Below are 57671 nucleotides of genomic sequence, written 5' to 3' on the forward strand. Positions count from 1 at the left end.
GACTTTTTTTATGTTACTGAAGTTAGTAAAGGTCGGTTTCCTATCACCGCTTCGGCACGTGGGGGATTGCCTCCCGCCATGAGCCAACAAGCGAAAAGCGCGCTAGTTGTCTCATGGCTTCGGCCGACCCCGCAGTTGTGCCTTCGCTTTTTGAGTACAGTGTAGTTTTAGTAGGCTTTGGTACTTAGTAAAATTCACTATTAGACTTTAACGGACTATGATACTTACTTCCCCCTCACTAAACGCAGGCGCCTTACAAGCGGTAGGCGGAGCGATGAGACAGAGAGGCGATCTTCCCTTTCTGGCTCATTGCGGGAGCCATCCGCCAGCGCCGCAGTGGGTTCAGTGACGAATTACTTCACTACATACAGAAGCGTATTGATGTGTCTTGGATTTACTACTAGTTAGCAATGTGTCGTAGCTCGACTTTTTTATGTTACTGAAGTTCATGAAGGTCAGCTTCCTATCACCGCTTCGGCACGTGGAGGATTGCCTCCCGCCATGAGCCAGCTAGCGAAGGGCGCGCTAGTTGTCTCATGGCTTCGGCTGACCCCGCAGTTGTGCCTTCGCTTTTTGAGTACAGTGTAGTTTTAGTAGGCTTTGGTACTTAGTAAAATTCACTATTAGACTTTAACGGACTATGATACTTACTTCCGCTCACTAAACGCAGGCGCCTTACAAGCGGTAGGCGGAGCGATGAGACAGAGAGGCGGTCTTCCTTTCTGGCTCATTGCGGGAGCCATCCGCCAGCGCCGCAGTGAGTTCAGTGACGAATTACTTCACCATATACAGAAGCTGATTGAAGTGGCTTTCACTTACTGAATCCATTACTAACAACAAAGTACTATTCACCTTACTTCATATATCCAAACGCAGGTGCTATCAATCAGCGCCGCGGTGGGTACGGAGAAGAGAAGCCAGTAGCTACTATTCAAACTTTTAAATTTTTCCTTGCCAAATATTTGATGATGCGCTATACTTAGAAAGTTGAATAGATGTAAACGTTATACAGTGTATCCAACAACCAGATTAAACCGAGTTGTTGACACGTTCTTCTAAGTATGATAAAGTAAATAAGGTTAAATGAATACAGTTTGTGGTATAAGAAGAGGCTACCCGCTTCTCACCTGATCGACGCAATGTAGTTGTTGACAGGTTAGCACATAAGTTAATTACTATGCGGACTCTGCATGGATTACTTACGCGGGTAGACAAATATCATTTGTCTACTTTTTTTATTTCGTAAAATGGATGGACCTATGGGAACCCTATAGTCGAAGTTTTCGATATACCCAAAACGTGTATTCACGAGACAATATTCGGAGGTGGATTACTATTAGCAAAGACATGTACGTAAATGACGGTATCCGAGCACGTGAAGTTCGCTTAATAGATCACAATGGTGAGCAACTCGGTATCAAAACACGTAATGAAGCTTTAGAAATTGCTGCTCGAGTGAACCTGGACCTTGTTCTTGTTGCTCCACAAGCGAAGCCCCCAGTAGCTCGTGTTATGGACTATGGGAAGTTCAAGTTCGAACAGCAAAAGAAAGAGCGCGAAGTTCGTAAAAATCAAAAGATTATCAATATGAAGGAAGTTCGGTTAAGCCCGACGATTGATGAGCATGATTTCCAAACGAAACTTCGTAACGGAGTAAAATTCCTAGAAAATGGGGATAAAGTAAAGGCTTCTATTCGTTTCCGTGGGCGTGCGATTACGCACAAAGAAATCGGTCAACGAGTGCTCGATTAGCAACTGTTGAAGTAAAACCAAAAATGGAAGGTCGGAGCATGTTCTTAATACTTGCACCGCTTGCCGAAAAAAAGTAACACGAACAATTTAGGAGGAACAGAACATGCCAAAAATGAAAACTCACCGCGGTTCCGCGAAACGTTTCAAAAGAACTGGAACTGGTAAATTAAAGCGTGGCCGTGCGTACACAAGTCACCTTTTTGCAAACAAATCTACGAAGGCTAAACGTCACTTACGTAAGTCTTCACTAGTTTCTTCAGGCGATTACAAGCGTATTCGTGAAATGCTAACAAACATGAAGTAATATCGATAGACTTTTCGTTAAACAAACTTCTATCAACACACACTTACAGGATAAGCAGGAGGTAATGCACTATGCCACGCGTAAAAGGTGGAACAGTCACGCGCAAGCGTCATAAACGAGTATTAAAATTAGCTAAAGGCTACTTCGGTTCAAAACATAGACTTTATAAGGTTGCTAACCAACAGGTTATGAAATCTTTCAACTATGCATACCGTGATCGTCGTCAAAAGAAACGTGAATTCCGTAAACTATGGATTACACGTATCAACGCGGCTGCACGTATCAACGGTCTTTCATACAGCACATTAATGCACGGCTTGAAAGTAGCTGGCATCGATGTAAACCGTAAAATGCTTGCAGATCTAGCTGTGACAGATGCACAAGCATTTGCACAACTTGCAGAAACAGCAAAAAAGTCGGTTGCAAAATAAGATGAACTAAAATCCACTTTCGCTTTCATTCTTATATGGAAACGAAAGTGGTTTTTTTGTGCAAAGGAGTAGCTAACGTGGCGCAAACTCTGGTGATTTATATGGCAATCTTATCCGCCTGGGCTTTTGTGGCGATGGGATTCGATAAAAAACAAGCGCAGAAGAAAAAACAGCGAATTCCAGAACGCAATCTTTGGTTGCTAGCATTACTTGGCGGCGGGATAGGGGCTTATTTTGGAATGCAAGTTTTTCACCATAAAACGAGAAAGACGAACTTCCGTGTAGGTTTTCTATTACTAGCAATGTTGGATATCGTAATCCTGCTCGTTTCATCGGGATTTGAATTGCCGACTTCGGTTATATTCTAATGAAAAAGGAAACAGCTAATGTGGCTGTTTCCTTTCAGTACGTATATTAGCCCTTCATCAACTGTTCAATCGGGTTTTTCCAATTGACTTCAGCAAATGGATAATACGATTTCACTTCAGACTCTAGGAAGAGGAAGTCTTCTTTGGTCATCCCTTGTAGCTTCGATTCATTTTTGACCCAAATAAAAATGGATACTACATCAAAAGAATCAGGCGTGGTCCCGAGATATTTTTCACCTTCAAACATGGCGCCTTTAAATGTGATGAAGAAGTTTTTGCGAATGTTTTTCACGTCATCATAAAAATAATATTGCTCTTTTTCATATGCATCATCTAGTTTACGCTTGGCATCTGTCAAATAGCGAATACCAGCATAAAACAAATAAATGATAAGTGCTATAATAAGTATACGAATCAATAAAACCATGAAATCAACTCCTGAACACATTCTAGTTTATACCTATACGGATGAGTAAGAGAAAAGGTTTCATTTTATAGAAAATTTTCTGGAGGTTGTCAAAATGAAATTAGATCAGTTATTTAGCATGCAAAAAGCATTGGATGCATACATACAAAAAAATCATAAAGCAACTGAAACATTTGATGAAAGAGGTTTGGCTCTACTAGTGGAATTAGCGGAACTAGCAAATGAAACAAGATGCTTTAAATTTTGGAGCACGAAAGGTCCTTCAGCTAAAGATGTAATTTTAGAAGAGTACGTCGATTCTATCCACTTTTTACTGTCCCTTGGAATTGAAAAAGACTTTGATGGATTAGAAAATTGGCCTACTAGTAATGCGCTTGAAGCTGATTTGACTCAGTTATTCTTACAGACTGGACAAGCGATCTATAAATTCTTAGATGAGCTCAGTTTCGAAAGTTATACGAATATTTGGATGCACTATGGTGCGCTAGCTAAAATATTAGGTTTTACAGAAGAACAAATTATTCAAGCATATATTGACAAAAATGAAGAGAATTATGCACGTCAAAGAAGTGGTTATTAAATGTAATTACCTCTTTACGTAGGGATTAGACAATAGTTCATTTCATTTACGTTGATGATGAATGATTTCATATAAAAATTAATTGACAAAAACGCCGTTTTGATAATAATATAAAGAGAATGATGGCAAATAGGGGGTATTCCGTTGAACGAATGGAGTAAGGAAGATTTTGGATTGCGGTTGAAAGAGCTGAGAGAACGTCGCGGGCTTTCAATGATGGCTTTTGGTGCAGCTATCGGAACATCTGCTAGTCGAATCAAGGACTGGGAGCGCGGAAAAAATGCCCCATCCGCAGCGTGGATTGCAAAAATTTCAGAACGTTTTTCAGTCTCTACAGATGAATTGATCATGGGGGAAGTAACGTTCACTCCATATATAAAAACAACAGGTAACACAGTAGAATCTCTTTACGATCGTCTTCGTGAAACGATGAATGCCGAAAGTTCACAATCATCAGATGGGGCGGAAGTGTTTTATAAAGAGATCGATGCGGTTAACAAAGAACAATACCGTAGCGGTAAAGGTAGAAGATTGGCAGAAAAAGAGCTGATGGAGTTAGTAATCAGATTACCTAAAAAAGATGTACTCGAATTATTGGAATTGGCTAAATATAAAAGACGCAACTTATAATTCTTTTCAACACAATGGCTCTTTAGCTCATTGTGTTTTTTCTTTATAAACAGCACTTCGAATGGAGTGAACTATAGGAAAAAATAATTAAATACGTTATGATAGTAGCGTATATAAGCGTAGAGAGGATGAGTTGATTGAAGGCATTCGTTCATGAAAGTGGTGAGTTGCGGTTTACAGACATCCAAGAACCGACAGTTGAAAAAGGTGAAGTCATCGTATCCTTAAAAACAGCGGGTGTAAATCGCCGGGATACAATGATTCCGGTACGTCGTGGTGATGCGAAGGAACCTCTAATAGTAGGTTCAGATGGTGCAGGTATAGTTGAGTCGATAGGAGAGGGAGTAACTGGTTGGTCTGTTGGTGATGAAGTAATCATCAATCCAGCACTTCGTTGGTATGAAGAAAGTAACGCACCTGCAGCTACTTTTGATATTCTCGGCATGCCGGATCACGGGACATTTGCAGAGAAAATTTGTATCTCAGCTGAACAACTTGAAAAAAAGCCGGCACATCTTTCTTGGGATGAAGCAGCAACTATTGCTTTAGCTGGACTAACTGGCTATCGTGCGCTCGTTACGAAAGGTCAAATTCAGGAAGGTCAAACCGTGTTTATTCCAGGGGCTGGAAGTGGTGTCGCTACATTCTTAATTCAATTTGCAAAAAAACTAGGTGCACGTGTGATTGTTACGTCTAGAAGTGAAGAAAAAAGACGTCAAGCAATTAAAATAGGAGCAGATCTTGCGATTGATACGAATAGTGACTGGCCAGTGCAACTAAAAGATGAATGTGTAGACCTTGTAATTGATAGTATAGGAAGAGCAACATTCAATCGCTCACTCGAAGTATTAAAACAAGGTGGACGAATTGTTGTATTTGGTGCCACTACAGAAGATACGGTCGATTTAAATTTACGTGAATTCTTTTATGGTCAGTATACGTTACTTGGAACGACGATGGGGAGTCGTGAGGAATTGCGAGATATGCTATCGTTTATCACAGAGCATCAAATTCATCCGATCATTGACTCTATTATTCCACTTGAACAAGCGGAACAGGCGTTTGATAAGTTAAATAAGAGTATTCAATTCGGGAAAATTGTATTACAAATAAATGAGTAATACCATAGACGGTACGGAAAGGCTGGGGGAGAAGTGACAGAAAAGGTGAAGCCATTGACAGATTTAGAAATTGCTTCAAGAGCAACTATGCAACCAATTGAGAAGATTGCAGAGAAAGTGGGGATTTCTCCAGATGCGCTTGAATTATACGGAAAGTATAAAGCAAAGATCAATGTAGATCAATTACCGGAGCAAACAGCTAAGGCAAAAGTAGTTCTCGTAACAGCGACGAGCCCTACACCTGCTGGAGAAGGTAAATCCACAGTTACAGTTGGACTTGGCGATGCACTTTCACGATTGGGCAAGAAAACAATTGTCGCGTTACGTGAACCATCTCTTGGCCCTGTTATGGGGGTTAAAGGTGGAGCGACAGGTGGCGGGTTCTCGCAAGTATTACCAATGGAAGATATAAACCTACATTTCACAGGCGACCTTCATGCAATCACTACTGTCAATAATGCATTGAGTGCAATGATCGATAACCATTTACATCAAGGGAACCTTTTGAATATTGATCCACGTCGAATTACATGGAAGCGAGTAATGGATATGAATGATCGTTCGCTACGCCATATAGCGATTGGATTAGGGGGACCTGGTCAAGGAATCCCGCGTGAGGATGGCTTTGATATTACAGTTGCTTCTGAGATTATGGCAGTATTCTGTTTAGCGACTGACTTACAAAATCTGAAAGAGCGCTTGGCAGACATCGTTATCGGCTATACGTATGACAAAGAAGCTGTAACCGTCAGAGATCTGAAAGTGGAAGGCGCTTTGACGCTATTGTTGAGGGATGCGTTTAAACCGAACTTAGTACAGACGATAGAGGGGACACCTGCAATCATTCACGGTGGTCCGTTTGCAAATATTGCACACGGTTGTAACTCGTTAGTAGCAACGAACACCGCGCGGAATTTAGCGGATTATGTTGTGACTGAAGCGGGCTTTGGATCTGATCTAGGTGCTGAGAAATTTATGGATATTAAAGCGCGTCAAGGGGAATTCCAACCGGATGCTGTTGTATTAGTGACAACCATTCGTGCGTTGAAAATGCATGGTGGTGTGGCTAAACAAGACTTGAAGGAAGAAAATAGTGCAGCGGTTGAGCTTGGATTAGTTAACTTAGAAAAACACGTAGAAACTATTCGTGCTTTTGGTGTACAGCCAGTCGTTGCATTAAATCACTTTGTGTTAGATTCTAAACAAGAGCTTCAAAAAGTACAAAATTGGTGCAAAGAGAATAATGTGAAAGTTGCTTTAACCGATGTCTGGGCAGATGGTGGAGAAGGCGGTGAAGCGTTGGCGAAAGAAGTGTTAAAAGTAATCGATGAGCCGAATCACTTCGCGCCAATTTACGATATCGAACAGTCTGTCGAAGAGAAAGTGACAGCAATTGTTCAAAAAGTATATGGTGGTCTAGGCGTGAACTTTACAGATCAAGCATTAAAAGATTTAGCTGAAATTAAAAAAAATGGCTGGGACTTGTTACCGGTTTGTATGGCGAAGACACAGTATTCATTTTCTGATGATCCAAAAAAACTTGGACGACCAACAGGGTTTATGATTACTGTACGCAATATCCTACCGAAACTTGGAGCTGGATTCCTTGTTTGTTTAACAGGAGATATTATGACGATGCCTGGCTTACCTAAACAACCGGCTGCCCTTAATATGGATGTTGATGCAGAAGGTAATGCAAAAGGTTTAATGTAAGAGCAAAAATCGAAGGGCCTATAAGCTCTTCGTTTTTTTTGTCAAAAAAGAACGATGACAAATGTTTCTAAAGGTATATGAACGAGATTCAATTAAACTATCCGTATGGTATACTATTTACAGAAGTTCATGAGCAGTGAACGAGTAGGAGGGGTGCCGTACGGTGGATAAAAATTTTCGGTATAAGTTAACTGTCATTCTTATTTCATTTACGTTACTTCTATCACTAATTATTGTAGTGGCGGATTATCTCAAGTTAAAAGAAAATGTTCAAGAGAACTTGGAAACGCAAATCCAAATGGCGGAAGATGAAATTATTACGAGTCTCTCCACTATTGATAAAGTATACAATGTATTAGATGTGGAACGTGCGGTAATTATGGAAGAATATTCTCAAAACCTAGTAGAGTTGTATAAACAAAATCCTGATTTTTCAACATGGGATTATGATCGTATGAAAAATGAAAGTGGCATGGATATTTTCATCATTAACTCAGAAAATAAAGTGATTGAAAGTAGCTATCATGCAGATGTTGGTTTAGACTTTAATGAATGTTGTTCAAATTTCGGGAAATTATTAACTGAACGTAGAGAATTAGGGGTGTTCACACATGACGCCTTGGATATACAACAAAAGTCTAGGGAATTTAAGAAGTTTAGTTATATGCCTACACCAGATAAACAGTATATCATTGAGCTAGCTTTTTACTTAGAAGATAAACTTGCGTTTAAAGAATTCAACTTCCGGGATACGATACATAGATTAACTTCGGAAAATGAGCAAATAAAATCAGTAAAAGTCTATAATTCACTAGGAATTTTATTAGGGGAAACTGATTCAGAAAAAGATCTTAAAATCAGTCCTTCTCGATTGGATACTTTCAAAAAAGCATTTCGTGAGTTTGAAATGAAAGAAATGACTGTTTCAGAAAATGGACAGTTGCTAACTTATCGATATATTCCTTATAAAGCGGATTACACACCAAGTATCTCTACACATCGAGTAGTGGAAATAGCCTATTTTGATGTACCTTTTTCTAGTGTTCTGAAATCCTATCGCAATCAGTTTATCTTCCAGATTATTGGAATCACTATAGTAACTATCCTTCTATCCATTGTACTAGCTAAAATGATTTCACGCCCGATTCACTTAGCGTTTCACGATGTATTAACTGGATTAAAGAATCGTGCAGCATTTGAAGATACAGCTAGCCAGTGGTTAGCTAAAACTAGAGGTTCATTGCAACTTATGATTATTGATTTGGATAATTTTAAATTAGTTAATGACTCTCTCGGCCATGGAGAAGGGGATAAACTTCTCATCCATGCTGCAAAGATTATTGATAGAGAAAGTGGTAAGGATCATCTAGCAGCTCGAATTGGCGGAGATGAATTTGTAGTACTGTTTTCACGGATGTCAGATGAAGAAGTGTTAGAGCGGGCAAACAGTATGTTACAAGCAATGCGCGAATCATTTAGATATTTACAGAAAAAAGAAATCGACTTATCAATTAGTATTGGAATTGCAAAAGCGGAGCCAAGAGACACCATTGATTCACTTTTTCATAAGGCAGATTTAGCATTATATCAGTCTAAGAAAAGAGGGAAAGATCAATATTCTCTTTATGATCCGCTTGAATTATAAAAAACGGTTATCTCCTAGTTACGTCGGGGATAACCGTTTTTTCAGTCACCCATAGCTATTTTCAGTAAACCAGTCTTGAATAGAGTCTACAACGTTTTGAACCGTGCTTGCTTCGAAAGGTGACTGTAAATTTGCTTCATCTACAAGTTCCAAAAATGATTTAGAACCGCCTAATTTACACAAATATATTCAGGGATTCCAATGGAACGACTAGAGTACACTTGAAAAGCATGACCTGCTTCGTGAGTCAGTACATCCATATCGCTAGATGTCCCATTGAAATTCGAGAAGATGAATGGAGAGTCGTAATTATCGATAAATGTGCAGTAGCCACCAGCTTCTTTATCTGGTTTAGCGACAAGATCTAGCAAGTTTTTTCGTTTCATATATTCGAAGAAACGTCCAGTTTCTCGGGATAATTCTGAATACATCTTTTGACCATTTTATATAATCCATTCAGCTGATTCTAAAGGTTGCGGATTACCTTTCTCAACATGTAAAGGTTCATCATAAAATGTTAATTGATCCACACTGATTCAATCGCCTTGTGCTTGCCGTATGGTAGTGGCGAGAGGAACAATATAGTTACGTATTTGTTCTCTAAAATTTTCAATCAACTTTGCATCGTATCCAATACGATCCATTCGTACATAGCCGAGTGCTGTGAAATTCTTGTAACTGAGAGCTGTCGCTATTGTATGACGAATAATTACAAGTCGATCGAATATATCATCGAATTCCTCGGCGTGTTACGCGAAGAAGTTGGCAGAGGCGTCCATTGCTTTTTTACATATGTTCCTATCCAAAGATTCTTTATACGGACCAAGTTGAGCTAATGTAAGTGTTTCATTTGTGCTGAAGCAACAAGTGATGCATATTCTGAAATGAGCATATTCTCTTGCTGTAAAAGTGGTAACACTTCATCAGAGTATGAATGAATAGCATTTTCAGCAAGTGAAAATAACTGAGTTCCCCATTTTTCTTCTAACTGTAAACGAATAGGTGTGGTGATTAATACTCGATAGTAATCACTTGTCAACGATTGATTTCTTGGATTACATCCGATTGAATCTCAAATGTGGTTGCCTGTTAAAATCAATCAAGTAGCGTGCGGAATTTTTCGGTTAGCTGCTCCATATTTGAGCGAGTGTATTCATAATCTTCGAAAGTAAGCATGAAACTCCTCCTCAATTGTCTAGTTTTTCATTTTCCGGTAGTTATTTAGGAAATGCAAACTTTTTATTAGAAAATTGCTCTCTAAATTGTCACATTCCCATGAAATGATGTAGGATAGAGGGAGCAAACTCTTAATGAGCGGGAAGAAGGAGAAGTTATATGAAAATATTAAATGGTAAAGTAGAAGAATTAGTGGATCCAACAGGTATTATAGATGGTCAACGCTATGAGTTTCTACTGACAGTACAGTTTGATGAGGATGACGAGTTATTCAATGAAGAAGGCACTGGCTTACGCTTACTGTATTCTGTAAAAGATGGCCAACGAAAAATGATGACGTACCAGTTTTATGAATTGGCTACGGAAAGTACTTTTGATTTGGAATGGGACGAAGATGAACAAGCGACTGCAGAACAATATTGTACTGAACATTTCCCTCAAATCTGAATACAAAATAGATGTATTTCTCTTTTAAATAGTAGATAATATACTGGAGCGACATGAGTGATACATCTTGAATAGCTTGCCAAAACAGAATCGATTATAGGAGTGTTTTACATGAATCAAGAAATAGTGGATATTACGATTATTGGTGGAGGACCTACTGGATTGTTTTCAGCATTTTATGCAGGTATGCGTGAGATGTCTGTTAAAATTATCGACAGTTTACCACAACTTGGCGGCCAATTAATCGAGCTATATCCTGATAAATACATTTATGATGTAGGTGGCTTTCCTAAAATTTTAGCGAAGGATCTAGTTGCTAATTTAGTGGAACAAGCACAGTATGCTAAGCCGGAGATTTGTCTAGGTGAAGCAGCATTGTCTGTCGAAAAGAAAGAAGATCATTTCGTATTAACAACAGATAAAGGCCAGCACTTAACACGCACTATATTATTAACTGCCGGAATTGGCGCATTCCAACCACGTAAGATAGGATTGAATGAAGAGTCTGTTTTTGAAGGTAAAACGTTGCATTATGGTATTAAGGATCTTTCTATGTTCAAGGACCAGGAAATCTTAGTTTGTGGCGGTGGAGATTCCGCGCTTGACTGGGCTTTGATGCTAGAGAATATTGCTAAAAAAGTAACATTAGTTCACCGCAGAGAGCGTTTTACTGCACATGAAACGAGCGTCAATCAACTTCGTAATTCTACAGTCAATGTATTGACATCACATGCGGTAAGTGCAATCCACGGTGATGGTGATAAGATTGAGAAAGTGATTTTGAAAGAGAAAGATGGCACTGAAAAGCAATTTGAAGTAGATCATGTAGTTGTAAACTATGGTAATATTTCTTCTCTTGGACCGTTGAAACAGTGGGGACTTGAAATGGATCGTAACTCAATCGTAGTCAATTCTCGAATGGAAACAACTATTGAAGGAATTTATGCAGCAGGTGATGTCACAACATACGATGGAAAAGTGAAATTGATTGCTGTCGGAATGGGGGAAGCACCAATCGCTATTAGCCACGCAAAAGCCTTCATCGATCCAAAAGCAAAAGTTCAGCCTCTTCACAGTACAAGTGTATTTAGCTAACTTTATTAAGAAGAAATTGTTTGACAATTTGACGGATATTTGTTATTTTTAACTTAAGTAGTTGGTAGAGCGTATTGAATAATCTAGCCAGTTTGTTGATGTGAAGTACTTCCATACTTTACTCAGTCAGCAAATAGCGGCATTAATCTGTGGGTCAATCCATTAGATTAATGCCGCTTTTTTATTGAAAATAAGGGGGAAATTACATGGTGAAAAGAGTTGCGATTATAGATGCTGTTAGAACACCGATTGGTCGATATGCAGGTGGATTAAGTTCCGTTCGACCAGATGATTTAGGTGCTACTGTAATTCGTGGATTGCTTGATAGAAACCCACAACTGGATACAAAGCTAATCGATGATGTGCTTTTTGGTAATGCCAATGGGGCAGGAGAAGAAAATCGTAATGTGGCCCGAATGTCCTCTTTACTTGCAGGATTGCCAATTGAAGTAGGTGGAGCAACTATCAACCGACTGTGCGGATCTGGATTGGACGCGGTCAATATCGCTGCTCGATCTATTCTGTCAGGTGAGCTAAAAGTTGTCATTGCTGGCGGGACAGAGTCTATGTCAAGAGCACCTTTAGTTATGGCGAAACCAGATAAAGCTTTCCCTCGTGGAAATATGCAGCTACAAGATACAACAATTGGTTGGCGCTTTATTAATCCGCAGTTTGAGGAAAAGTACGGAGTAGATTCAATGCCTGAAACAGCAGAGAATGTTGCAAAGGAATTTGGAATTTCTAGAGAGCGACAAGATGAATTTGCACTTTCTTCTCAAATGAAAACAAAACAAGCGATGGAAGCAAATATATTTAACGAGGAGATCATACCAGTTAGATATCAAACGAAAAAAGGGGAAGTAATTATTACAGCAGATGAACATCCCCGTCACGATTCTTCAGCAGCAGCATTAGAAAAACTGAAGCCGCTTTTTGCAAATGGTTCCATAACAGCAGGTAATGCTTCTGGTGTAAACGATGGTGCTTCTGCTTTATTACTGATGGATGAAGAGTTGGCTAACTCATTGAATTTGGAAATTCTCGGATTTTACAAAATGTCAGCAACTGCAGGCGTTGAACCACGTGTAATGGGAATAGGTCCGATCGCATCCACAAGAAAGTTGCTGGAAAAGGCTCGTGTGGAAATGGAGCAAATCGATTTAATCGAATTAAATGAAGCATTTGCTGCACAAGCTTTGGCATGTATCGATGGATTAGAACTACCAACGGAAAAAGTGAATGTGAACGGAGGAGCTATTGCGCTTGGACATCCGTTAGGTGCCAGCGGAGCGCGAATATTAACGACTTTATTACATGAAATGAAACGCAGAGATGCAAAGGTAGGACTTGCCACGATGTGTATAGGTGTTGGACAGGGAATTTCGACGTTGGTGGAAAGGGATTGAGTACTCAGTCGATAGTGAATAAAAAGCAGCAAACTTCTTAAATAAAAGGAAGTTTGCTGCTTTTTTATTAATTAAGAGACAGTCTCACTTGAACGTGACGCTTCAATGTTGGCTATCCGTTGATCAAATTCGTCGACTGTTAAGTTATGTTCTACGAAATAACGATTGCGTGGATGTGTGCGGCAGTCGTCTGAACAGCTACGCATATAGAAATGCTCGTTCTCTTCAGAGCAGAGAATCTTCGCGTTACATTCAGGATTTGCACAGTTCACATAGCGTTCGCATGGTGTTCCGTCAAAATGATCACGACCAACGATGACGTGTTCCACTTGATTGATTGGAACAGCAATGCGCTCATCAAATACATAACATTGTCCATCCCAAAGTTGACCTTTTGCAACAGGGTCTTTACCGTAAGATACGATTCCACCATGTAAATGGGCAACATCTTCAAAGCCTTCACGCTTTAACCAACCAGTAAACTTCTCACAACGGATTCCGCCAGTACAGTAAGCTAAAATCTTTTTACCCTCAAGCTGTTCTTTGTTGTTTAGAACCCATTCAGGGAGATCACGGAAGTTTTCGATGTCAGGACGAATAGCGCCACGGAAATGGCCCAAATCGTACTCATAGTCATTACGAGCATCTAGTACAACTGTATTTTCATCTTGCATTTGCTGTAAGAATTGTTCGGGCTCTAAATATTCACCTGTTAGTTCTAAAGGATTAACATCTTCAGCTAAGCTTAAGTTCACAATTTCCGGACGGTGGCGAACGTGCATTTTTTTGAATGCATGGCCATCTGTTTCGTCAATTTTAAACCAAATATCTGCAAAACGTGGATCAGCTTTCATATGTTCCATATACGCATTGGTTTGTTCCACCGTACCTGAACACGTTCCGTTGATACCTTCTTCTCCTACAAGAATTCGGCCTTTTAAACCAGTTTCTTTACAAAATGCTAAATGGGAAGCTGCGAACTCTTCAGGCTCCTCAATTGTCACATATTTGTAAAATAATAATACTCGATAGTCTTTCTTTTCCATTGTAATTACCGCCTTCTGTTTTCTCTTTGCAATAGACAACAGCCGAGATCGGTGTGTATAAAAGGGAAGTAGTATCCCTTCATCCGGATTTGCAAGATTCGGACCTTACGAATTATAACATAAAATACATTGTAGTAAAAGTACTCCCACACTAATTCAGTAGATTAATTTTGATGGACATGCAGTGTGACACAAGGAAACGATTGTTTCATCATAATTTTGTAGTATACTATTAGCTAGACATATATTCGTAGGTTAGTCTATGGATAGATAATGTACTTATTAAAGAAGAGTTAGTCATATTGAAAAGGGAGTCTTATAATGAAGAAAGAAAACAGGAGAAAACGGCGTTCACGTTTAATCGATATTGTTTTTTTGAGTGTAATCACCATTCTCTCTGTGATTGCCTTACTATTAATCATTCGTACATTCAGTAGTTCAACGAGCGCGTCACCAAATAAAGTTATACCTAAAAAAATTGATGAGCCTAAAGCAGAAGTGATAGTTCGTTCAACGAACTCAACTTACCCAGGTATAAAAATTGTGACAGAAACAATGGACGATAAAATGATGCCATTTACGATACAGTACCCTCAAAGTGAATTTGAAGAATTTAATAAAGGAATTACGGACTATATAGAGAAAGTAAAAAAGGATTATTATAAGGTGAAAACAGAGTCGACGAATGCAACACAAAATCAATTGAATATATCCTTAGATACTTTGCAGCATTCGTCTGGAAATTATTCATTCGTCCTACACACGACTACATCTACAAGTAATGAGGAAAGTATAACGGAAATACGTACATTCCATATAGATCCAATTACTGGATTTCAACTGACTATGGCAGATGTAGTTGACCGCAATGCAGAAAAATTAAAACGTGTAGCTAAAGTAGTGAGAGATCATATTTACAAGGATCCAGCTTTACAAGAAGTGCTAATTGTAGACAGTGTCTGGCAACCAACAGAACCTACTTGGACGAATTACCGTAATTTCGCTTTGACAGATGACAGGTTAATTCTTTATTATGGGACCGGGGTAATGACAAAGCGACAAGCAGGGTCCATACAAGTAGAAGTGCCATTAGAAAAAATTAATTCTTTAGTGTCTAAGAAATTCCAAGTGCAGACAGCAGTAGCAAGTCCAGAGAAAAAAATTGCCTTAACATTTGATGATGGGCCTGATCCGCGCTTTACGAAGAAAGTACTTGAAACGCTACAAAAATATAATGTGAAAGCGACATTTTTTATGCTTGGGAACCGAGTGGAGGAGTACCCGAATATCGCGAAGGCAGTAGCCGAAGCAGGTCATGAAATAGGTAATCATTCATGGAATCATCCCCCGTTAACGAGGTTAACGGATGAAGAACTTCATGATGAAGTACAAAGTACGGAAGATATTATTTTACAAGCAACTGGTCAGCATGCTACAGTATTCAGACCACCATACGGCGCGGTAAATCAACGAGTTCGAGAAAGTTCGAAATTGCCGGTCGTATTATGGAATGTTGATACATTAGATTGGGAACATCTTGATCCAGATAAATTATTGGAGAACATCGAAGCTGATGTAAAACACGATAGTATTGTATTGATGCATGATATTCATAAGTCTACTGCAGAAGGGCTAGACGCTGTTCTTGAATTTCTACAAGCGCAAGGCTATACATTTGCCACTGTATCAGAAATGGAGAATTATTGATTTGAAAGTTGTTCCATTGTTTTCATTAAACAATGGAACAACTTTTGTTTTGCAACAGTCTTATATAGCGGAAGTCACTCATAAGATAAAAAGTATTCTATACAGACGAGATAGTTGCAATCTGCAGTAAACACCGTGGTATACTGCATGGAACAACATCATTGGAGGAACAGATGGCATGGAGTGGAGAAATTTATATCGTGGATTTTTAATGGGTATTAGCGACCTAGTTCCGGGTGTTAGTGGCGGAACAATTGCTTTTATATTAGGTATTTATGATCGATTACTTATTTCAATTAGTGGTTTTTTCAGCAAGGATTGGAAAAAACATATTGGTTTCTTGTTACCGCTCGGTATTGGAATGGGTGCAACTATTATTATATTCAGTAAAGTAATTAGTTATTTACTCAAGCATTATCAAGAACCTACACAATACTTATTTTTAGGATTGATCATTGGTGTGATTCCTTTCGTTTCTAAGCAGGCGGGATTACGAAGGAATTTTAAGTTCCATCATGTAGTATTGATGTTAGTCGTAGCAACAGCGCTGGCTTCAACTATCTGGCTGAAGCCGGTAGAACCTCTAGTTATTACGCATCTTACTGTAAAAACAGCGATTATTTTGTTTTTCTCAGGATGGGCTGGCAGTATGGCAATGCTATTGCCAGGTGTAAGTGGATCGTTTGTTCTGCTGTTACTTGGTGTCTACACAACGGTAATTACTGCCATTTCAGATTTCAACATACCAATTATTTTAGCTATAGGCGCTGGAATAGCGGTTGGTTTCGTTGTAAGTAGTAAGTTGATTCGTTTGTTATTGGCACATTATCGTACGGGGATGTTTGCGGTTATCATCGGACTAATTATCGGTTCGATATTTGTTATTTTCCCTGGAATTCCAGAGAGTGGTACACCGTACGTCATGAGCATCATTGCGATAATTACAGGATTGATCATCGCCAATATTTTAAATGGTATGGGTGAACAGTAAATGAACTATCAAAAAGCCCTGAGATTCTAAAAAATCTCAGGGCTTTTCTGTAGTTCTATTTAGTCGTCTACAATTGTAGTAGTGTTTTCGATGTCTACGTCTGCCATTGGAATACCAAGCGCTTTTGCTACACCTTCACCGTATTTCGTATCTGCTAAGTAGCAGTGGCGGATATGTTTAATCTTGATTTCTTTTGGAACATCACCCATATTGCGAGCCGTATTGTCGAATAGTCGTTGCTGTTCTTCGCTAGTTAAAATATTAAATAATTTACCTGGCTGTGTGAAGTAATCATCATCATCTTCACGGAAGTTCCAGTTATCTGCATCGCCTTGGATTTTAAGGGGCGGCTCTTTGAAATCGGGTTGTTCTTGCCACTCGCCATAGCTGTTTGGTTCATAGTGAATTGTAGAACCCATATTTCCGTCTACCCGCATTTGACCATCACGATGGAAGCTATGGACTGGACATTTCGGTGCGTTGACTGGAATTTGGTGGTGATTGACACCTAGACGATAACGTTGAGCATCGCCATAAGAGAATAAGCGAGCTTGTAGCATTTTGTCTGGAGAGAAACCAATACCAGGCACGATAGCTGCAGGTGTGAACGCTGCTTGTTCTACTTCAGCAAAATAGTTTTCAGGATTGCGGTTTAATTCGAATTCGCCTACCTCAATTAAAGGGAAGTCCTTTTTGTACCAAACTTTAGTTACGTCGAATGGATGGTATGGTAAGTTATTCGCTTGTTCTTCTGTCATCACTTGAATGAACATCTTCCATTTTGGGAAGTTTCCTTCATCAATATTTGTTAGTAAGTCACGCTGTGAACTTTCACGATCTTCTGCAATAATTGCTGCAGATTCTTCATCCGTTAAATTATTAATACCTTGCTGGGAACGGAAGTGGAATTTAACCCAATGACGTTCGTTGTTTGCATTAATCATACTGAACGTGTGGCTTCCGAATCCGTGCATTTCGCGGTATGATTTTGGAATTCCACGGTCGCTCATCAGGATTGTGATCTGATGAAGTGCTTCAGGTAGTGATGTCCAGAAGTCCCAGTTGTTTGTTGCGCTTCTCATGTTCGTCCGTGGATCACGTTTAACAGCATGATTCAAGTCAGGGAACTGTAGTGGATCACGGAAGAAGAATACAGGTGTATTATTACCGACTAAATCCCAGTTACCTTCTTCTGTATAAAATTTTAGTGCGAATCCACGAATATCTCGTTCAGCATCCGCTGCACCGCGTTCGCCTGCAACTGTTGAGAAGCGTGCAAACATCTCGGTCTTCTTACCAATCTCTGAAAATAACTTAGCTTTCGTATATTGCGTAATATCATGTGTAACAGTAAACGTGCCATACGCTCCTGAACCTTTAGCGTGCATACGACGCTCAGGAATAACTTCGCGATCAAAATGCGCTAACTTTTCTAATAGCCAAACGTCTTGTAGTAAAAGAGGACCTCTTGGACCTGCTGATATAGAGTTTTGATTATCAACTACAGGTGCACCAGCGGCAGTCGTTAATTTTCTTTTTTGAGAATTGTTTTCATTATTCATCATAATAGACTCCTCCTCGATTTTCATTACTATAGTGTAAATCAATTATAGCAAAGGATTAGAAGTATGAACAGTTTTATCTGTAATAACTATTAAATAATAATAATTATCATTGGATAAGCATTATTATATCACTATATTCATCATAGTTTGTAGTCTATGAATTGTCTAGAAAAACGTATTACCTAACGAAAAAATACTAGAATGATGTATAATAACAAGTGATATTGTTTAATATAGAAAGGACTTTGCCTAATGAACTGTATTACGAAATACTGTGTGAGCCTTGTCTTGATTAGTGGTTTGCTATTGATTGTAGGAGCTTGTAGTAAGAAAGAGGAAACACCTAAGGTGGAGAAGAAAACAGAAGTAATCCCACCACAAGAAGTTGTAATTGTTCCTACACTATCGGATGAAGTCTTTTTTGAAGAAGTGCATAATAAATTGCAAGATAAAGGTTTTACGATAAGTGAGCCATTACATGCAAATGTAGAGATGTTTCGAGCTGAAACGGGCATTACGCTCGTTGTTAATGGTGAATCATTGTTACCTCTTCATATTTATAAACTAGCGCCTACTGATGATCGACTGTCGAATGTAGATGAAACGGGAAGTATAGAAGTGTCCCTAGGTAGTAAACGTGAACCATTAGCTGTCAAACGAATGGAGAACTTCATTATATATCTACATAAAGCTCATCCGGATTTTGAAAAGATCATGGAAACCGTACAATAGTAATTTTTCAGACTCATGGAGTTCCTCTTAAATGGAATTCCATGAGTTTTTGTATTGTGACAAAGCTGCCATAACTTATATACAGTTTTGACATAAGTTTGCAGGTTTGTAACAAGAAATACGCACATTGTTCACTCACTCTTTTTTAAACTACGCTATTCTAGGTAATAGAAACGAAAGTTCGAAAGGAGTTCGTGAGAAATGGAAGAAGTGTTATTAGCGAGAATTCAATTTGCATCCACTACATTGTTTCACTTTATATTTGTACCATTATCAATCGGCTTAGCATTGATTATTGCAATCATGCAAACGATGTACTTAGTAAAGAAAGATGACATTTACTTGAAAATGACTAAGTTCTGGAGTGTATTCTTCCTAATCAACTTCGCAATCGGTGTTGTGACAGGAATTATTCAAGAATTCCAGTTTGGTATGAACTGGTCAGCATATTCTAGATTTGTAGGAGATATATTCGGTGCTCCATTAGCAGTTGAAGCATTACTAGCATTTTTCTTAGAATCCACTTTTATCGGGATTTGGATTTTCGGTTGGGGTAAGATTCCCAAGTGGTTACATTTGGCATCGATTTGGCTCGTATCTTTCGGCACCATTATGTCAGCCTTCTGGATATTAGCTGCCAACTCTTTCATGCAAAATCCTGAAGGTTATGTACTTCAAAATGGACGAGCAGAAATGAATGACATCATGGCAGTCTTGATGAATGAAAAATTATGGGTCGCATTCCCGCATACGATTTTCGGTAGTTTTGCAACGGGTGCATTTTTTGTTATCGGGGTTAGTGCTTGGTATTTGATTAAGAAACGTAAAGTAGAGTTCTTTAAGAAGTCGCTGGCAATTTCCTTGGTCATCGGTATGCTATCAGGCCTTGGAATTGCTTTCACTGGTCACTCTCAAGCGCAATACTTAATGCATGCACAGCCGATGAAAATGGCTGCTGCAGAAGGTTTATGGGAAGACAGTGGAGACCCTGCCGCTTGGACGTTGATTGCGAATATAGATGTGGAAAATCGAGATACGACTGGCCGGATTGATATTCCGTTTATGCTGAGTTATTTAACTTATAGTGAATTTAAAGGGAAAGTAGAAGGTATGAACGTACTAGAGAAGAAAATGATCGACAAATACGGAGAAGGAGATTATCTACCGCCAGTCAAGACGACATTTTGGAGCTTCCGTATTATGGTTGTAACAGGTGGGACACTACTAGGACTAGGTGCACTTGGACTATTCCTCATGTGGCGTAAGAAAATCATGCAGTCTGTTTGGTTTTTACGGTTACTCATTGTAGGAATTTTCCTGCCATTCATCGGGAATTCATTTGGTTGGATTATGTCTGAAATGGGACGACAGCCTTGGGTAGTCAACGGCTTGATGAAGACGGCTGACGGAATTTCACCAAACGTTTCGGCTGGTCAGATTCTATTTTCACTTATTTCGTTCTCAACAATTTACACAATTCTTGGAATTATCATGGTTGTGTTGTTTGTAAAATACATTCAACGTGGACCGGAAGAACAAAGACCAGCTGAAGTATCTATAACAGATCCGTTTGAAACAGGAGGTGGAGAACATGCCGTTAAGTGATTTTTGGTTCATACTAATTGCAGTCCTGTTTATTGGTTTCATCTTTTTGGAAGGTTTCGACTTTGGAGTCGGCATGAGCACGAAATTTCTAGCAAGAAATGATTTAGAGAAACGTGTAGTCATCAATACGATTGGACCGGTCTGGGATGCTAATGAAGTATGGCTTATCACGGCTGGGGGCGCCATGTTCGCGGCATTCCCACACTGGTATGCGACGGTGTTCAGTGGATATTATTTACCGTTTGTTGTGTTGTTGTTAGCGTTTATCATACGAGGTGTGGCTTTTGAATTCCGCAATAAAGTAGATTCAGTAGCTTGGGTGAAGACATGGGATTGGGCGATTTTCTTCGGAAGTTTGTTACCGCCATTCATCTTTGGTGTATTTTTCACCAGTTTGATTCAAGGGTTACCGATTGATGCAGATATGAATATGTATGCGGGCTTCACAGATTTCGTTAATATTTATACTCTGATTGGTGGAATAACATTCGTTCTGTTGTCGTACTTACACGGGTTGTTGTTTATCGGTTTAAAAACGGTAGGAAGTTTACGTGAACGTGCCAATAGAGCTGCGCGTAAAGTGTATGGATTGACCGGCGTGTTCATCGTATTGTTTATAGGCCTCACCTATTTAGATACAGATGCATTTGTAGATAAAAGTGCGTTGTTGATCCCTATGTATGGTGTGGCGATACTGTTATATGTATTGTTGTTCTTCTTCTTAAGAAACAAACGCGAAGGACTAAGCTTCACGATGACAGGTTTAATCTTCATGATTATTACGGCTAGCTTTTTCATCACGCTATTCCCGAATGTGATGATCAGTACGATGGATCCGGCATTTAATATGTCTATTGCTGAAGCGGCTTCCGGAGATTATTCGCTTAAAATTATGACGATCGTAGCGTGTACTATGGTTCCAATCGTTTTGGCGTATACAATTTGGAGTTATTATGTGTTCCGTAAACGATTGACCGGTGATAAGGAGCATCTAGAATACTAATGGATAAATACTTACTTCAATACAAAGGAAGTAAACAAGTATTGGCGTTGATTGGATTGCTAACTGCAGTCCAGTCAATCGCCATTGTTTTTCAAGCGATTTATTTAGCGAAAGCTATTACACAATTGTTCCAAGGTGCAGACTGGAGTGAAGCGCTTCGGTCCTTTGTGATTTTTGTCGTAGTCAATAGTGTGCGTCATCTCATTCAATGGGGGAAGGAACGAATTTCTTACCGTTTTGCGGATCAAACAGCAAAGGAATATGAGCAACAATTATTGCGAAAGATTTTTGCTATTGGGCCGCAAGCCGTTGGGAAGTATGGTTCGGGTCATTTAGTGACTCTAGGACTTGAAGGTGTGCCGAAATTTCGCAAGTATTTGGAATTGCTCGTTCCGCGTACATTTTCTATGGCAATTGTTCCGTTTGTTATTGTGGTCTATGTGTTTACATTAGATAAAATGTCTGCCATTACATTAATGATTGTTTTGCCGATTTTAATTATATTTCTAATTTTAATTGGAATGGTTTCAAAGAGGCAGATTGATGCACAAATGGATACGTATCGGTTGTTGTCGCGTCACTTTGTTGATTCGCTACGAGGCATTGTGACATTGAAGTATCTAGGTCGAAGTCGTGCACACGAACAGTCGATTGCTAAGGTTAGTAATAACTACCGTATTGCGACGAATCGTTCGTTACGGTTTGCGTTTTTATCGTCATTTTCATTGGACTTCTTTGCCAGTCTTTCTGTGGCTGTCGTGGCGGTGGAGCTAGGGTTACGCTTGATCAACGGGCAGATACTCTTGGAGCCATCGTTAGTTATATTGATTTTGGCACCGGAATATTTTGCGCCTGTGCGAGAACTTGGTAATGATTTCCACGCGACGGCGGACGGTAAGGATGCGAGTTTACAAATCCATGCGATATTGGAAGAGCCGGAGCCGATCATGCCTGTACTTTTGAAACCGCTCAAACGTTGGAATAAACAATCCATTGTGGAGATACGGGATGTGAAGGTGCAGTTAGGAGATCAAGTAATTTTTGAAGGTCTGAATTTGAGGTTGCAAGGCTATGGGAAAATTGGAGTTATTGGACATTCGGGTGCTGGAAAATCAACGTTAATCGATGTACTTTCGGGCTTTACGTTACCGACTAGCGGAACGTGTATTTTAGATGGACAAGAATTACCCCATTTTGCTGTAACAGACTGGCAAGATCAAATTGCATATATCCCGCAACATCCGACGATTTTTCCGGATAGTGTGACTGGAAATATTCGTTTTTATGAGCCAGATGCTACGGATGCAGAAGTTATTGAGGCTGCGAAACGAGTAGGCTTGGATCGGTTAGTTAGCACGTTTCCAAATGGCTACGCTGAGCGAATTGGAGCGGGTGGCCGTGCGTTGAGTGGAGGAGAAGAGCAACGAATCGCTTTAGCGCGTTCGCTACTACAACGCCGTCAAGTTTTGTTATTTGACGAACCGACCGCACATTTGGATATTGAGACAGAACATGAATTGAAGCAGATGATTTTACCGTTATTGGAAGAGAAACTCGTGGTTTTCGCTACACATCGAATTCATTGGATGCAGGAGATGGATGCGATTATTGTTATCGACCAAGGGAAAATCATAGAAACAGGCTCTCATGAGCAATTATTGCAACGCAACGGAGCCTATTGTCGGTTATTGGAAGCGCGCGGAAAGGGGCATGCTGTATGAATTTGTATCAAAAACATATCGTGCCGTATGCTAAAATCTATAAGAAAACGTTATTGTCTACGATTTTGTTAGGGACATTGACGATTCTTTCCGCAGCGATGCTAACTTTTACTTCAGGTTATTTAATTTCCCGTACATCGGAAAGGCCAGAGAATATTTTGCTTGTATATATTCCGATTGTGGCGGTTCGAACGTTCGGGATTTCAAGGGCTGCTCTGCGCTATGTAGAACGATTGCTTGGCCATAATGCCGTATTAAAGATCATTGCGGATATGCGTGTCCATTTGTACCGTGTACTTGAGCCGCAAGCGTTGTTCATCCGTTCACGATTCCAGACGGGCGATTTACTTGGGACGTTGGCAGATGATATCGAACATTTACAAGATGTCTATATTCGAACGTTGTTTCCGACCGTCATCGGGCTATTCCTTTATAGTTTTTCAGTAATCGTGCTAGCGGTCTATGACTGGAAATTTGCAATTATCATGGCACTTTGTTTAGGGATCGTCGCTTTCGTCTATCCGATGGCTTCACTCTATTTAATGAAGAAAAATCAGCAACAGTCGAAAAAATTGCATAGTCAACTCTATAACACGATGACAGAGGGGATTTTTGGCTTACGTGATTGGATCATCAGTGGTCGTAAAGAACAATTTCTGTCGGCATTTCAACAAGAAAGTCATGCGAGTCATGAAATGGATAAGAAATTAGCTTACTGGCAACAGTCTCGTACGGCGCAACTGCAAATTTTCTCAGGCTTACTCGTCCTAGTTGTTGGTGTCTGGGCTGGTCAACAAGCAGCGGAGGGACTATTGGTGCCGACTTATATTGCCGCCTTTACATTGGTGACCTTGCCGATCTTGGAAGGATTAATTCCTGTATCACATGCGCTGGAAAGAATCCCAGCTTATGAAGCGTCTTTACAACGCATTGACCATATCCATCAACAGAATCCGGGGAGTCAGTTGCCGCTTGAATTAGTGGAAGAGGTTCGTGACGTGACAATCGCACTCGACGCCGTCAGTTACCGTTATGAAGGACAGTCGGAGGACGCTGTACAAAATCTTACCTTGTCCATTCAACAAGGTGAGAAAGTGGCGGTGCTTGGTAAAAGTGGGGCAGGGAAGTCTACATTGATTCAATTATTGCTAGGCACAGTAGAACCGACCAATGGATCTGTGCAAGTCAACGAAATTTCCGCCAGTCGTTTTGGAGATACAATGTATGATGTGATAAGTGTGTTGAATCAAAAGCCGTATCTATTCGCCACTACTGTTGAAAATAATATTAAGCTAGGTAATTCGGCCGCAACAGCTGAAGATGTGCAACGAGTTGTTGAACAAGTAGGTTTAGCAACGTATTTACAATCATTACCTGCTGGTAGCAAGACGCAAATGGAAGAGACAGGTCAACGCTTTTCGGGTGGAGAGCGTCAACGGATTGCACTAGCTAGAATTTTATTGAAACAAACGCCGGTTGTTATTCTAGATGAGCCAACGGTTGGACTAGATCCGGTGACGGAACATTCTTTAGTGGAGACGATTCACCAATCGCTAGCAGATAAAACGGTTGTTTGGATTACGCATCACTTGATGGGGATGGAGAAGATGGATAAGATCGTCTTTATGGAAGATGGCAAGATTGTGATGCAAGGAACGCATAAAGAATTGCTCACTAGTAATAAGAGATATCGGAAGTTATATGAGTTAGATATGGCTTCTCTTTAAAAACGAGAAAAGGCTACCAGATATATTCATCTGGTAGCCTTTTCTCATGTTATTGAATCAAACCAAAGCGGCGACATATTATCCGGCTCACCATTATAATTAATGGTTATTTCATCGCCTGCAACTATTGTTTCAATTGCATAGAAATCAATCGTTCTATTTTTACTATTCACTTCGAATCGGGCATTAGGCTGGTAGGAATGATTAATTAGCGAACCATATCCAAGAGCGATTGCGGCTTCACTAAAGTCATCTCCCCAAATAAAGAAGTAGTTGCTCAAAATAGTCTTTTTTATATATTTACACTCTTTTTTTTCAATGATGATGGCGGGGCATGCTTCGATTAATTCGTTGGATTGAATTTCTCTTTCAGCAAAGATTCCTCTATCATATTTCCCAGTATCTTGTACGCTGACTATCAATGAATCATCCTTTCGTCTCCTCCATTATAAATTTAGCAAATATTTTTTTAGATATTCGCTTCGATCTCGTATGAATTGAGAGATCAACTCGGGTTCTTGATCAAATTGATGAATATTTTTATTCAAATAGGGATCGAGCAAGACGGATGGCCTGATTTTTTCAACAATAGTATTCACTTTTTGTTCTATATATTGCACAGTGAATATTGTGTCTAGTGTTTCTTCTAAAAGCAACCGGTATTGATCGCGAAAAGCAGGTATTCGCATCATTAAATAGCATAAGTGATTGCTAATTTTACCTTCAGGAGGGACATACTGATGATGCATAATTCCACCACTCACTTTTCTTCCCCAGGTAGCATCATAATCCCAAGGGATGATATCGAATAATCCGGTTTCGCTGTTTCTATACAGTGCATAATTATGAGTGAAACCATCATTATTCATTGTACAAACAACCCCAACTAACCATCGTAAATACGCATCAATATTCAGATGCTGTGCAAGTACTTCATGAAAGTCTGGAAAGGGAGTCGTATTGATTAGTTGAATGAGCTTTAGTAATTGTTGATCATTATTCGCATCGCCCATAACACGATGATATCCTGAAAGTAAGTCTTTTTTTATACGTCTTTCATGTAATAGGGAGAAATTGGCTTGACTGTTTACAGCATAATAAATAGAGCCCTTCGGCAATCCTCTACTTTGTAAAAACTTACTGTCCACGGCCTCTAATTGGAGGTATACACCTTTTCTAGTGCCATTTCTAAACAAATTTATATGATTACTTTCAGGCGCTAGGACGCCCAAATCCAGGAAAAAGTCCATTGAAAGTTTGTTTCGTAGCAACGACGGATCATTATACTCGGCATTCACATGAATTTCTCGCGCTCCATAAAATGAAGAAGGATTAATAAATACCATATGATAGGAACGTTTTCGAAGTTTCCTTGTATACGAACCTCGATAAGCGATATCGATGTCATATATGTGATTATTAAACACTAAATCAGCTGGAACGGGATCATTATTCCGAACATCGCTTCGAAGTTCTGTTAAATTTTCATCTGTAAATTGTAAATAATATGATGGAAGTTGATTGGGCATAGATCTCATCCCTTCTATTATTCAACGTTTGCCTTTCCCTTTCCCCTTTCCTTTCCCAAAACTGCCAGATCCGCTTGAAGTACATGAGCTGCTAGAGCTACCAGATCCGCTTGAAGTACAGAAGCTACTAGAGTTTCCGGATTCACTTGAAGTACATGAGCTGCTAGTGATGCTGTCCTCTGAATTGCTCATAGACCCCGTGCAATTATTCTCCATACTTGTTTCTTCGCTAGATGATGAATATCTTCGTTTTCTTCTTACCAATTCAATTCCACCCTTCATAGGTTATGCCTCATTCTATGCAATAGAGAAGGAATTGTGCTAGAAAAAATATTTTCAATAGAAGTGAACTATGAATGTAACTATATGGTAAGAAAACTAAACTGTAACTCGAACTGGGCGAATGACCATCCCCATCTAAGCCTAGTGTACATATAGATAATAGGACACCAAAAAGGAGGCTACAAAAATTGAATAAAGAAATGTTAAGCTCATTAGTAGGAAAGGTAATAAAGGTAGATCGTGGTGGACCAGAGTCCCGAATTGGAATGTTGTTGTCAGGAAATGAACAGTATCTTACGTTATTAACTGAAGACGATGGAATTGTTTATTATAAGACGCATCACATCAAAAGCATTACGGATAATTCAAAAAATGAAATGTCCATTGATGTAGAATTACCAACGGGTTTCAAATTAATTGAGGAAGCGGATTTTGCAGGTGTATTGAAAACCTTAGAATATCAATGGGTGAAAATTAATCGTGGTGGACCTGAGACTTTAGAAGGTGTCGTAAAAGCTGTAACAAATGACTTTGTTGAGATTGTTTTTAATGAAGAAGTCATTCGACTATCAATGTTTCATATCCGAAATGTTAGTCATGGAGTAAAATTTGAACGTGCAAAAGAGAAAGATATGCAAGAAGAATCTAAAGATAGTACAAAAAAAGAATAAATGTAATGGTCATCACTTTTTTTAGAAGTGGTGGCCATTTTATAAAGGAGGTGTGTGGATTGAATACTAGTAATTTTGGAACGAACCTTCCCAACTTGCAAGGATACAGGATTAGCGTGTTACTCTCATCTGATGAACCAATAGAAGGAATACTCATCAGCTTGTATCAGGATTATATACTTTTAAAAGTTGACGAATTCATTCTATATATTATGTACCCATCGATTCGATCGATTACTAAAAATACTAAAGATATGCGCGTAACCCTTGATGTTGAATCTTATCGTTCTCCTCAACTTTTTTCTAATGTTTTGCTAGACCTGCATGACAAATGGGTGACGTTAAATGAATTTAGTGAACAACCGGTACATGGCGTCCTAAGTGAAGTTAAAGAGTCGTATATTCTATTGATTAATAAAGAGGATTTATTATTGATACCTATTACTTCCATTCAAACACTACGAAAAGGAAGTAAACACTTAACAGAACCATTGAAGTCACAAATAGAACAACCAACTGAAACAACTTTATTAGAGAAGGATATAGAGTATTCTAGAAGTGAAGTTCTATCAAATGTTTCAGAAATAAAGCAGGTAAAAGAAGAACTACCGATTGCTAAAGAAGTAGAAATGAAAGAAAAAAATGATCAAGCAGAAAAATTGGTCGATGAACTTAATCTAAAATCGAACATCGAGACTGAAAAACCCGATAAGCTACTAAGTGCTACTGAGAAATATCCTGAATTTGAGGTTGTTGACGACAAAAAACGTAACAAGACTGTAAGTGGAAAAAATATTTTGAAAGCAGAAAAAAAAGACCTTCCTATAAACGAGAAGAACGTATTAACTAACGCTACATTTGTTTCAGAAATAAAGCTGGCAAAAGAAGAATTATCGATTGCTAAAGAAGTAGAAATGAAAGAAAAAAATGATGAAGCAGAAAACATAGTCGAGGAACCTAATCTAAAATCGAACAACGAGACTGGAAACACCGATGAACTACTAAGTACTACTGATAAACATTCTGAATTTAGATTTATTGATAAAGAAAAACGTAACGTGACTGTAAGTGAGAGAGAGGTTATGGTGGAAGAAAAAATGGAACATTCCATAAATGAGATAAAAGTATTAAATAATGCTTCTTTTAAAGAGTTAATGGGCAAGATGAATGAGGACCGGAATCACAACACCGAATCGGTAGAAGATGAAGAAATTGTACATTTCAACACGGCAAATAGCTCAACTACGGGAATAAGAAAAGGAAATGTCTTGCCATGTGTCGACTGTTTGCAAAAGCCCCACGGAGTTAACTCACAAAATGACTCGAAACATCTAATGTCTCGACAAGAAAAAAAAGATTTGGAAACGCTTCGCACGACACATGCAAAAATGAGACCTGAAGAACAAAATGCTATGTTGGAAAAACAATACCATGCTTTGATGAAGCATGCAGCAAAGAATTCAAGTTGGTCTAATGGTATCTATAATAAGGGTTCTGCCGAAAGAGTTGCTACGGAGAAACAGTATACTTCACTATTAAAGCATGCTGCAGACATGCACCATCATATTCTACACAAATAAGGCAAAGCTGAACTTCCCAATTGGGAGGTTCAGCTTTTTTTACTAAAATGTATATTTACTTGAATTATGGACTAACGACTCTACGAGGGCTTTATTGTCTGAATATACATAGTAAGACAAGTTAGAAAGCTGCAAACAGAAAGTAGAAAGGAGAAAAGACAGAATGACTATTCAAATCATCTTTACCTCTATAGTATTTTTATCAACTATGCTCGTGATTTTTTGGCGACCGAAAGGGATCAATGAAGCATGGCCAGCTGCTGTCGGGGCGATACTAATTATCGTTACAGGAATCGTTTCACGTGTTGATTTATTAGATATTTTCGGAAAAATTGGAGGGGCTTCCGTAACGATTATTTCAACTATTGTGATGGCGGTCATATTGGAGAGCTTTGGTTTTTTTCACTGGGCCGCCATTAAGTTAGCCGCATGTTCAAAGCAATCAGGCTATCGGTTGTATTGGAATATACAATTACTCTGTTTTCTTATGACATTACTTTTTAACAATGATGGCAGTATTTTAATTACTACACCTATACTACTTTTACTTCTAAAAAATTTGCAGCTAAAAACAGCACAACAAATTCCTTATTTACTGAGTGGTGCATTAATCGCAACTGCGTCTAGTGCTCCAATAGGTGTGAGTAATATTGTAAATTTAATCGCATTGAAGATCGTTGATATGTCCCTCTGGATGCACACAGCTATGATGTTCGTTCCGGCCACCATTGGGTTAATATTTATGTCGACCCTTATGTTTTTCGTCGTTCGTAAAAAGTTGCCTAAAACTCTTCCGGATGTAGTCTCTATAGAGAATGTATTCGTAAAAAAATATTTTAAAAAGTTACAACAAAAAAGATTATTTAATAATGAAAAAACACGCACTATCTTTATGCTGAAAATCTTGATCTTTGTTTTCTTTATGCGATGTATGTTGTTTGTCGCATCGTATATTAATGTCCCTGTAGAAATCGTTGCCGTCCTAGGATCTGTAGCATTGCTCATTTGGCGTTGGATTCAACTAGGAATTTCTCCGTGGGACATCTTACGAAAAACACCTTGGAATATACTTGTGTTCGCTTTCTCTATGTACGTTATCATCTACGGACTGCATAATGTTGGGCTGACTGAATTGCTAGTAAGCTGGAGTGAGCCGATTGTCAATCAAGGGCTACTATCAGCAAGCCTTCTAATGGGGGGGATGGTTTCCCTTTTATCCAATATATTCAATAACCATCCCGCGTTGATGATTGGAACGATTACGCTGACTGAGATGGGCATTGATCCGATTACATTAAAAACCATATATTTAGCCAATATTATCGGGAGTGATATAGGTTCATTATTATTGCCAATCGGAACACTCGCTTCACTCATTTGGTTCCATATTTTGCGTAAGCACCGAATTGAAATCACGTGGAGAGACTATATGAGTGTCTCATTCAAAGTGATTCCACTCACAACCATAGTGACATTATTTCTATTATATTTTTGGATACATTTAGTGTTCAACTAACTTATGTCTAGACAGCTATGCTAGCCTCATCTTTTAAACGTAAATCAGTAGGTAAAAGATTTCATATTGTCTTTTCACCCAACTAACTTTATAATTAAAGTAGGATATATAGACTAACTTTATTGGTTGGGTTAGCTGGGTAAAAAGGTAATAAAATTCAAGGGGTGCTATATGAAAACGATAGGTTCAAAGTTGATTTTGTCAATCGTATTGTTAGTTGTAGGGGGAAGTGTACTTCTAGGCTTTTTTGCATATCAGAATAGTTCAAAGGCACTTTTGGAACAAGCAGAAATCACATTAAATGAAAAAGCTATGGATACTGCTCATTTTATCGATGAACGTTTTGAGCGAAATGTTGTAGAAATGAAAGCGGTTGCGGAAAGCCAAGAAGTTCGTAGTATGGATAGGGATATACAAAACGCTTATTTAACTAAAAAGCTAAATGATTTAAAAAGTTATTTGACCTTCGCAATTGTTACAGAAGATGGTGTATCTCATTATATTGATGGCACAGAAGCTGATCTTAGCGATCGTCAATATATTATTGATGCTTTTAAAGGAGAGACTACGCTATCGAGCACAATTATTAGTCGTGTCACAGGAGAACCTGTATTAATGATGGCGACTTCTATTGATACTGAAGACGGTGAGCCTGCACTGTTATTAGCGCGTATTGATGGGTATTATTTAAGTTCAATTGTGGATGGAGTTGGGTATGGTCAAAGTGGTTATGCATTTATTTTAGATGAATCAGGTAAGATTATAGGACATCCCGATCGTGCATTAGTAAAAGATGAAGTAGACTTTTTCGATGAAATGGAAGTTACTAACCATCAATCAGCAGAAATCGAAGACTTGCAAAAAATATTAACGACAGATGAAGGAGTCATACATTATCGATCTGCGGAGAAGGACCGATATCTTGGATACCACACAATAAATAATGGATGGAAAATGGTGATAGTTTTTTTTGAAGATGAGTTGCTTAGTGGAATGTACGGTTTGAAAAAAGACTTTCTTATAGTGGGGATCGTCATTGTAATCTTAGGAATATTTATTGCTTATTTCATGGCACGATCGATCAATTCAAGCTGTTAAAACGATAGGAGAGCAGTTGGCCGAAGGTAGCTTTAACTATGAAATTCCAGAACGTTATTTACGAAGAAGTGATGAGGTTGGATCCTTATCGCGTACGTTTGTAAGAATGACAGATAATATGAGAGATATGATTGGGAAAGTGCGTAGCGGGGCGACTAACTTGACCGATTCGACACAATTACTTAATCAAAAATCTGAAGAAGTAACGAAGATGTCACATGAGATTTCATCGGCTATCGAACAAATAGATCATGGATCGGAAATGCAAGTTCAAATGTCAGAAGACAGTGCACGTGCGTTGGAAGAGATGTCTACAGGTATTCTAAATGTAGCGGAAATGGCAGCGAATATCGCAGCTAACTCGGACTATATTACGGAACGTGTAGGCGAAGGTCATGTGGCGGTTCAAACGTCAGTAGAGCAGATGAACAGTATTCAAACGACGACCATACAGTCGACAACCGTGATTCGTCAATTAGCGGAAGAAGCATTGGAAATCGGTCAAATTTCGAAAATGATTACTGATATTTCCGAACAGACCAATTTACTAGCATTAAACGCCTCTATTGAAGCTGCGCGTGCAGGAGATGCGGGTAAGGGATTTGCAGTCGTTGCGAGCGAAGTGAGGAAACTTTCCGAGCAAACTGCAGAATCAGCTTCCCAAATCAATCGTCTAATCGATAGTGTACAAGGCCATACTAATGACGCAGTGAAAGCTGCCGAACAAGGGGACCAGAATGTTATTAGAGGGTTAGAGGTCATCAACCAATTAGGTGATCGCTTTGAAGAGATTGTTCGTTCGATTGAACAAATCAGTAATGATATTAGCGAAATGAGCGCAGTTTCCGAAGAAATGTCCGCAAGTTCTGAAGAGGTAAGCGCTGCGATTGAAGAAATGGCTGCTACGGCTAGAGATGCTTCAGACTATATAGGCGAAGTGAATTACGCCGCTGACCATCAGTTAACAACCGTAGAGGAGATGGAGCAATACACGGATCGTTTGTTATCATTAGCAGGAGAATTACGTTCCTCTATCGATAGATTTTCAATTTAATCAATAAGCAGACTGCATACGCGGTCTGCTTGTTTTTATAGATACGTATGTTCGGTGTGTGATGAATGCGATTGATTATCGTTTATTGAAAAGTAACTAGAAAAGCGCATGTAATTTTTCTTCTGTAAAAGAGATGAAATACAACATGTGCTTTATTATTCACTAAGAAAAGGAGAGAAGAATAAAATACCCAATGAGAACGAAAATTGTTGAGGAGAGTATAACTCATGGGAGAGCGAATAATACATCTCTTTGAACACTCATGCTGGAAACATAACAGACTACATGCCGCATGCCTGGCAAGAAATAGCTGATAATTACCGCGCTGGAATCATGTTTCAGGAAAAATCGTTATACCCTTCGTAGGCGATGAAGAGATAGAAATACATAATTTGCCGAATGCTAGATTGATGGTTTGTCTAGCTTTCTTCCAAGTGTATATGTGAATAACGTTCCGACCATAACGTCAAAAATTATAAGTATAATCGCAAATATAAAGTGAAATATACCTGAGGAAGCTAAATGGCCAGCGAAGGTGACGTTAAGTTCATCAGACATTGGTAATCCGAAAATTTCTAGAGCTAAAAAGACGAAAACGGATACGTATCTATAGTGTGCGATATACTCTGGAATGTGTTTTATTATAAAACCTCATCTACTTATGATTGCCACACTCCAATTCTATCACCTACTTGCACTTCTTTAATAGCGTCAATCAATGGAGTTAGTTCACTCTTATTTTCAATAAATAAAATTACGGTAGACCCAAATGCAAAATGACCGAAATCAATTCCCTTTACACATTCTCTAGAAGAATCAGCTATCCGAACACTATTGACGTTCAGTGCCCCAACTTTCACTACTGCAACTCTTCCGAAGTTACTTTGGATTTCTGAAATGATTCGATAATTAGATGAAAACAGCTCTTCCTTCAAACGAATCCCCAAATCATTGACAGGATAAGAAGTCGTTCCCAGTGCATAGCGGCTAATTAGTTCTCCTGAAATTGGATAATGGAAATGATGATAATGCTTAGGTGATAGATAAAATAAGTAATAATAACCATTTTGGTAAGGTGCTGCTTTCAAAGAGTCTCCTAACAGTGCAGGTAGGCTATACGTTTTGTCCTTAACAACGAAATTTTGCTGTTCATTGACTATTCCAGCGCAACTTAACATACCATCCACAGGTGAAATAAGTACATTTGGGTCGCTATCGATTGGACGACTATTAGCTTTTAATGAGCGAGTGAAATAATCATTTAGGCTCTTATACTCGTTTATTGGGTATTCTGCTTCCTCTTGTTGTATATGATAGAAAGATGCAAATGGCTTAATTAATGGTTTGCTTATTGAAGAGGTAGTGAATTTTTTTAATAGCGTAGAACTGAACGGATGTCCTGTTAATTCTACAAATGATTTAAAAACTTGGCTTTTCATCTTTTCATCCTTTCATTTTAAGAATATAATAGGTTAGTCAACGAGGAGGCAATGAGGTGTTTTCATTCAGATATTTTGATTATACTAAACTAAAATCACAAATGGCGAACATCATTACACTTTTTAATTTAAGTTTAGGAATAATAGCAATTGTACTCGTATTAAAAGACCATGGCCACATGAGTTTGATGTTTATTTTTTTTGCTGCATTATTCGATCGCTTTGATGGTTTGGTCGCTAGACATTACAATGCAGAGTCTGCTTTTGGTAAAGAGCTCGATTCACTTAGCGATTTAGTATCATTTGGCGTAGCGCCTGCTATGCTGATATATCAGGCGGCTCTATCAGATACACTTTGGATTGGTTTATCAGCAGTGATTTTCTATATTTTAGCCGGAGCGGTGCGTTTGGCACGCTATAATGTAGAAGAGTTCGATGGTTCATTTTATGGTCTGCCAATAACAGTGGCAGGTGTTTTTCTTACATTAGGCTATTTTGCTGTTCCATATATTGCTGCACCATACTTTGTGATCTTTATGTATATTTTAGCATGGATGATGGTGAGCCGAATACGTATCGCGAAAGTTTAAAGTAGGTCTTGTAGGGGGAATTCCTGCAAGGCTTTTTCATTTTGAGAAACTTTCATAGCTTCATTAATTCTGTTATGCTTAAGAAAAAGAAGAAGGAGTGGTTGATATGTCTGGACCCGCATTAAGACAGCTTCATTCACATCGGGCAATTCACGAAGGTGGTCTTTCTGGAGCTGTAATGAAAACTGAAGATCTAATTGGTTATCTGCAGCAAGGGGAAGTGGAAATGGTCAACCAGGCTTGCGACCATTTACTTGATTATTGGAAAACGAGAGTCATTAGTCATGCAGATGCTGAAGAAGAAGGTTTCTATAAGCAAGTGTTGGAGGAAAATCCTGAACTTGAACGTGAAATCATTCAACTGACACGTGATCATGATCTTTTACGTTTACTTGTTTCAGATATTGAAGCTGCACGTAAAAAAGATCTAAACGTAACGGCGGAAATTATGCAGAAGTTTCATGCATTACTAGTCGTTAATGAATTACATAGTCGTGAAGAAGAACGGTTATTATTTCAATAAAATGATAGGAATAGAAAAAGGAGGTGGCGATGATCCAAAATCCATTAGACATATTAGCTAAGTATTTTGGTTATTCAGCATTTCGGGAGGGCCAGCAGCGCGTCATCGATCAAGTATTGCAAGGCGATGATACGCTTTGTGTTATGCCAACAGGCGGAGGAAAGTCCGTTTGTTATCAAGTGCCTGCTCTAGCAATGGAAGGGACAGTTCTTGTTATATCTCCACTCATTTCATTAATGAAGGATCAGGTCGATGCATTGCACCAACTAGGTATTCCTGCTGCGTATATCAACAGTACGTTATCAACGGAAGAGTATTTCGGTACGATGGATCTCGCATTGGCAGGAAAGTATAAATTATTATACGTGGCACCTGAGCGATTGGAATCGGAATCATTTCTTAATCAATTGCAGAACATGACGATTCCTTTGATTGCGATTGATGAAGCGCATTGTATTTCGCAATGGGGTCATGATTTCCGACCGAGCTATCGTAATATCCATCGTATTTTAGACTATATGAAAAACCGACCCATCGTACTCGCGTTAACTGCGACGGCTACGCCAGAAGTGCAGGATGATATTTGTCAGCAACTACATATTCCTCCTGTCAGCCGTGTCGTTACAGGATTCGAACGCAGTAATTTGGTGTTCTCTGTAGTTAAAGGACAAAATCGTGATCAATTTGTTAAAGACTATACACAGAAGAATAAAAATGAATCGGGCATTATTTATGCGGCTACACGAAAAGCGGTAGAACAAGTCTATTTAGCACTTGAGAAAAATGGTATAGCTGTAGCGAAATACCATGCAGGCTTGCCTGACCATGAACGACAGCATCAGCAAGATCGCTTCATCATGGTGATGGTCGCGACGAATGCGTTCGGAATGGGGATTGATAAATCCAATATACGTTACGTCATTCATTACCAAATGCCGAAAAATATGGAGAGTTATTATCAAGAAGCCGGCAGAGCGGGGCGTGATGGACTTGATAGTGATTGCTATTTATTGTTTTCTTCGCAAGATGTCCTAACGCAACGCTTCCTTATTGATCAATCTCCTGATCCATCACGTGTTTCCAACGAACTAAAAAAGATGCAAGTGATGGTCGATTATTGTCATACAGAAGGTTGTCTGCAAAAACATATCATCACATACTTTGGTGAAGGAGATGCAGAAGACTGTAAGCGTTGTGGTAACTGTACCGATACGCGAGAGCAGTTTGATGTAACATTGGAGACGCAAAAAGTATTATCTTGTGTTATTCGGATGGGGCAACGCTTCGGTAAAACGATGATCGCGCAAGTACTTACAGGATCAAAAAATAAGAAAGTAAAAGAATTCAATTTCGATCAGCTGAGTACTTATGGATTAATGAAAGAACGTAGCGCGAAAGATGTTGCGGATTTCATAGAATTTTTAATATCAGAGAACTACTTGCAAGTCGAAAGCGGCACCTTTCCTATCATTTTTGTGCCAGAGCAAGGGAAAGACGTCTTGCTGGGCAAAGAAAAAGTTTGGCGTAAAGGTGAAATGGTCACGACGGTCGTTGCAAAAGATGATCCGTTATTTAACGAACTGCGTGCGCTACGCTTAAAGTTAGCACAAGAGGCAGGCGTTCCACCATTCGTCATTTTCTCGGACAAGACATTGCGCGACATGGTAGCTAAAATGCCAACAACCGACGAAGAGTTATTGACTGTACAGGGTGTAGGAGAAACAAAGTTAGAACGCTATGGTGACGTATTCCTAGAAATCATCGCGTCATTTGCAACACAACAAGCGTAAAAAGAGCCGTTCCAATTTGGAATGGCTCTTTTCATATAAATTGTTTATTGATGGGAGACTATTGCATCCGAATTGCTAAAAGAACCGGAATGAGGACTTTGCTTACCTTCCATCTTACGGCAAATTGCCACTAGGAAATAGACAATCGGTGTATCAATCACAGCAACAACGAACTTGAAAATATATTGTGTAATGATCAATCCAAGTAAGGCGCTTACTGGCATAACACCATAAAATGCTATTGTAATAAAAATCACTGTATCGACTAATTGACTAGCCATTGTTGACGCATTATTACGGATCCATAACTTCTTTTCCCCATGTATCTTCTTCAGCTTATGGAAAATAGTAACGTCTAGATTTTGACTGACGATATAGGCAATTAGACTGGCTATAGTCACGCGAAAACCCGCGGAAAAAATTGTCTGGAATGCTTCTTGATCTTCATAAAAAGGGGCGGCAGGCAAATTAACCGCAAGCCAAATGAAAAAACTAGATAAAAGTTGGGCGATTAAACCGGTAAAGACCGTCTGACGCGCTGCTTCCTTGCCGTAGGTTTCGGTCAATACATCCAAAATGGGATATGTGCATACATAGACTATAGCTGCAGCAGGTAATACAATCCAGCTTCCGAAACTGACCAATTTGATCGCTAAAATATTGGATAAAACAAGTAAACCTACGAATATACCACTTAAATAATATCTCATCATCTAGTCACCGATTATCGACTTTCTCTGGATAGAGATCATGCTGGAATAGTCGTTGCTCAGCCATTTGTTCGAATTTCGTACCCGGCTTACCATAATTACAATACGGGTCAATTGATAGGCCGCCACGTGGAGTGAACTTCCCCCAAACTTCAATATAGCGTGGATCTAGTAATTCGACCAAATCCAACATGATCGAATTCACACAATCCTCATGAAAATCCCCATGATTACGGAAGCTAAATAAATATAGCTTTAGTGACTTACTTTCCACTAATTTACGATCTGGAATAAAACTAATATAAATTGTTGCGAAATCAGGTTGTCCTGTTTGTGGACAAAGCGACGTAAATTCTGGACAATTGAATTTCACGAAGTAGTCTCTTGAATGATGTAAATTATCGATTGCTTCTAGAACACCTGGGTTATAAGAATAATTATAGACTGTCTCTTGATTGCCCAATAATGTTAAATTTCCTAATGTTGCTTCATCTCTTCCTGCCATATAAAAAAACCTCCTGAGTATGTAGTCAGGGAGGTTCATAGACGTGTAGAATTTTATACTCTGTTTTTAGCGAAAAGTCGCTGAAAATAAAGAAAGCCATGTCAATGGACATGGCGAAAATTCATCATCCATAGTTTTTTATAGAGGGTCGCTATGAACCTCTCCCGAACAGGTTATTCAATTCTTACAAGATATTACTGGATTGTTGTTGTTTTGTCAACGGGGCGAATATCTTTTCGAAGACCATAAATCGTAAATAGGCCCGCTATAAATAATATACTACTTGCGACTATGAATGCGTTCTGGAAACTTAAATCCAAACCACCAATTACGCTTGATCCGGCTACCACACCGAACGAGAAGAATGCATAAAAGAAACCATACGCTTTCCCTCTCGTTTCTGCTACAGTAGAATCGATTAACAACGAATTGATAGAAGGGAATAACAGCGCGAACCCGATTCCATAGATAACCATCGCTACCATCAGCAGCGATAACTCATCGACTTGCGATAAAAACAGCATACTTCCACTCATTAAAAGTAAACCAAGCGCCAATGTCAACATTGGCCGAGCGACATCGAAGATTCGGTTGATAGGCAGAACAAATATTAACACAGCAACCAACCCGAAAATGCTTAATAATATCCCTGTCGTTTTAGCATCATACTGTAAAAACTCCACTTTCAAAGGTAACACTAAAGCGAGAACCCCTTGTGAAAACATTAAGAAGAAGGCACCAAGAAATGCACGAATGATACCAGGGTGGCGGAAGAAAGACCATGGTTGTACTGCTTTTTGCTTTTCAGATTTTATTTTCCTAACATAAGTAAACGTACGTAAAAATAAAATCGCACCAATCGTCAAGAGCAACATAAACACACCGTTAATCGCCATGACCGTCACGACGCTTGTTTTTACCGATACGATCCCGCTAAATGCAGGTCCAAAAATGGCTGCTAGTCCAACAAATGCACCTGAAATTGCAGCGTTTCGTCCTCTTTTCGAGCGTTCTGAACCATTTGCTAAAAACGTAAATGCAGCTGGAATGATTAAACCTTCCGTTAAACCATGCACGAAGCGAATCGTGATTAATGACACAGAACCACTAATCAATCCATAAGAAAACAGCGACAGTGCTGACGCGAACAGACCGAACAGCAAGATGTAGAACGGTCCCCTTCGATCAGTCAAAATACCTGAGATGATATTGCCGAAAACATTAGAAAAAGAATAGATTCCGACAGACAATCCTATAATGAACGCAGGTGAACCGAGTTGCGTCGCGAATGGACTGATGACAGGAAGCTGTGAAAATAAATCAAAAAATGAGAAGAAAACAATTAAATAGACAAAAAAGCGCACGAAAGATCCCTACTTTACAAATTATTCAACTGCCTTCTATTTTACCATGAAATTTTACGAAATGAACGGAACTGCTCACGAACAACGAAGACCTTAGGTGAACATAGAATAATCCCGCTGGCTCGTAGAAATATTCGCAATCTAGTAGCCTTCACTGTAAAATGAGAAAGGTAAACAAGAAAGTGGAAGGGGTTCGGTTAATTTGACTAATGTAATTCGAGTAGGTATCGCAGGGTACGGAAATTTGGGGCGTGGCGTGGAATCTTCAATCAGTCAAAATGAGGATATGGAGTTAGTAGGTGTCTTCACGCGCAGAGAGCCGGGTGATGTCCAACTACTATCTGATCAAGTACCTGTCTACAAACTAGATGAAATTGAATCATTCAAAGATAAAATCGATGTCCTGATTTTATGCGGCGGTTCAAAAAACGATCTTCCTGAGCAAGGTCCTGCACTCGCCAAGTATTTCACAACAGTCGATAGTTTTGATACTCATGCTAAAATTCCTGAGTATTTCGCTGCAGTCGATGAAGTAGCGCAAGCAGCAGGTACAACAGCAATCATTTCAGTTGGCTGGGATCCAGGTCTATTTTCTATCAATCGTTTAATGGGTGAAGCGATTTTGCCTGAAGGTGAAACGTATACATTCTGGGGTAAAGGTTTGAGCCAAGGACACTCTGATGCAGTTAGACGAGTAGATGGAGTCAAAGCTGGCGTTCAATATACATTACCTGCGGAAGATGCAATCAATCGTGTGCGTAATGGCGAACACCCGGAATTAACTACAAAAGAGAAACATACACGTGAATGTTATGTTGTATTAGAAGAAGGTGCAAGTGAAGATCAAGTACGTGAAACAATCGTTACTATGCCAGATTATTTCGCAGATTACAATACAACAGTTAACTTCATCACAGAAGATGAATTACGTCGTGATCATGCGAAAATGCCGCATGGTGGATTTGTTATTAGAAGTGGTAATACTGGTAAGCATACAGACCAAGTGATCGAGTTTTCATTGAAACTTGATAGTAACCCAGAATTTACTTCTAGTGTACTAGTGGCTTATGCACGTGCAGCATACAAGTTGCAGCAAAAAGGTGATACAGGTGCGAAAACAGTCTATGACATCGCTCCAGGTCTACTTTCACCGAAATCACCAGCGGACTTACGGAAAGAACTTCTATAAGAACGTGTTGCGTTAAAAGATAGTAAATGAGGAGGAACTCTTTTTATGAAACTAGATGAAACGTTAATGATGCTAAAAGAACTTACAGATGCACGTGGAATCCCAGGTAATGAGCGGGAAGCGCGTGACGTAATGAAAAAACATATCGAACCATTTGTAGATGAGATCGATCATGATGGTCTTGGTTCATTAATTGCACGCAAAGAAGGTGACGCGAATGGTCCGAAAATCATGATTGCTGGACACTTAGATGAAGTGGGCTTCATGGTGACACGAATTGATGACAAAGGCTTCATCTACTTCCAAACAGTAGGTGGCTGGTGGTCACAAGTGATGCTCGCACAACGTGTATCCATCGTCACGCGCGCAGGCGAAACGATTACGGGAGTTATTGGCTCGAAACCCCCACATATCTTAACTCCTGAAGCAAGAAAAAAGCCAGTGGATATTAAAGATATGTTCTTTGACGTCGGGGCTACATCTAAGGAAGAAGTATTGTCATGGGGGATTCTGCCGGGAGATATGGCGGTACCATACTTTGACTTCACTGTTATGAAAAATGAAAATTTCTTACTCGCTAAAGCATGGGATAATCGAATTGGCTGTGCAATCGCAATAGAAGTGATGAAACAGCTGAAAGGCGAAAAGCATCCAAACCGCGTATTTGGTGTCGGTGCGATTCAAGAAGAAGTCGGTTTACGCGGAGCAAAAACGGCGACGAATAAAATCCAACCAGCAATCGGCTTTGCGGTTGATGTAGGGATTGCAGGTGACACACCAGGAGTTACTGCTAAAGAATCTGTTGGTAATATGGGAGAAGGTCCACAGATCCTGTTGTATGATGCATCAATGGTATCGCATAGAGGCTTGCGTAACTTTGTTGTAGAGACAGCAGAAGAGCTGAACATACCATATCAGTTCGCTACAATGGCTGGTGGTGGAACGGATGCGGGATCCATACACGTAAGTGGTACAGGAATTCCGACATTGGCGATTTGTATCCCCACTCGCTACATTCACTCCCACGCGGCTATGTTACACCGTGCAGACTTTGAGAACACAGTGAAACTTTTAGTGGAACTAGTGAAGCGTCTGGATGCTGACACAGTTCACAAAATTACATTCGAATAATTTTTAGCAGCGGTGCCATCATGGTATCGCTGTTATTGTTTAAACAATTATAAAAGTAATAAAAATTCATTTGACTTCATAAATATACATATGTATACTAATGAATACATACTTCAAATGGATGGTAGGGATCAGGAAATGACAAATAGTAATCAAACAAAATCACTGATAGACAAAGAAAGTCTAAAGGGACGCGACTTCTTGACATTGCTAGATTATTCTAGTGAAGAAATTGCTTATTTACTCCAACTTGCATATGATATGAAACAAGATACACTTGCAGGAAAAATGTCACCTATATTGGCGGGCAAAACGCTCGGTATGATTTTTGAGAAGCATTCAACACGGACGCGTATTTCATTCGAAGTCGGCATGATTCATCTTGGTGGACATGGCTTATTCATGAACGCACGTGATTTGCAAATCGGTCGTGGAGAGTCTGTGTCAGATACAGGTAAAGTATTGTCACAGTTTTTGGATGGCGTGATGATTCGTGCAAAATCGCATAAAATGGTCGAAGAGTTGGCTGAGCATACGTCCGTTCCAGTAATTAATGGTCTAACGGATTTATTCCACCCATGTCAGGCAATGGCAGATCTATTGACGATCAAAGAAGTGAAAGGCGATCTAAAAGGCCAGAAGCTTTCTTATATTGGTGACGGGAATAACGTAGCACATTCATTAGTCATTGCAGGCGCACATATGGGTATGAATGTGGCAGTCGCTACACCTGAAGGCTATGAATATCATGCAGGTTTGTTAAAAAAAGCGAAGAAGATTGCTGAAGCTAATGGCGGTAGCGTAACAACAACATACGATCCGATTGAAGCGGCAACAGACGCGGATGCAATCTATACAGACGTATGGACAAGTATGGGTCAAGAGGACGAAGCGGCGAAACGTCTAATCGATTTTAAAGATTTCCAAATCAATGATCAACTTGTGGGTCATGCGAAAAAAGATTATGTGTTTTTGCATTGTTTACCTGCACACCGTGAAGAAGAAGTTGCAACTTCAGTAATAGACGGCAAGAACTCTTATGTATTCCAACAAGCAGGCAATCGTCTGCATGCACAAAAAGCTGTCTTGGCTTCATTGCTATAAGATAATAACTGCTTTCCTAGTTTAAATGGGATGGCAGTTTTTTTATGCCTACTAAAAGCATGTCTTTGTTATACTGTAATCAACCCGAATGAGGGAGGAAAAGATTTTGTTAACGTATGTTCTTGTATTTCTTTTAGGCGCCGCGCCGGGCTTCGAAGTTTTGGTGGCGGTTCCGCTCGGCATTCTCAGAGGTATGTCGCCAGTAACCGCAAGTATACTTGGGTTTGCTGGAAATACTACCACTATTTTGATTGAAGTGATAGTATTTCAGAAGTTGAAAGCATGGTGGGAGAGTAAGAGAAAGAAGGATGTAGCACTACCTTCTAAGCGGACTGTTCGTGCTGAAGCTATTTGGAGGCGCTATGGTGTCCCTGGGCTTGCGTTGTTGGGTCCTGTTTTGATAGGATCTCATCTCGCTGCATTCTTAGCTTTGGCACTAGGTTCGACTAAAAAACAAACGTCAATATGGCTTTTAATTAGTCTGGCCATTTGGTCCGCTGTCTTTGCTGTTTTAGCAGTACTTGGAATCGATATATTCTCTTGGATACGCCAAAAAGCATTCTAAAATTTACTCTTTCCACTTAGTATAGACAGAATAGTTAGAAAATGTGTATACTATATTAAGAAAGTGAAAAAGAGGAGTGGATTGATATGATGCAGACACCACTAATTTTATCTTCATTTATTACAAGAGTAGAACGTTTTTTTCCGGATAAGATGATCATTTCACGCACAGGCGAACAGACTATGCAACGGTTTACGTATCGTGAATGGGCAAAGAGGACACGTAAATTATCGAATGCTTTGACGCAGTTAGGTATGAAAAAAGGATCAAAGGTTGGGACGTTTGCTTGGAATCATCATCGGCATTTAGAAGCGTATTTCGCTGTTCCTTGTACAGGCGCCGTCTTGCATATGATCAATATTCGACTGTCTCCAGAACATATTATGTATATTATTAATCATGCGGAAGATGAAATTCTACTAGTAGATGAAGAGTTTTTCCCTCATCTTGAGAAAATGGCACCGATGTTAAAAACTGTGAAACACTTTGTCATTATGAGTGATAATAAAGAGTTGCCTAAGACGACATTGGAGAATGTGCACTCCTATGAAACATTGCTTGAAAGCGCTTCCGATGAATATGACTATCCTGAAGATTTGGATGAAAATACACCTGCTGGACTATGCTATACGTCTGCAACGACCGGACAACCAAAGGGCGTAATGTACACACATCGCGGACTTGTTTTGCATAGTTACGCACTTGGATTGGCAGATGGTATGGGACTTTGCGAACGCGATATTGCAATGTCTGTTGTACCAATGTTCCACGTTAACGCATGGGGTATTCCGTTCGCGGGAGTCTTCTTTGGAACAACACAAGTATTGCCGGGTCCTGGATTTAATCCAGTCGTGCTCCTTGATTTGATAGAATCCGAAAAGGTAACGATCACTGCAGGCGTTCCAACAATATGGCTCGCTGTGTTAAAAGAACAACAGCAAAACGAACGTGATCTATCTTCGTTACGCGGTATAGTCTGTGGAGGATCGGCTTCACCAAAAGGGCTAATTCGTGCGTTTGAAGAGAAGTTTAACATTCCGTTCATTGTAGGCTATGGTATGACTGAGACAAGTCCGATTGTCAGTTTATCAGTTCTTACTTCATCGATGGATAATCTGACTATGGATGAGCGAATCGAAATCCGAGCCTTGCAAGGACTTGTCATGCCAGGTCTTGATGTTCGCGTAGTCAACGAAGATGGTGAAGTTCCGTGGGATGGTAAGACAATGGGAGAACTTACCATTAAAGGTCCTTGGATTGCTAGTGAATATTATAAAGATGAACGAACAGAAGAAGCATTTAAAGACGGTTGGCTATACACAGGTGATATTGCTGTCATGACAAAAGACGGATATCTGAAACTAACAGACCGTACAAAAGATTTGATCAAAAGCGGAGGCGAATGGATTTCATCTGTAGATCTCGAAAACGCCCTGATGACACATGAAGACGTTTATGAAGCAGCAGTTATTGCCGTGCCGCACGAAAAGTGGATGGAACGACCATTAGCTTGTGTAGTTTTAAATGAAGACATTGTTCAAGACGATGATAAAAAACAGCAGCTGAAAGACTACTTAACAGGTCAATTCGCCAGTTGGTGGGTTCCGGACGAAATACTCTTCGTCAAAGAAATACCGAAAACTTCAGTAGGGAAATTCTTGAAAGCTGCTTTACGCGACCAGTTAAAAGAACAATACCTAGACAAATAAAACCCAAACAAATCCTTCGCTCATGTAGAGTGAAGGATTTGTTTGGGTTTCACTAAACTGGATTGCCTATACTCCCAACTCATTGCGCTTTAGCAAATGCCTGCGCCAGTTCGCTCGTCATTTCTTGCTTTTCTTTGTCGTCTGCACGTTGCCAAAGTTGTTCAAAAAACACACCTAATCCTGGTAGTAGGTGTTCTTCACCACGCGCAATTGCATCATCAATCACACTCCGCACATCGGAAGAGCTATTATTCGTCATATTTGCCTTAATCGCATCTCGTATTTGAAAATCCATAGTATCAGCCTCCTATCATTATCTTTTCCACAACAGTATCTAAATATACGTGTATTTGGTACACTAAAAAGAAAAAAGGATGTACTGCCCCTTGAATAAACGAATCGAATCAACTCAAAACTCCCTAGTAAAACATTGGAAAAAATTAGTGACTACACGAAAAGAGCGCGATCAGACGAAAGAGTTTCTCGTTGAAGGTTTTCATCTTGTGGAAGAAGCGTTGAAACAACCAGACTTGGTTATTCAGCTACTCGTTCGTGAAGACATCGATATACCATCCCACTGGAACGCACCAATCATTGATTTGACTGCAGCGGTTGCAAAAGAGATATCTGAAACAGAACAAACACAAGGCGTTTTTGCCTATTGCCGACAACCGAACTATGACGAAGCTAACCAACAACAATGGAAACGTCTATTGCTAATTGACGCTGTTCAAGATCCAGGCAATATTGGCACGATGATCCGTACAGCAGATGCAGCCGGGTTAGACGCGGTTATTCTTGGTAAAGGTTGCGCGGACCCGTTCAATCCAAAAACGGTCCGTTCAGCACAAGGATCGCATTTCCATATTCCGGTCGTACGCGAAGAATTGACAACTTGGCTTGAGCGTTTGAAATCAGAAAACATACCAGTCATTGGCACAGGGCTACAAGAAGCGATCACGTTAAATGAGATGAAGCCACAACCAGCTTTTGCCTTACTCGTCGGCAATGAAGGAAGCGGTGTAGATCCTGACCTATTGTCTCAAGCTGATCACGTTGTGAAAATCCCTCTTTATGGACAAGCTGAATCACTAAATGTAGCCGTTGCGACAGGCATTTTATTATATACACTACGTGAACAGCAATAAGCCTATTGAAGGCAAAATCGTTTTACGGTATACTGTGAGATGAATCAAAACAACAGCAACGACCGGGAAAAGTAGATGAAAAGTTGCGTTCTTAGGGATTTCACACCTCGACTGAAAGTGTGGAAAACGCGCCTCACCGAAGTTCACCCCGCGAGCTGCACGCTTGGACCATTTATGTAAAGGCGTGCCGGCAAAGGACCGTTATTCCAATTTAAGTGATTTTGCACCCTGTTTTTCATGGTGCAAACTAATCAGGGTGGTACCGCGAAATCGACCTCGTCCCTTTTATAGGGGCGAGTTTTTTATTTTCCGGAAAACTTCCTAAGATGGAACGTGTGAAAACTACACCTGAAATAGAGAGAGGAGCTCATACACATGAAAGAACAGCTACATGAACTGAAAGAACAAGTCATGGAGAAAATCAAACAGTCCAATACTGTTAAAGAATTAAACGACGTACGCGTGGCCTACCTTGGAAAAAAAGGTCCGATCACAGATTTACTCAAAGGAATGGGAAAACTACCTGCGGAAGAACGTCCGAAAATGGGCGCGCTAGTCAACGAAATTCGTGAAAGTGTAACGGAAATCTTGGAGAATCGCAAAGAAGTCCTAGAACAAGCAGCAATCCAAGAGCAACTCGATAAAGAATCAATCGATGTCACACTGCCTGGCCGTCCAGTGGAACTTGGTAATCACCATCCGCTAACACGTGTTGTTGAAGAAATTGAAGATTTCTTTATTAGCATGGGCTATGAAATTGCAGAAGGACCTGAAGTTGAAAAGGACTACTACAACTTTGAAGCATTGAACTTGCCGAAAGGTCATCCAGCCCGTGATATGCAAGATTCTTTCTATATCACAGAAGACATCTTACTGCGTACGCACACTTCACCCGTACAAGCACGTACGATGGAGGCAAAGGAAGGTTCTGCAATCAAGATCATCTGTCCAGGAAAAGTGTATCGCCGCGACTCAGATGACGCGACGCACTCACACCAATTTACACAAATTGAAGGATTGGTTGTCGGAGAAAATATCCGTATGAGTGATTTAAAAGGAACACTTGATTTATTAGCGAAGAAGTTATTCGGTGCAGAGCGTGAAATTCGTTTTCGTCCGAGTTTCTTCCCATTCACTGAGCCTTCAGTAGAAATGGATATTTCTTGTTTCAAATGTGGCGGATCCGGCTGTAACGTGTGTAAGAAAACAGGCTGGATCGAAATTTTAGGTGCAGGTATGGTACATCCGAACGTTCTACAGATGGCAGGCTATAATCCGGAAGAAGTTACTGGATTTGCGTTCGGTATGGGACCAGAACGAATTACAATGTTAAAATACGGAGTGGAAGATATTCGTCATTTCTATACAAATGACATTCGGTTTATTTCACAATTCCACCGGGCAGAGGCATAAGGAGGAATACTGATGTTAGTATCAACAAATTGGTTAAGTACGTATGTAGATTGGAATGAATTGAGCGTAGAGGATTTGGCAGAAAAAATTACGCGTGCAGGAATTGAAGTAGACGGTATTATCGATCGCTCATTAGGCATGGATAATATTGTAATAGGGTATGTGACAGATTGCGTTAAACATCCAGAAGCAGATAAGCTGCATATTTGTCAAGTTGATGTAGGCGAGGAAGTCACGCAAATTATTTGTGGTGCACCCAATATCGCAGCAGGACAAAAAGTAATTGTTGCTCGTCCAGGCGCTGTTTTACCTGGTGGAATGAAAATTAAAAAAGCAAAACTTCGTGGTGAAGAGTCAAACGGCATGATCTGTTCATTGCAAGAGCTTGGCATCGAAGGAAAGCTGGTGCCGAAAGCTTATGCAGAAGGAATTTACGTCTTGCCTAGTGATGTCCGTGCAGGTGATAGTGCGTTGACACATCTTGGACTGTACGATCAAGTACTTGAGTTTGATTTGACACCGAACCGTTCCGATGCATTGAGTATGCTTGGTGTAGCATACGAAGTAGGAGCTATTCTTTCAAAAGAAATTAAATTACCCGCTATTTCTTATGAAGCATCATCTGAAAAAGCTCAAGATTACTTAAAGTTGACAGTGGAAGCAACCGAAGATAATCCGATGTATGTAGCGAAAGTCGTGAAGAACGTCAAAGTAGCAGAATCACCTCAATGGTTACAAAATATACTGATGTCAGCAGGCATTCGTCCGCATAATAACATCGTAGACATTACGAACTATGTGTTGATGGAATATGGACAGCCATTGCATGCGTTCGATTATGATCGTCTAGAAACGAAAGAAATCGTTGTTCGTCATGCGCGTGTTGACGAAACAATTGTGACACTTGATCAGGCCGAGCGTAAATTGAATGATCATAACCTTGTAATTACAAACGGCATTGAACCAGTGGCGCTTGCGGGAGTAATGGGTGGTGCGAATTCTGAAGTACACGAAGGCACTACGACTGTCGTGATTGAATCGGCTTATTTTGCCCCAGGATCCGTGCGTCAGACATCGAAAGAAGTTGGACTTCGAAGTGATGCGAGTACACGTTTTGAAAAAGGCGTAGATCCAAACCGCGTAGTAGATGCAGCTGAACGTGCAGCGCAATTAATGGCTGAACTTGCTGGTGGGGAAGTATTGGATGGCTCTGTAACATTTGACGAGCTAGACAAAACGCCGGAGCGTATTATTCTTTCCCCGGATTACGTAAATAATCGTCTTGGTATGAAAATCCCGATGGACGAAATGAAGAGTATCATGGATCGCTTGCAAATTCCTACAGAAGCAATCAACGGCCAACTGGTGATGGATATTCCAACGAGACGCCAAGATTTACGCATCAAAGAAGATATGATTGAGGAAATTGCTCGTCTTTACGGTTATGATGAAATTCCAAAAACATTACCAGTCGTAGAAAGTACTCCAGGCGGCTTAACTCCTTATCAAGCAAAGCGCCGAATCGTTCGCAGATTTTTAGAAGCTGCGGGCCTTTCACAAGCGTTAACATATTCATTGGCTTCACCGAGAGACGCACAGGCATTTGCGTTGGAGACAGCACCTGTTACGGAATTACTCATGCCAATGAGTGAAGATCGTAGTGTCCTTCGTCAAAGTATAATCCCTCATTTGTTGGATGCTGCAACATATAACGTAGCACGCCGTAATGAGTCAGTGGCACTTTATGAAACAGGTTCTGTATTCTTAGGGATCGAAGAAGATGGATTACCGAAAGAAGTCGAGCATGTTGCTGCAGTTCTAACGGGGAAATGGGTTAACCATGCGTGGCAAGGTGAATCGAAAAAAGTGGACTTCTTCGTGATGAAGGGAATTGTGGAAGGTATGTTCGAACAGCTAGGTCTGCTTGAGCGTATTGAATTTACAAAAGCAACTGTAGAAGGAATGCATCCTGGTCGTACCGCAACTGTATGGCTAGGTGATACAGCTGTTGGTATGATCGGTCAAGTGCATCCTACGGTACAAAAAGAGCGTGATTTACAAGAAACGTATGTGATGGAAATGAACTTGCGTGTAATTATGGAATCAGCGGCAGAAGAATTATTCTACGCTCCAGTCCCACGCTTCCCATCAATTTCACGTGACATTGCATTAGTTGTAAATAGCGACACATCTGCTGCGAACTTGGAGAAAATTATTCACCAAGCGGGCGGCAAGCTATTGAAAGATGTTCAGTTGTTCGACTTGTATGAAGGTAAGAATGTCGAAGATGGCAAGAAGTCATTGGCGTTCTCATTGACATATTTTGATCCGGAACGTACATTGACGGATGAAGAAGTGGTTACTGTTCATAGTAAGGTACTAGATGCATTGACTGTTCAGGCCAATGCTCAGTTGAGATCATAAGATAAAGAAACCGCAGTTCTCTATATCTAGAGGACTGCGGTTTTACATAGTTCATTTCTTATAAACCAATTTCAAAGCCTTTTGCGTGTTAGCGAAGTGTTCTTTTGTGATGGTGTGTAGGAATGACTCACCTTTTTTACGGATAATTTGGCAAGCGACTTGGTCGACTTTGGGTCCAGCTCCTTTAGGTAAGGTAACACGTGCTTTAACGCTTAGCTGATCCATTGCCTCGAGGAACGCTACTCGTGCTAAACTAGATGCAGTCGCTACGGAACTATGCAAATTCTCGGCTTTTGTTGAGAAAAGCACTTTTTCACGGATAATTGTCGACTCTTTTTTCAAATGATTGTAGTAAACTTTTCGTTCGGCGAATTGGTCGATTTAGATATAGTCAGGCGTGATTGGTGCCATTTGCTGCAACACATTCTCATGCGCTTGGTTATGCAAAACAGCTTTGATCTTCCCTTGTGACCATCCTTGGCTTTGTATTTCGTTATATTTATCATTATCGAGAGTCAAAACAGCATAGGTGACGATTTGCTTTAGATCATTTGCGATTTGTTGCATATAGAGGTATCTGTTAGTTGTTTTGAGTCTTTTTACACCTAATTCTCGTACGAGCTCGATTTGATCGCTACTGACGAAACAAGCAGTGACTGTGATTGGTCCAAAGAAATCGCCGGTACCTGTTTCGTCGGATCCGAGAACGGATAAGGAAGCGAAGTTCGCAGGTAAGACATCTCCCTTAGCGTTTGAGCTTTTCGCTTTAGTTGCTGTGAGTGTGGCGGGGGAACCGAAATGTGCAGCGTCTCGATCAGCACCTGTTCCTTAGAATACTACCTTTCCTTACTTATAAGCTGTAATCGGTGTATCAGCTATCTTTGCAGCGAAGATCACTCCGGGTGCGTTACGAGTAATTTTACTCGATGCATAAAATTGAAACATATTAGACATTTCGTTTTCATTTAAGACAATCACTTGGTTACTCACCAGTTCATCCTCTCACTTCCTGTAAGGATATCCACTAGTATACCTGAAAAGTTGTGGTGTAATGAATGAATTCTTACAAAAATATAGCGACAATACTGATGGGAGGCATAATTGATTCACAATTAAATGTCTTTCGTGTTATGATTATGTAAGGGTTTTTAGTGGGAGGGCGAAATCATGGCTGACAAAAATAGGTCAAGAGTGACTGTTGAAATTTATGGGCAAACATATACGATTGTTGGTACAGAAACGTCTGGGCATGTGCGGTATGTAGCCTCGCTCGTTGATGAAAGAATGCGAGAAATTAGTAAACATAATCGACACTTGGATAGTAAAAAAATAGCGGTGTTAACAGCGGTTAATAGTGTAAATGACTATTTGAAGTTAGAAGAAAGAGTAAAACAGTTAGAAGAAGAACTGGAAAATCTGAAGGGTTGAGGGGCGTAATATGATTGATTTACTACTAGTCGTTTTATTAGTAGGCGGCTTGATAACAGGATTTAGAAGAGGGTTAGTCGTGCAGATTATCCATATGTTTGGATTAATTGTATCGATTTTCGTGGCGTATAAATATTACAAAGAATTGGCTGAAAAATTGGTTTTATGGATTCCTTATCCAGGGGCTACAGCAGGCGAATCGTTAAGTTGGACGTTCGAGCATTTAGACTTAGATATGACGTTTTATCGTTTGATTGCATTTATCTTTATTTTCGTTGCGGTTAAACTCGTATTGCAGTTGATTGGTTCTATGCTAGACTTTTTAAAGCATTTACCGGTTTTGGGTTTCGGAGCACGTCTTTTAGGGGCGGGATTTGGATTTATTGAGTTTTATTTAATTCTTTTTTTCCTATTATCTGTTTTAGTGATGTTACCAATTGAAGTAATCCAAAATTCATTGGACAAATCTTTACTCGCGAAAGCGATGTTTGAGCATACGCCGATTATTTCCTCGGCAATAAAAAATTGGTGGTTTGTTTACCTGGGTTAATAGATAAATGAAATGTTAAGTACATATGGACGAAAAGCTTCCCGATCGCGTGGAAGCTTTTTTATCAGAGTAGGGAGGGTACAGATTTGAACAAAAAAACGATTATCCGCACATTTGAAAAAATTGCATTATATATGGAGTTGCTAGGAGAAAATCATTTCAAAGTAGCAGCATTCCGAAAAGCAGCGTCTACTTTGGAGTTAGATACTAGAAGTCTTTCGGAGATGGATGATATTCTTTCTTTGAAAGGAATCGGTAAAGGAACGGGAGCCGTTATTACGGATTTGATAGAGAACGGCACATCCGAAGTACTGAAGGAATTGGAAGAGAAAGTGCCCAAAGGTTTGATCCCGCTGTTGAATATACCAGGTCTTGGCGGCAAGAAAATTGCGAAATTATATGAGTCACTCGGCATTGATTCGGTAGACTCTTTGCGAGAAGCTTGTGAAAAGCAAGAGGTGAGCAAACTACCGGGCTTTGGAAAGAAAACGGAAGAGAATTTGCTGCGAGAGATTGACGTATTAGCTGAGCGCTCAGGAAAAAAGCCAATTTGGCAAGTGGAAAAAGTTGTTGATTTTGTAGAAGCGGAACTTCGGCGTATTGAGGAAATTGAGAAATTCCATGTGGCAGGTAGTTACAGAAGACGCGAGGAAGAAAGCTCTGACGTGGATTGGATAGTGGTCACAAAGGATCCTGAATCCGTCCGTGAACAAATTTTAGTTGCATTGCCAATAGAAAAAGTTATCGCGCAGGGAGACGCGAAACTTTCAATCACACTCGATACTGAAAACCCGATTGATGCGGATTTTCGTTTTGTAACGAGCGCACAATTCGCTACAGCTATGCACCATTTTACAGGTTCTGCCGCGCATAATATACGCATGCGTCAATTAGCAAAGAGTAAGAAAATGAAAATTAGCGAGTATGGGGTAGAGGATGAAGCGGGCAATGTACAAACGTTTGAAAGTGAAGAAGCGTTTTTTTCCCACTTCGAGTTGCCTTTCATTCCGCCGAGTATTCGAAAAGACGGTAGCGAACTCGAACGTACGAAAGAAATTGCGAAACTTATTACACCGGATCAAATTCGGTCTGATCTGCACATGCATACGACGTGGTCGGATGGTGGATATTCTATAGAAGAAATGGTAGAAGCGTGCCGTGCAAAAAGTTATAGCCATATCGTCATCACGGATCATTCTCATTATTTGAAAGTAGCGAATGGTTTAACGCCGGAACGTTTATTGAAGCAAATAGAGGAAGTTCGTGAAGTAAACGCAAAATACGATGATATTGAGGTTTTCTGTGGAACGGAAATGGATATTCTACCGGATGGTCAATTGGATTTCGAAGACGAGATTCTACAGCAACTTGATTTTGTTATAGCATCTATCCATTCCAGTTTCAATCAACCACAAGAGCAAATCATGGAGCGTTTGCACATGGCTTGTAAAAATCCGTATGTGCATATGATTGCACATCCGACAGGGCGAATTATCGTCCAACGGGAAGGATATAATCCGGATATCGAACAGTTAATCAAATGGGCGAAAGAATACGGTAAGATATTGGAAGTTAATGCTAATCCCTACCGTTTAGATTTACGTACAGAACATATAATTCAAGCAAAGGAAGCAGGCGTTTCTATTGCGATTAATACCGACGCACACGCGACAGGACAACTGGACTATATGCCAATCGGTGTAGAATATGCCCAAAAAGCTTGGTTGACTGCTGAACAAGTAGTCAATACATGGTCGCTTGAAACGTTTATAGAGAAAGTGATTCGTAAATGAAAGGGAGTGTAAGACATTGGAAAAACGTGTCTTAAAAACACTTGAATTTGATAAAATTATCGTACAAGTTGCCGCACATTGTACATCATCCGCTGGAAGAACGTATGTGGAACAGCTTGTACCATCGCGAAATCTAGAAGATGTCCAGACACTATTGGAAGAAACAGATGAAGGATTGTCACTTTTGCGCATTCGCAGCAACGTGCCAATGGGCGGGATCCATGATATTCGTCCACATGCTAAACGAGCGCAAATTGGCGGTATGTTGAGTGCGATGGAATTAGTGGAAATTGCCGACACGATCCGAGCGAGTAGAGTGCTTCGTCAGTTTTTAGAAGGCGTGGCTGCAGAAGATGATATTACGATTCCACATTTGCTTGCACGGAAGGAAGCGATGCCGATTCTAACAGGTCTTGAACATGAAATTCATGCGTCAATTGATGATAATGGCCGTGTGGTAGACAGTGCATCCTCCGCTCTACGTTCCATTCGTCAAAGTTTACGCTTACAAGAAAGCCGTGTACGGGAACGTTTAGAAAGCTATACGAGAGGTAAGAATGCCTCGAAAATGCTATCGGATTCTATTGTCACGATTCGAAATGATCGCTATGTGATTCCGGTAAAGGCAGAATATCGTTCGCATTACGGTGGCGTCATTCATGATATGTCATCTTCCGGTCAGACGTTGTTTATCGAACCAGATGCAGTTGTACAAGCAAATAATGAGATTCGTACGTTAAAAGTGAAAGAACAAGAAGAAATAGAGAAGATTTTGCTTGCGTTGTCCGCTAGTGTTCAAGGAGTTGCACATGATTTATTTACATTAGTTCAATTACTAGCAGAAATAGATGTCATTTTGGCAAAAGCAAAATACGGCACAGCAAATAAATGTACAAAACCAACTGTTAACGCAGACGGTTATATGCGACTGTCTAAAGCGCGTCATCCTTTATTAGCGATTGATGAAGCAGTTGCGAATACAATTGAATTCGGCTCTGATATTACGACAATTGTTATTACAGGACCTAACACAGGCGGAAAGACGGTCACGCTAAAGACGGTCGGCTTATGTACGCTGATGGCACAAGCGGGAGTACCCATTCCTGTACTTGATGGTTCAGAAATCGCTGTCTTTGATTCAATTTATGCAGATATAGGTGATGAGCAGTCCATAGAACAAAGTTTGAGTACGTTTTCTTCCCATATGGTTAACATCGTAGACATTTTGAGAAAATATGATGACCGCTCATTGTTATTATTCGATGAATTGGGATCAGGAACAGACCCACAAGAAGGGGCTGCACTCGCAATCTCTATCCTAGACGAAGTACATGGTAGCGGTGCGCGTGTGATGGCTACTACCCACTATCCAGAATTAAAAGCATATGGCTATAATCGTCCTGGGGTAGCAAATGCGAGTGTAGAATTTGATATCGACACGTTGAGCCCTACCTATCGATTGTTAATCGGCGTGCCGGGCCGAAGTAATGCGTTTGAAATCTCCAAGCGACTAGGCCTGTATAATCACATCATTGATCGGGCGAAAACCTTTACAGGAGAAGATCGTGGTGAAGTCGATTCAATGATTGCGTCGCTGGAAACGAGCCGTGTGCAATCGGAAAAAGATGCAGAGCGTACGCATGATATACTGCTGGAAACAGAAAAGTTGAAAAAAGAGCTGGATGCAAAACTAGCTGAATTCGATGAGCAGAAAGATCGTTTGACGGAAATCGCTAAAGAACGTGCAAAGAAAATCGTGGAGCAGGCGAGAATGGAATCCGAAGCTGTTATTTCCGATTTACGTGCCCTTCGCATGAATGCTGGAGCTAGTGTCAAAGAGCATGAACTAATCGAAGCCCGTAAACGACTAGAAGCTGCAGCGCCTGAAGAAAAGAAAAAGAAGGTAGCCAAAGCACAAGCTGGACCTCGTCCACTTCAACCGGGCGATGAAGTAAAAGTATTAGCCTACGGACAAAAAGGGACACTTGTCGAAAAAGTATCCGACAAAGAGTGGGTTGTTCAAATCGGTATATTGAAAATGAAATTACAAGAAACCGGTCTTCAATACACGAAGCCTGAAAAAGAGAAGAAACAAGTAGTGGCGGCAGCGGTTCGAGGACGTTCAGGACATGTCAAACTAGAACTAGATTTACGTGGGGAACGTTACGAAGATGCCATTGCACGAACAGAGAAATACTTGGATGATGCCTTGCTTTCCAATTACCATCAAGTGTCTATCATTCACGGAAAAGGGACAGGCGCCCTACAAAAAGGTGTCCAGCAATATTTAAAAAAGCATTCACGTGTTAAAAACTATCGCTTTGGCGAAGCGGGTGAAGGCGGCCACGGTGTAACAGTCGTCGAATTAAAATAAAATGAAACCTTTTTGTTGCTTTAACCGTATGACAAGCAAGAGAACATAAAGAAGGTGCGTAAGTTATGAATCATACGGGATTTTGGAGTCATCCATTGGTCGAAACAGCTGGTTATTTTAGTGTCGTCACGCTTTGTTTGATTGTCTCCATGGTGTTGTTTGAAATTGTAACAAAATATAAAAACTGGGAAGAGATTCGAAAAGGGAATTTATCGGTTGCGATGGCTACGGGTGGGAAAATCTTTGGTGTAGCTAATATTTTCCGCTATTCCATCGAGCAGCATAATAGCTTGCCGCAAATGATAGGCTGGGGATTATTCGGTTTCACGGTACTCGTTTTCGCATACCTTTTATTCGAATTCCTGACCCCGAAGTTCAAGGTGGATGAAGAAATACAGGCAGACAATCGCTCTGTCGGCTTCATCTCGCTTTGCATCTCCGTCGGTCTATCATTCGTCATCGGTGCCAGTATTTCTTAGGGGAGCATGTACTTTGGAAAGATTAATAAAAATTCTACTCGTCGTCTGTGTACTCTTTGTGTTAATCGGAGTATACTGGCTCGTCACCAACACGCCTTGACCTCGGTCTTGGCGTGTTTTTTAGCTATAGGCAGTCGAAAACCTGCATAAATCAATCAAGCCTGTAATAGAATAAATAGCCAGTTAGATGATTCTATTAGTGATTAACTGGAATAATAGAGTGAACTCAAGTTATAAAAATGTAAATAAAGCGCTTTCATTTTTATCTTGTAAACTAAATAGTTTATCGATATACTAATGAATAAGGAATGTTCAAACAATTACATTCAAGTAGAGGAGTTGTGAAGATGACACAAAAACCTTGGCTTTCAACGTATCCTCCTGAAATTCCAGCAACTTTGGAATATGAAGAAATACCATTGCAAGACTATTTAACTAGATCCAGTAAGAAATATCCAGAAAAGACCGCAATCCATTTTTTGGGTAGGGATATTTCATACACGGAATTCCATGAATCGGCG

At 39.9% G+C, this 57671-nt stretch carries 56 protein-coding genes, 2 pseudogenes, 1 riboswitch and 1 other annotated feature (1 of these 60 running past the window's edge); of the genes and pseudogenes, 44 read left to right on the top strand and 14 right to left on the bottom strand.

All coding sequences use genetic code 11. The features are described 5' to 3' along the window. Window positions 1-696 precede the first annotated feature (696 nt). The 5 genes and pseudogenes from ORD22_RS07465 (at window position 697) to ORD22_RS07485 (ending at window position 2855) form a co-directional block, all read left to right on the top strand. Window positions 697-822, top strand: coding sequence for a hypothetical protein (locus ORD22_RS07465; RefSeq protein WP_317645298.1), 126 nt, complete (start codon window positions 697-699; stop codon window positions 820-822). A 525-nt stretch (window positions 823-1347) separates the two neighbouring features. Further along, window positions 1348-1829 (top strand): annotated as a pseudogene (infC, locus tag ORD22_RS07470) (translation initiation factor IF-3). Window positions 1830-1855: 26 nt separating this feature from the next. Then, window positions 1856-2056: a 50S ribosomal protein L35 gene (rpmI, locus tag ORD22_RS07475; protein ID WP_029052909.1), complete on the top strand. Its 201-nt coding sequence runs from the start codon at window positions 1856-1858 to the stop codon at window positions 2054-2056. Between the two features lie 71 nt (window positions 2057-2127). After that, window positions 2128-2487: a 50S ribosomal protein L20 gene (gene rplT, locus ORD22_RS07480; protein ID WP_317645299.1), complete on the top strand. Its 360-nt coding sequence runs from the start codon at window positions 2128-2130 to the stop codon at window positions 2485-2487. 77 nt (window positions 2488-2564) lie between these two features. After that, window positions 2565-2855: a DUF1294 domain-containing protein gene (locus ORD22_RS07485; RefSeq protein WP_317645300.1), complete on the top strand. Its 291-nt coding sequence runs from the start codon at window positions 2565-2567 to the stop codon at window positions 2853-2855. Between the two features lie 46 nt (window positions 2856-2901). Here ORD22_RS07485 and ORD22_RS07490 read toward each other — a convergent pair whose 3' ends face one another. After that, on the bottom strand, window positions 2902-3282 hold the full coding sequence (locus ORD22_RS07490) for a sigma-w pathway protein ysdB (RefSeq protein ID WP_317645301.1): 381 nt from the start codon (window positions 3280-3282) through the stop codon (window positions 2902-2904). A 94-nt stretch (window positions 3283-3376) separates the two neighbouring features. Between ORD22_RS07490 and ORD22_RS07495 the strand changes: the two genes are divergently transcribed. From ORD22_RS07495 to ORD22_RS07515, 5 genes are all read left to right on the top strand, one after another. Then, complete coding sequence (locus tag ORD22_RS07495) at window positions 3377-3862, top strand: dUTP diphosphatase (RefSeq protein WP_317645302.1); 486 nt, start codon at window positions 3377-3379, stop codon at window positions 3860-3862. Window positions 3863-4006: 144 nt separating this feature from the next. After that, window positions 4007-4492, top strand: a complete 486-nt coding sequence (locus tag ORD22_RS07500; RefSeq protein WP_317645303.1) for a helix-turn-helix domain-containing protein — start codon at window positions 4007-4009, stop codon at window positions 4490-4492. 137 nt (window positions 4493-4629) lie between these two features. After that, a complete protein-coding gene (locus tag ORD22_RS07505; protein WP_317645304.1) occupies window positions 4630-5613 on the top strand; it encodes a zinc-binding dehydrogenase in 984 nt (327 codons plus the stop codon). A gap of 33 nt (window positions 5614-5646) precedes the next feature. Then, entirely contained in the window at window positions 5647-7326 is a 1680-nt protein-coding gene (locus ORD22_RS07510; protein WP_411567632.1) for a formate--tetrahydrofolate ligase, read from the top strand. 163 nt (window positions 7327-7489) lie between these two features. Continuing rightward, entirely contained in the window at window positions 7490-8971 is a 1482-nt protein-coding gene (locus tag ORD22_RS07515; protein ID WP_317645305.1) for a GGDEF domain-containing protein, read from the top strand. 170 nt (window positions 8972-9141) lie between these two features. Here the strand turns inward: ORD22_RS07515 and ORD22_RS07520 are convergent, their stop codons facing one another. Both ORD22_RS07520 and ORD22_RS07525 read right to left on the bottom strand, forming a co-directional pair. Then, complete coding sequence (locus ORD22_RS07520; RefSeq protein ID WP_317645306.1) at window positions 9142-9402, bottom strand: M3 family metallopeptidase; 261 nt, start codon at window positions 9400-9402, stop codon at window positions 9142-9144. A gap of 401 nt (window positions 9403-9803) precedes the next feature. Next, on the bottom strand, window positions 9804-10010 hold the full coding sequence (locus tag ORD22_RS07525) for a hypothetical protein (protein ID WP_317645307.1): 207 nt from the start codon (window positions 10008-10010) through the stop codon (window positions 9804-9806). 296 nt (window positions 10011-10306) lie between these two features. Between ORD22_RS07525 and ORD22_RS07530 the strand changes: the two genes are divergently transcribed. From ORD22_RS07530 to ORD22_RS07540, 3 genes are all read left to right on the top strand, one after another. Next, window positions 10307-10594 carry a DUF6509 family protein gene (locus ORD22_RS07530; RefSeq protein ID WP_317645308.1) on the top strand — a complete coding sequence of 96 codons (288 nt, stop codon included), beginning with the start codon at window positions 10307-10309 and terminating at the stop codon, window positions 10592-10594. Between the two features lie 111 nt (window positions 10595-10705). Beyond that, window positions 10706-11689 (top strand): NAD(P)/FAD-dependent oxidoreductase, encoded by a 984-nt coding sequence (locus ORD22_RS07535; RefSeq protein ID WP_317645309.1) that lies wholly within the window; start codon window positions 10706-10708, stop codon window positions 11687-11689. Window positions 11690-11895: 206 nt separating this feature from the next. After that, window positions 11896-13095, top strand: a complete 1200-nt coding sequence (locus ORD22_RS07540; protein WP_411567633.1) for an acetyl-CoA C-acyltransferase — start codon at window positions 11896-11898, stop codon at window positions 13093-13095. Between the two features lie 71 nt (window positions 13096-13166). Here the strand turns inward: ORD22_RS07540 and trhO are convergent, their stop codons facing one another. Continuing rightward, the gene (trhO, locus tag ORD22_RS07545; RefSeq protein WP_317645310.1) at window positions 13167-14141 is read right to left on the bottom strand and encodes an oxygen-dependent tRNA uridine(34) hydroxylase TrhO; all 975 of its coding nucleotides are present in this window, start codon (window positions 14139-14141) and stop codon (window positions 13167-13169) included. Window positions 14142-14462: 321 nt separating this feature from the next. On the opposite strand from trhO, the gene ORD22_RS07550 reads away from it, so the two are divergent. Next, window positions 14463-15848 (top strand): polysaccharide deacetylase family protein, encoded by a 1386-nt coding sequence (locus ORD22_RS07550; protein ID WP_317645311.1) that lies wholly within the window; start codon window positions 14463-14465, stop codon window positions 15846-15848. A gap of 178 nt (window positions 15849-16026) precedes the next feature. Beyond that, window positions 16027-16839: a DUF368 domain-containing protein gene (locus tag ORD22_RS07555; protein WP_317645312.1), complete on the top strand. Its 813-nt coding sequence runs from the start codon at window positions 16027-16029 to the stop codon at window positions 16837-16839. Between the two features lie 59 nt (window positions 16840-16898). On the opposite strand, the gene ORD22_RS07560 is transcribed toward ORD22_RS07555, so the two are convergent. Continuing rightward, the gene (locus tag ORD22_RS07560; protein WP_317645402.1) at window positions 16899-18401 is read right to left on the bottom strand and encodes a catalase; all 1503 of its coding nucleotides are present in this window, start codon (window positions 18399-18401) and stop codon (window positions 16899-16901) included. Window positions 18402-18656: 255 nt separating this feature from the next. Between ORD22_RS07560 and ORD22_RS07565 the strand changes: the two genes are divergently transcribed. The 5 genes from ORD22_RS07565 (at window position 18657) to cydC (ending at window position 25192) form a co-directional block, all read left to right on the top strand. Further along, the gene (locus tag ORD22_RS07565; RefSeq protein WP_317645313.1) at window positions 18657-19136 is read left to right on the top strand and encodes a hypothetical protein; all 480 of its coding nucleotides are present in this window, start codon (window positions 18657-18659) and stop codon (window positions 19134-19136) included. Window positions 19137-19337: 201 nt separating this feature from the next. Continuing rightward, complete coding sequence (locus ORD22_RS07570; protein WP_317645314.1) at window positions 19338-20741, top strand: cytochrome ubiquinol oxidase subunit I; 1404 nt, start codon at window positions 19338-19340, stop codon at window positions 20739-20741. Next, the gene (gene cydB / locus ORD22_RS07575; RefSeq protein WP_317645316.1) at window positions 20728-21744 is read left to right on the top strand and encodes a cytochrome d ubiquinol oxidase subunit II; all 1017 of its coding nucleotides are present in this window, start codon (window positions 20728-20730) and stop codon (window positions 21742-21744) included. Before ORD22_RS07570 ends, cydB begins: the two co-directional genes overlap by 14 nt. Beyond that, complete coding sequence (cydD, locus tag ORD22_RS07580; protein WP_317645317.1) at window positions 21744-23465, top strand: thiol reductant ABC exporter subunit CydD; 1722 nt, start codon at window positions 21744-21746, stop codon at window positions 23463-23465. The genes cydB and cydD overlap by 1 nt, the downstream gene beginning before the upstream one ends. Further along, window positions 23462-25192, top strand: a complete 1731-nt coding sequence (gene cydC, locus ORD22_RS07585) for a thiol reductant ABC exporter subunit CydC (RefSeq protein WP_317645318.1) — start codon at window positions 23462-23464, stop codon at window positions 25190-25192. Before cydD ends, cydC begins: the two co-directional genes overlap by 4 nt. 44 nt (window positions 25193-25236) lie before the next feature. Here the strand turns inward: cydC and ORD22_RS07590 are convergent, their stop codons facing one another. Together ORD22_RS07590 and ORD22_RS07595 are read right to left on the bottom strand one after the other, a co-directional pair. Beyond that, entirely contained in the window at window positions 25237-25614 is a 378-nt protein-coding gene (locus ORD22_RS07590) for an SET domain-containing protein (RefSeq protein ID WP_317645319.1), read from the bottom strand. Between the two features lie 24 nt (window positions 25615-25638). Further along, window positions 25639-26721, bottom strand: coding sequence for a CotH kinase family protein (locus tag ORD22_RS07595; protein WP_317645320.1), 1083 nt, complete (start codon window positions 26719-26721; stop codon window positions 25639-25641). On the opposite strand from ORD22_RS07595, the gene ORD22_RS07600 reads away from it, so the two are divergent. From ORD22_RS07600 to ORD22_RS07625, 6 genes are all read left to right on the top strand, one after another. Continuing rightward, entirely contained in the window at window positions 26714-27046 is a 333-nt protein-coding gene (locus ORD22_RS07600) for a hypothetical protein (protein WP_317645321.1), read from the top strand. The two genes, ORD22_RS07595 and ORD22_RS07600, sit on opposite strands and share 8 nt — an antisense overlap. 145 nt (window positions 27047-27191) lie before the next feature. Then, window positions 27192-27674, top strand: a complete 483-nt coding sequence (locus tag ORD22_RS07605) for a hypothetical protein (RefSeq protein WP_317645322.1) — start codon at window positions 27192-27194, stop codon at window positions 27672-27674. A 59-nt stretch (window positions 27675-27733) separates the two neighbouring features. Next, the gene (locus ORD22_RS07610) at window positions 27734-29254 is read left to right on the top strand and encodes a hypothetical protein (protein ID WP_317645323.1); all 1521 of its coding nucleotides are present in this window, start codon (window positions 27734-27736) and stop codon (window positions 29252-29254) included. 163 nt (window positions 29255-29417) lie between these two features. Continuing rightward, window positions 29418-30770, top strand: a complete 1353-nt coding sequence (locus ORD22_RS07615; protein ID WP_317645324.1) for an arsenic transporter — start codon at window positions 29418-29420, stop codon at window positions 30768-30770. A gap of 171 nt (window positions 30771-30941) precedes the next feature. Then, on the top strand, window positions 30942-31868 hold the full coding sequence (locus tag ORD22_RS07620; RefSeq protein WP_317645325.1) for a PDC sensor domain-containing protein: 927 nt from the start codon (window positions 30942-30944) through the stop codon (window positions 31866-31868). Further along, window positions 31828-32922, top strand: coding sequence for a methyl-accepting chemotaxis protein (locus tag ORD22_RS07625; RefSeq protein ID WP_317645326.1), 1095 nt, complete (start codon window positions 31828-31830; stop codon window positions 32920-32922). Before ORD22_RS07620 ends, ORD22_RS07625 begins: the two co-directional genes overlap by 41 nt. Before the next feature lie 659 nt (window positions 32923-33581). On the opposite strand, the gene asd is transcribed toward ORD22_RS07625, so the two are convergent. Next, window positions 33582-34361 carry an archaetidylserine decarboxylase gene (asd, locus tag ORD22_RS07630; RefSeq protein ID WP_317645327.1) on the bottom strand — a complete coding sequence of 260 codons (780 nt, stop codon included), beginning with the start codon at window positions 34359-34361 and terminating at the stop codon, window positions 33582-33584. A gap of 56 nt (window positions 34362-34417) precedes the next feature. On the opposite strand from asd, the gene pssA reads away from it, so the two are divergent. The 3 genes from pssA (at window position 34418) to recQ (ending at window position 37264) form a co-directional block, all read left to right on the top strand. After that, the gene (pssA, locus tag ORD22_RS07635; RefSeq protein WP_317645328.1) at window positions 34418-34951 is read left to right on the top strand and encodes a CDP-diacylglycerol--serine O-phosphatidyltransferase; all 534 of its coding nucleotides are present in this window, start codon (window positions 34418-34420) and stop codon (window positions 34949-34951) included. Between the two features lie 106 nt (window positions 34952-35057). Next, window positions 35058-35474, top strand: coding sequence for a hemerythrin domain-containing protein (locus ORD22_RS07640; protein WP_317645329.1), 417 nt, complete (start codon window positions 35058-35060; stop codon window positions 35472-35474). A 29-nt stretch (window positions 35475-35503) separates the two neighbouring features. Continuing rightward, window positions 35504-37264: a DNA helicase RecQ gene (gene recQ, locus ORD22_RS07645; protein ID WP_317645330.1), complete on the top strand. Its 1761-nt coding sequence runs from the start codon at window positions 35504-35506 to the stop codon at window positions 37262-37264. Window positions 37265-37308: 44 nt separating this feature from the next. Here the strand turns inward: recQ and ORD22_RS07650 are convergent, their stop codons facing one another. The 3 genes from ORD22_RS07650 to ORD22_RS07660 all read right to left on the bottom strand — a co-directional run bounded on the left by ORD22_RS07650 (window position 37309) and on the right by ORD22_RS07660 (window position 39843). Continuing rightward, window positions 37309-37974, bottom strand: coding sequence for a queuosine precursor transporter (locus ORD22_RS07650; RefSeq protein WP_317645403.1), 666 nt, complete (start codon window positions 37972-37974; stop codon window positions 37309-37311). A gap of 7 nt (window positions 37975-37981) precedes the next feature. After that, window positions 37982-38479 carry a preQ(1) synthase gene (gene queF / locus ORD22_RS07655; RefSeq protein ID WP_317645331.1) on the bottom strand — a complete coding sequence of 166 codons (498 nt, stop codon included), beginning with the start codon at window positions 38477-38479 and terminating at the stop codon, window positions 37982-37984. A 124-nt stretch (window positions 38480-38603) separates the two neighbouring features. After that, window positions 38604-38647, bottom strand: a riboswitch (PreQ1 riboswitch). A 26-nt stretch (window positions 38648-38673) separates the two neighbouring features. Further along, complete coding sequence (locus tag ORD22_RS07660; protein ID WP_317645332.1) at window positions 38674-39843, bottom strand: MFS transporter; 1170 nt, start codon at window positions 39841-39843, stop codon at window positions 38674-38676. Window positions 39844-40045: 202 nt separating this feature from the next. Between ORD22_RS07660 and ORD22_RS07665 the strand changes: the two genes are divergently transcribed. The 5 genes from ORD22_RS07665 to ORD22_RS07685 all read left to right on the top strand — a co-directional run bounded on the left by ORD22_RS07665 (window position 40046) and on the right by ORD22_RS07685 (window position 45541). Further along, window positions 40046-41032 (top strand): diaminopimelate dehydrogenase, encoded by a 987-nt coding sequence (locus ORD22_RS07665; protein ID WP_317645333.1) that lies wholly within the window; start codon window positions 40046-40048, stop codon window positions 41030-41032. Window positions 41033-41077: 45 nt separating this feature from the next. After that, window positions 41078-42163, top strand: a complete 1086-nt coding sequence (locus tag ORD22_RS07670; RefSeq protein WP_317645334.1) for a M42 family metallopeptidase — start codon at window positions 41078-41080, stop codon at window positions 42161-42163. Window positions 42164-42301: 138 nt separating this feature from the next. Further along, on the top strand, window positions 42302-43267 hold the full coding sequence (gene argF, locus ORD22_RS07675; RefSeq protein WP_317645405.1) for an ornithine carbamoyltransferase: 966 nt from the start codon (window positions 42302-42304) through the stop codon (window positions 43265-43267). Between the two features lie 106 nt (window positions 43268-43373). Then, entirely contained in the window at window positions 43374-43832 is a 459-nt protein-coding gene (locus ORD22_RS07680) for a small multi-drug export protein (RefSeq protein WP_317645335.1), read from the top strand. Between the two features lie 86 nt (window positions 43833-43918). Next, the gene (locus ORD22_RS07685; RefSeq protein ID WP_317645336.1) at window positions 43919-45541 is read left to right on the top strand and encodes a long-chain fatty acid--CoA ligase; all 1623 of its coding nucleotides are present in this window, start codon (window positions 43919-43921) and stop codon (window positions 45539-45541) included. Between the two features lie 79 nt (window positions 45542-45620). Here the strand turns inward: ORD22_RS07685 and sspI are convergent, their stop codons facing one another. Next, complete coding sequence (gene sspI, locus ORD22_RS07690) at window positions 45621-45836, bottom strand: small acid-soluble spore protein SspI (protein ID WP_317645337.1); 216 nt, start codon at window positions 45834-45836, stop codon at window positions 45621-45623. 79 nt (window positions 45837-45915) lie between these two features. Between sspI and ORD22_RS07695 the strand changes: the two genes are divergently transcribed. The 3 genes from ORD22_RS07695 (at window position 45916) to pheT (ending at window position 50526) form a co-directional block, all read left to right on the top strand. After that, window positions 45916-46689, top strand: a complete 774-nt coding sequence (locus ORD22_RS07695; protein ID WP_317645338.1) for a TrmH family RNA methyltransferase — start codon at window positions 45916-45918, stop codon at window positions 46687-46689. Window positions 46690-46738: 49 nt separating this feature from the next. After that, window positions 46739-46976: a binding site (T-box leader), on the top strand. Between the two features lie 88 nt (window positions 46977-47064). Then, window positions 47065-48102, top strand: coding sequence for a phenylalanine--tRNA ligase subunit alpha (gene pheS, locus ORD22_RS07700; protein ID WP_317645339.1), 1038 nt, complete (start codon window positions 47065-47067; stop codon window positions 48100-48102). 12 nt (window positions 48103-48114) lie between these two features. Next, window positions 48115-50526: a phenylalanine--tRNA ligase subunit beta gene (gene pheT / locus ORD22_RS07705; RefSeq protein WP_317645340.1), complete on the top strand. Its 2412-nt coding sequence runs from the start codon at window positions 48115-48117 to the stop codon at window positions 50524-50526. A 51-nt stretch (window positions 50527-50577) separates the two neighbouring features. On the opposite strand, the pseudogene ORD22_RS07710 reads toward pheT, so the two are convergent. Next, window positions 50578-51189, bottom strand: a pseudogene (locus tag ORD22_RS07710) (ribonuclease HIII). Here ORD22_RS07710 and ORD22_RS15155 point away from each other — a divergent pair. Beyond that, entirely contained in the window at window positions 51185-51358 is a 174-nt protein-coding gene (locus ORD22_RS15155; RefSeq protein WP_411567634.1) for a hypothetical protein, read from the top strand. The pseudogene ORD22_RS07710 and the gene ORD22_RS15155 sit on opposite strands and share 5 nt — an antisense overlap. Before the next feature lie 14 nt (window positions 51359-51372). Here the strand turns inward: ORD22_RS15155 and ORD22_RS15160 are convergent, their stop codons facing one another. After that, window positions 51373-51516, bottom strand: a complete 144-nt coding sequence (locus ORD22_RS15160) for a DUF3378 domain-containing protein (protein ID WP_411567635.1) — start codon at window positions 51514-51516, stop codon at window positions 51373-51375. Window positions 51517-51693: 177 nt separating this feature from the next. On the opposite strand from ORD22_RS15160, the gene zapA reads away from it, so the two are divergent. The 6 genes from zapA to ORD22_RS07740 form a co-directional block, all read left to right on the top strand. Then, the gene (gene zapA / locus ORD22_RS07715; RefSeq protein ID WP_317645341.1) at window positions 51694-51954 is read left to right on the top strand and encodes a cell division protein ZapA; all 261 of its coding nucleotides are present in this window, start codon (window positions 51694-51696) and stop codon (window positions 51952-51954) included. A 10-nt stretch (window positions 51955-51964) separates the two neighbouring features. After that, window positions 51965-52504, top strand: coding sequence for a CvpA family protein (locus ORD22_RS07720; RefSeq protein ID WP_317645342.1), 540 nt, complete (start codon window positions 51965-51967; stop codon window positions 52502-52504). Between the two features lie 86 nt (window positions 52505-52590). Continuing rightward, window positions 52591-54297 (top strand): DNA polymerase/3'-5' exonuclease PolX, encoded by a 1707-nt coding sequence (polX, locus tag ORD22_RS07725; protein WP_317645343.1) that lies wholly within the window; start codon window positions 52591-52593, stop codon window positions 54295-54297. Window positions 54298-54313: 16 nt separating this feature from the next. Next, window positions 54314-56671 (top strand): endonuclease MutS2, encoded by a 2358-nt coding sequence (locus tag ORD22_RS07730; protein WP_317645344.1) that lies wholly within the window; start codon window positions 54314-54316, stop codon window positions 56669-56671. A gap of 65 nt (window positions 56672-56736) precedes the next feature. Beyond that, the gene (locus ORD22_RS07735; protein ID WP_317645345.1) at window positions 56737-57150 is read left to right on the top strand and encodes a DUF350 domain-containing protein; all 414 of its coding nucleotides are present in this window, start codon (window positions 56737-56739) and stop codon (window positions 57148-57150) included. Window positions 57151-57497: 347 nt separating this feature from the next. Beyond that, on the top strand, window positions 57498-57671 hold the beginning of the coding sequence (locus ORD22_RS07740) for a long-chain-fatty-acid--CoA ligase (RefSeq protein WP_317645346.1). 1530 nt of this gene lie beyond the right edge of the window; only the first 174 of its 1704 coding nucleotides appear in the window; its start codon is at window positions 57498-57500; the stop codon falls past the right edge of the window.

Source organism: Sporosarcina sp. GW1-11 (assembly GCF_033088395.1).
GTDB lineage: Bacteria > Bacillota > Bacilli > Bacillales_A > Planococcaceae > Sporosarcina.

Coding starts and splice junctions, on each gene's coding strand:
- ORD22_RS07570 (WP_317645314.1), top strand. CDS start 19,338: ATGGAAGAAGTGTTATTAGCGAGAATTCAATTTGCATCCACTACATTG.
- ORD22_RS07670 (WP_317645334.1), top strand. CDS start 41,078: ATGAAACTAGATGAAACGTTAATGATGCTAAAAGAACTTACAGATGCA.
- cydD (WP_317645317.1), top strand. CDS start 21,744: ATGGATAAATACTTACTTCAATACAAAGGAAGTAAACAAGTATTGGCG.
- recQ (WP_317645330.1), top strand. CDS start 35,504: ATGATCCAAAATCCATTAGACATATTAGCTAAGTATTTTGGTTATTCA.
- ORD22_RS07555 (WP_317645312.1), top strand. CDS start 16,027: ATGGAGTGGAGAAATTTATATCGTGGATTTTTAATGGGTATTAGCGAC.
- argF (WP_317645405.1), top strand. CDS start 42,302: ATGACAAATAGTAATCAAACAAAATCACTGATAGACAAAGAAAGTCTA.
- ORD22_RS07615 (WP_317645324.1), top strand. CDS start 29,418: ATGACTATTCAAATCATCTTTACCTCTATAGTATTTTTATCAACTATG.
- ORD22_RS07540 (WP_411567633.1), top strand. CDS start 11,896: ATGGTGAAAAGAGTTGCGATTATAGATGCTGTTAGAACACCGATTGGT.
- asd (WP_317645327.1), bottom strand. CDS start 34,361: ATGAAAAGCCAAGTTTTTAAATCATTTGTAGAATTAACAGGACATCCG.
- ORD22_RS07530 (WP_317645308.1), top strand. CDS start 10,307: ATGAAAATATTAAATGGTAAAGTAGAAGAATTAGTGGATCCAACAGGT.
- queF (WP_317645331.1), bottom strand. CDS start 38,479: ATGGCAGGAAGAGATGAAGCAACATTAGGAAATTTAACATTATTGGGC.
- ORD22_RS07695 (WP_317645338.1), top strand. CDS start 45,916: ATGTACTGCCCCTTGAATAAACGAATCGAATCAACTCAAAACTCCCTA.
- trhO (WP_317645310.1), bottom strand. CDS start 14,141: ATGGAAAAGAAAGACTATCGAGTATTATTATTTTACAAATATGTGACA.
- cydB (WP_317645316.1), top strand. CDS start 20,728: ATGCCGTTAAGTGATTTTTGGTTCATACTAATTGCAGTCCTGTTTATT.
- ORD22_RS07650 (WP_317645403.1), bottom strand. CDS start 37,974: ATGAGATATTATTTAAGTGGTATATTCGTAGGTTTACTTGTTTTATCC.
- ORD22_RS07550 (WP_317645311.1), top strand. CDS start 14,463: ATGAAGAAAGAAAACAGGAGAAAACGGCGTTCACGTTTAATCGATATT.
- ORD22_RS07520 (WP_317645306.1), bottom strand. CDS start 9,402: ATGTATTCAGAATTATCCCGAGAAACTGGACGTTTCTTCGAATATATG.
- ORD22_RS07595 (WP_317645320.1), bottom strand. CDS start 26,721: ATGCCCAATCAACTTCCATCATATTATTTACAATTTACAGATGAAAAT.
- ORD22_RS07535 (WP_317645309.1), top strand. CDS start 10,706: ATGAATCAAGAAATAGTGGATATTACGATTATTGGTGGAGGACCTACT.
- pheT (WP_317645340.1), top strand. CDS start 48,115: ATGTTAGTATCAACAAATTGGTTAAGTACGTATGTAGATTGGAATGAA.
- ORD22_RS07565 (WP_317645313.1), top strand. CDS start 18,657: ATGAACTGTATTACGAAATACTGTGTGAGCCTTGTCTTGATTAGTGGT.
- ORD22_RS07495 (WP_317645302.1), top strand. CDS start 3,377: ATGAAATTAGATCAGTTATTTAGCATGCAAAAAGCATTGGATGCATAC.
- cydC (WP_317645318.1), top strand. CDS start 23,462: ATGAATTTGTATCAAAAACATATCGTGCCGTATGCTAAAATCTATAAG.
- ORD22_RS07640 (WP_317645329.1), top strand. CDS start 35,058: ATGTCTGGACCCGCATTAAGACAGCTTCATTCACATCGGGCAATTCAC.
- ORD22_RS07735 (WP_317645345.1), top strand. CDS start 56,737: ATGAATCATACGGGATTTTGGAGTCATCCATTGGTCGAAACAGCTGGT.
- ORD22_RS07620 (WP_317645325.1), top strand. CDS start 30,942: ATGAAAACGATAGGTTCAAAGTTGATTTTGTCAATCGTATTGTTAGTT.
- pheS (WP_317645339.1), top strand. CDS start 47,065: ATGAAAGAACAGCTACATGAACTGAAAGAACAAGTCATGGAGAAAATC.
- rplT (WP_317645299.1), top strand. CDS start 2,128: ATGCCACGCGTAAAAGGTGGAACAGTCACGCGCAAGCGTCATAAACGA.
- ORD22_RS07465 (WP_317645298.1), top strand. CDS start 697: ATGAGACAGAGAGGCGGTCTTCCTTTCTGGCTCATTGCGGGAGCCATC.
- ORD22_RS07560 (WP_317645402.1), bottom strand. CDS start 18,401: ATGAATAATGAAAACAATTCTCAAAAAAGAAAATTAACGACTGCCGCT.
- zapA (WP_317645341.1), top strand. CDS start 51,694: ATGGCTGACAAAAATAGGTCAAGAGTGACTGTTGAAATTTATGGGCAA.
- rpmI (WP_029052909.1), top strand. CDS start 1,856: ATGCCAAAAATGAAAACTCACCGCGGTTCCGCGAAACGTTTCAAAAGA.
- ORD22_RS07720 (WP_317645342.1), top strand. CDS start 51,965: ATGATTGATTTACTACTAGTCGTTTTATTAGTAGGCGGCTTGATAACA.
- ORD22_RS07490 (WP_317645301.1), bottom strand. CDS start 3,282: ATGGTTTTATTGATTCGTATACTTATTATAGCACTTATCATTTATTTG.
- sspI (WP_317645337.1), bottom strand. CDS start 45,836: ATGGATTTTCAAATACGAGATGCGATTAAGGCAAATATGACGAATAAT.
- ORD22_RS07685 (WP_317645336.1), top strand. CDS start 43,919: ATGATGCAGACACCACTAATTTTATCTTCATTTATTACAAGAGTAGAA.